This window comes from Amycolatopsis sp. NPDC021455, assembly GCF_040640995.1.
In the GTDB taxonomy this organism is placed as follows: Bacteria; Actinomycetota; Actinomycetes; order Mycobacteriales; family Pseudonocardiaceae; genus Amycolatopsis.
In genome coordinates this window covers 55,914-105,688 of sequence record NZ_JBFACT010000028.1, presented here as the reverse complement: position 1 = coordinate 105,688, position 49,775 = coordinate 55,914, and the positions used below count along the sequence as shown (strand labels likewise).

Here is a 49,775-nt window from a genome sequence, read left to right as displayed (position 1 = left end):
CACCGGTGCCCTCTCCTCAACAAACACCCCCACGGGGGGGGCGTGGGGGCCCCCCCCCCCCCCCAACGCCACATTGGGGCGCTGGCGGCCGGTCAACAAGGTGAGCCGGGCCTCCGGAGTTGCCGAAGGCCACCACCCACGACTCTAGTTCGCGGGTGATGGCCTTCGGAGCTGGTGGCTAGCGCCGCATGAACGGCGGGACGTCGACCTCGTCGTCGGACGGGTCGTCGTGCACCGGCATCGCGCGCCCGGGCAGGCTGCCCTGGGTCGCGTTGGAGCCGATCGGCGAGTAGCCGCGCGAGCCGCCGCCGGGCTGCGGGAGCCCGCCGGGCGGCTGGTTGCCGGTGGCCGAGGGCATCGGCGAGTGCGAGCGCGGCGGCGCCACCGGGTAGCCGGAGCTGCCCGCCGACGGGACCGGGGTGGCGCCCGACGGCGGCGTCGGCGGGTTCGAAACCTGCCCGGCCGAGGCCGACGCCGTGGTCGACGACGAACGCGAACCGGAGCCGAACGTCGACGGGTCCAGCTTCTTGTGCGTCGGCGCGCCGGCGTCGAACCCGGCCGCGATCACCGTGACGCGGACCTCGTCGCCGAGGGAGTCGTCGATGATCGTGCCGAAGATGATGTTGGCGTCCGGGTGCGCGGACTCCTGCACCAGCGACGCGGCCTCGTTGATCTCGAACAGGCCCAGGTCGGAGCCGCCCGCGATGGACAGCAGCGCGCCGTGGGCGCCGTCCATCGACGCCTCCAGCAGCGGCGAGTTGATCGCCTTCTCCGCGGCCTGGATGGCCCGGCCCTCGCCGCGTGCGGACCCGATGCCCATCAGCGCGGAGCCCGCGCCCGACATGACGCTCTTGACGTCGGCGAAGTCGAGGTTGATCAGGCCCGGCGTGGTGATCAGGTCGGTGATGCCCTGGACACCGGAGAGCAGGACCTCGTCGGCCGAGCGGAACGCGTCCATCAGCGACACGCCGATGTCGCCGAGCTGCAGCAGCCGGTCGTTCGGGATCACGATGAGCGTGTCGCACTCGTTGCGCAGCGCCTGGATGCCGTCTTCGGCCTGCTTGCCGCGCCGCTTGCCCTCGAAGGTGAACGGCCGGGTCACGACGCCGATGGTCAGCGCGCCCAGCTTGCGGGCGATCTGCGCGACGACCGGCGCGCCGCCGGTACCCGTGCCGCCGCCCTCGCCCGCGGTCACGAACACCATGTCGGCGCCCTTGATGACCTCTTCGATCTCTTCGCGGTGGTCTTCGGCGGCCTTCTGGCCGACCTCGGGGGCGGCGCCCGCGCCGAGGCCGCGGGTCAGCTCGCGGCCGATGTCGAGCTTGACGTCGGCGTCGGACATGAGCAGTGCTTGCGCGTCGGTGTTCACCGCGATGAACTCGACGCCCTTGAGGCCGACCTCGATCATGCGGTTCACGGCGTTCACGCCGCCACCGCCGATGCCGACCACCTTGATCACCGCAAGGTAGTTGTGCGGGGGCGTCATCGAAGTCCGCCTTCCTGATCGTTGTGCCCGTACAGCCCGCCGGCCGGTGATCGACTCTCAACCTCAACCCTAGATCGAGAGTTATGTCAACTGCCGACGTTAGGCAGGACGGTAGGCACCAGGCACGCTCTAATCCAGTAGGCACGCCGTGTGTCGCAAAGGTGTTTTGCCACAACACGTTCGAGCGCGCAAGAGCGGGGAGCCCGGCGCGCCGCCCCGAGCCTGTCTGCTATGGCGCAAGATCAGGCGGGCACGGGCATGCTCATGAGGACCTCCGAAGGCGTCCCGGTGACCGAGCCACCCGGCGGTTCGATGCTCACCGCGACCTTGTCGGCGCTCCCGACACCGTCCGCCACGACCAGGCCGCCGTCGTCGGCCGCCGCGATCACCCCGGCCGAGCGCGGGGCGTCCTTGCCGGTGATCAGCCAGGCTTCGTAGACCTTCCCGCCCGGCTGCGACGGCAGGCCCGCGTCCATCACCATCACGCGGTTCAGCGAGCGAGACAGGACGACCGTCACGCCGCCCCCGGTGGGCGCTTCGCCGTGCGCGGTCTTCGCGTCCGGGGCCGCGAGCAGCGCCGCCACCGGCGCGAACTGCTGTTTCGCCTGGTCGAGGCGGCTCTGCGCGGTCCGCAGCTCCTGCTGCTGGGTCAGCGCGATCCCGCCGAACACGCCGCCCGCGGCGAGCCCGACGACGGCGGCCGCGGCCGCGACGAAGACCGCCCAGCGCGGGGCCCGGGCCGAGCGGCGGTGCCGTTCGGGCGCACCGGGCCGGGTCCGCGGGGGCAGCTGGCGGCTGGCGTGCATGGCCGTCATGACGCGGTCCTTGAAGTACGGCGGCGGCTCCTCGGCCATCGCCGCGCCCAGCCGCGCCGCGGTCGCGCGCAGCTCGGCGACCTCCTGCGTGCACGACTCGCACTGCTCGAGGTGGCGGGCGAACTCCGCGCGCTCGACGTCGTTGACGGCGTCGAGGGCGAAGGCACCCGCCAGGGTGTGCATGTCCGGCGTGCTCAAGCGGTCACCCCCAGGCAGTCCCGCAGGCGGATCAGCCCGTCCCGGAGCCGCGTCTTGATGGTTCCTTGCGGCGTCGACAGCACTTCGGCCACCTCGCGATACGTATAGCCCTGGTAGTAGGCGAGCAGCACCGATTCGCGCTGCAGGTCGGTCAGGAAGGACAGGCACCGGCGGACCTGCGAGCGTTCGAGCCGGGCGGTGACGGACTCGGCGACCTCGTCGAACGGGCGGCCGCGGGCGGCCTCGAAGGTCGCCTTCTGCTCGCGTTCGGTGCTGGCGCGCGCCGAGCGGACGCGGTCGACCGCGCGGCGGTGGGCCAGCGTCATCGCCCAGTTCAGCGCCGAGCCCTTGTCGGGGGCGTACCGCGTCGCGGTGCGCCACAGCTCGACGAGCACCTCCTGGGCGACCTCTTCGGACTGGGCCGCGTCGCGCACGATCCGCCGGACCAGGCCGAAGATCGGCCCGGCGAGCTGGTCGTAGAGCAGCTCGAAGGCCCGCTCGTCGCCCTTCGCGACGCGCACCATGAGCTCCTCGGCCGTCGGGCCGGCCAGGGGTTCGGAGGGCACCGGCGCCATGTGGCGCGGGCGGGCCGGCTCATCCATGCAGCTGTCCTCCGGCGTTCTGCGGGGTGCGCGGGACGACCGCGGCCTTGCGCAGCCACAGCGTGACGCCGTGGCGGCGGATCAGCGCGGACACCCGCTGCGGGAGCAGCGGCCGGGCCAGCACGAGCCGGGCCAGCCACCGCGGGTTCACCGGGCGGCGAACTCCCCGCAGCGTAGCGACCAGCGGCGTGGCCGTCCCGCGGCGCAACGCGACGGTGAGGTCCAGCAACGCTTCCGGGCGCGGCAGGCGCATCCGGTATTCGCCGTCCATCTCCTGGAACGGCGAGACGTAGAACTCCTTGGCCGCGCGGGCGCGGCCGGCATCGTCGGGGTGCAGCAGGTAGGCGTGGCGGCCGCCGTAGGTGTTGTGCACTTCGGCCACGACGCACTCGAGCCGGCCGTCCGGGCCGTGGCACCAGTAGACGCTGATCGGGTTGAACACGTACCCGAGCACGCGCGCGGCGGCCAGCATGACGACCCGGCCGCCGCGCAGGTCGACGCCGCGCTCGGCGAGCCAGGCGTCCAGTTTCTCGCGGATGCCGCGCGGGTCGCCCGCCGCGAAGTGGTCGCGGCGGTCGAAGCCCGCGAACGGCCGCAGCCACCACGGCAGCCGCGGCAGGTCGTCCAGGTCCACCCGCCACAGGTAGACGCGGTGGGCGAAGGCGTGCGGCGGGTCGATCCGCCGCACGTGCGCGACCGTGGCGTCGTAGAGCGCGTTCGTCACCAGATCACCCCCAGGCTTTCGGCGGCTCTGGCGCCCGAAGCGCAGCCGTCCTCGTGGAAACCCCAGCCGTGGTAGGCCCCGGCGTACGCCACGACGCCGTCGTTGAGCTCGGGCAGCCGTCGTTGCGCCGCAAGGGATTCCGGCGTGTAGACGGGGTGTTCGTAGCGCATCTTCGCCACCAGGCGGTCCGGGCCCGGGGCGGTGCCCGGGTTGAGCGTGACGACGTACCCGGTGGGCTCTTCCAGGCGCATCAAGCGGTTCATGTCGTAGCTGACCTGCACCGCGCCGGTCGGCGCGCCGCAGGCCGGGGCGCGGTAGTTCCACCCGGCCCGCGCGTCGGCGAGCGAGGGCAGCACGCTCGTGTCGGTGTGCAGCCAGGCTTCGTTGGCCGAGTAGCGGAACGCGCCGAGGACCTCGCGTTCGGCGTCGGTCGGGTTGGCCAGCAGCGCCAGTGCCTGGTCGGCGTGCGTGGCGATGACGACCTTGTCGACCCGGTGCGGCGTGTCGGCGTCGTCGCGGATTTCGGCGCCCCGGGCTGTGCGCAGCACCGACCGCACCGGCGTCGACAGGTGCACCGCCGTCAGCTGCTTCGCCGCGCGCTCGACGTACTCGCGCGAGCCGCCCGCGACGGTCCGCCAGGCCGGGGAGTTCTTCACCGAGAGCATGCCGTGGTTGCGGAGGAACTCGAACAGGTACCGCGCCGGGTACTTCAGCGTGTCGGTGCGGTCGGCCGACCAGACCGTGGACACCAGCGGCAGCATGAAGTGGTCGACGAAGTAGCGGGTGTAGCCGCCGATGGCGAGGAACGCCCCGAGCGTGACTTCTCCGGCGGCCCTGGTGTCCTTGGTGGCCAGCAGCCGCTTCGCGTGGCGGTGGAACCGCTTGACCTCGGCCAGCATCCGCAGGTAGCGGCCGCGCACGAGGTTGCCGCGCTGGGCGAACAGCCCGGCCAGCCCTTTGGCGCCGGCGTACTGCAGGCCGCAGCCGTCGCAGCGGATGCTCATCGACATCTCCGTGTCGCGCGTGGCCACCCCCAGCTCGGCGAACAGCCTCAGCAGCGTCGGGTAGGTGCGCTCGTTGTGGACGATGAAGCCGGAGTCCACCCCGACGGTGCCGCCGTGCGCGCTCGGCACGTCGTGCGTGTGCGCGTGCCCGCCCAGGCGGTCGTCGGCCTCGAACAGCAGGACTTCGTACTTGCGTTGCAGCAGGTAGGCGGCGGTCAGTCCGGCCACCCCGCTGCCGATGACGCCGATGCGTTCTCCCGTGATCTCCACAGCGGTCCTTCGCAGCCGTGACCCGATCGGATTGGCCGGGTCCGGCACCAATCCGCACCGCAGGGTAGAGCGAATCCCGGACATGCCGAACACCACCGCGCACCGACTCGCTTCGTTCGCCGGGAAGCTCCTCGGCGGGCAGCTCCCCGTCGGCCTTCGGACCTGGGACGGAACCCGCGCCGGCCCGGTGGACGCGCCCACCGTGGTGCTGCGCAACCGCCGCGCCCTGCGCCGCCTGCTGTACGCGCCCGGCGAGCTGGGGCTCGCCCGCGCGTACGTCACCGGTGACCTCGACGTCGAAGGAGATCTGGCGGACGGCTTCCGCCGGATCTGGGCCCTCACCCGCACGGGGGAGATCAACCGGGTGAAGATCGGGCCGCGCACCTGGTGGGAAGCCGCCGCGCTCGCCGCCCGGCTGGGCGTCGCCGGCCTGCCGCCCAAGCCGCCCGCCGAGGAGGCCCGGCTGTCGGGGAAGCTGCACAGCCCGCGGCGCGACCGCTCCGCCATCGCCCACCACTACGACTCCGGGAACGCCCTGTTCCAGCTGCTGCTGGACGACTCGATGGCCTACTCCAGCGCGTACTTCACCTCCCCTTCGCAGAGCCTCGGCCAGGCGCAGCACGACAAGCTGGAGATGGTCTGCCGCAAGCTGGGGCTGCGGCCCGGCATGCGGCTGCTGGACATCGGCTGCGGCTGGGGCTCGCTGCTGGTGCACGCGGCCAAGCACCACGGCGTCGAGGCCGTCGGCATCACGCTGTCGGCCGAGCAGCTCCAGCACGTCCGCGCCCGGCTCGCCCAGCACGACCTGGAAGACCGCGTCGAGGTGCGCCGGCAGGACTACCGGGAGCTGACGGACGAGCCGTTCGACGCGGTCGCGTCCATAGAGATGGGCGAGCACGTCGGCGAGGTCAACTACCCGGAGTACGCGGCGACGCTCCACCGGATGGTGAAGCCGGGTGGCCGGGTGCTGCTCCAGCAGATGTCACGCGGCGCCGACGCGCCCGGCGGCGGCGCGTTCATCGAGCGGTACATCGCCCCGGACATGACCATGCGCCCGGTCGGCCGGACACTGGACCACCTGGAGGCGGCGGGCCTGGAGATCCGGGACGTGCACCCGATGCGCGAGCACTACGTCTGGACGGTCCGTGCCTGGGCCGACACCCTGGAGGAGAACTGGGCCGACGTCGTCGCGCTGATCGGCGAGACGGGCGCGCGGGTCTGGCGGCTGTACCTGGTGGGCGGGGCGCTGGCGTTCGAGGAGAACCGGATGGGCGTGGACCAGATCCTGGGCGTGCGGCCGCTGGCCGACGGCACGAGCGGCATGCCGGCGACGCGGGAGTGGTGCTGATGCCGCAGTTGCTCGTCACGGCGGCCGTCACGCTCGTGGCGGTGGTGGTGACCTTCGGGATCGCGCGGGCGCGCGGGCGGTACGACACGGTCGACACGTTCTGGGGGCTCGGCTTCGCGCTGGTCGCCGCGGTGGCGTTCCCGTTCGGCGACGGCCCGCTGTCCTTGCGGCTGGTGGCGCTGCTCCTGACGGTGGTCTGGGGCGTGCGGCTGGCGGTGCACCTGCACCTGCGCAACCACAAGCTGCCGGAGGACCCGCGGTACGCGCGGATGGCGCCGGGGCCGCTGCGGATGTTCGTCCGCGTGTACCTGTTCCAGGGCGTGGTGCTGTACTTCGTGTCGCTGCCGGTCCAGTTCGCGATGGACGGCACGGGGTTCGGCGTGCTCGGCTGGCTCGGCGTGGTGGTGTGGCTGGTCGGGTTCGCGTTCGAGACGATCGGCGACGAGCAGCTGCGCCGGTTCAAGGCGGACCCGGGCAACCGCGGCCGAGTACTCGACACGGGGCTGTGGCGCTACACGCGCCACCCGAACTACTTCGGCGACGCGTGCGTGTGGTGGGGCCTCTACCTCCTGGCGTGTTCGACCTGGCCGGGAGCGGCGACGATCCTCTCCCCCGTGGCGATGACCTTCACGCTGGCCCGCGGAACGGGGAAGCCCTTGCTGGAGAAGGGAATGGCGCGTACACGCCCGGCGTACGCGCACTACGTCGAGCGGACCAGCGGGTTCTTCCCGTTGCCGCCGCGGCGCGTCACTCCCCGGTGAGGCCGTCGGTCAGCTCGCGAAGCAGGTCGAGGTGACCGGCATGGCGTGCGGTCTCCTCGATCATGTGTGTGAGGACCCACCGGACGTTGAAGGTCTCGCCGTTGTGGGTGACCTGGTCGTCGAGCCCGTGTTTCGCGACGATCTCGCGGCTGCGTTCGCACTGCTTCGCGTAGTCGGCCAGCAGCTCGCGCATCGACGCGTCGGTGCGGAACTCGGCGTCCGGGTCTTCTTTGAGGCGTTCCTCCCAGGTGTCTTCTTCGCCGTCGACGACGACGGCGAACCAGTACCACTCGTTGAGCGCGAGGTGCCCGAGCAGCCCGGCGATCGTCGTCAGCTCGCTGGGCAGGTGGGCGAGCCGGGCCTGGTCGTCGGGCAGGTTCGCGCACTTCCACGCGACGGTGGCGCGCAGGCGGTCGAGCTGGGCGGTGAGGATGTCGCGTTCGCCGCCGGTGAGCGGGATCTTGGGGCGTTCGGGTCGTTCGGTCATGACCGGGACTCTGCCAGAGGGGTCCGACAGTTTCGGTTCCCGGCTCACCGCGCCCCGGCCTTGGCTCGATAAGTCGACTTCTTCGCCTGGTTCCCGCAGATCTCCATCGAGCACCACCGCCGGGTCCCGGGCCGTGACGTGTCCAGGAACAGCGCCCCGCACCGGGTCCCCGCGCATCGCCGGACCCGCGCGAACTCCGCCGACGTCACCAGGTCCAACGCGTCACGCGCCAGCAACGCCAGCGTCGCCGACGCCGGATCCGAAGCCTGCCAACGCAATTCGCCCGACGAAGTCAGCGAAGGCGCAGGAACCGGCAGGGCCGCGAAGCGGTTCAACCGCTGCCGGACGACAGGACGGACCGCGGGTTCCGTGAGCAGCGAGTGAACAGCCTCGCGCAGGGCACGAGCCTCCTCGACCGAAGCGGGCCGGACCGCGACCGAGAACGGGCCCAGCTGGTCGATCCACGCTCCCCACGCCGCCGCGTCCGGGAGTTCCTCCGTCTCCGATGGGGTGCCGCGGAAGCGCAGCGTCCTGATGAAGTCGAGGCACAGCCTGCCCGCCCCCGAGCGGAATCGGTCCGTCATGCTCGTCACAGTACGCCGGAACCGGTTTGACTGGTACCGTCGGGAACCGATCAAACCGGTTCCACCCACGGCTGGGGGCACGCACGCATGACCGAGACCGAGCAAAAAGCCCCGCCCGGGTGGCTCGTCCTGCTCCTGGCCGTCTCCTGTGGACTGACCGTCGCCAACCTCTACTACGCCCAGCCGCTGCTCGCGGAGCTGCGGCAGACCTACGGCGTCGGGGAGGCCGCCGCCGGCGGGGTCGTCACCGCCACCCAGCTCGGGTACGCCGCCGGGATGCTGCTGCTCGTTCCGCTCGGCGACCGGCTCGAGAACCGGAGTCTCGTCGCCACGCTGCTCGCGCTCGCCTGCGCCGGCCTGGTCGTCACCGGGGTCGCACCCGGGTTCGCCGTGCTGCTGATCGCCTCGCTGCTGGTCGGGGCCACGTCGGTGGTCGTGCAGATCCTCATCCCGTTCGCCGCCGACCTCTCGCCCGACGCCATCCGCGGCCGGATCGTCGGGCGGGTCGTGAGCGGGCTGCTCTTCGGCATCCTGCTGTCGCGCGTAGTCGCCAGCCTGCTCGCCGAGGTGACCGGCTGGCGCGTCGTGTTCCTGATCTCCGCCGCGGCGATGGCCGTGCTCGCCGTCGTGCTGCGCTTCATCCTGCCGCGCCGCGCGCCCAAGACGGACGTCCACTATGGACAGCTGATCCGTTCGACACTCGCCATGGCCCGGAAGCACCCGCCACTGCGGCACCGCGCCCTGTACCAGTCGGCGATGTTCGGTGCGTTCAGCGCGTTCTGGACGACCATCGCCTTCGTCCTCACCGCGCCGCCGTTCGACTACTCCCAGCTCGGCGTCGGCCTGTTCGCGCTGGCGGGCGCCGCCGGCGCCGCGGTGGCACCACTGGCCGGGCGGTGGTCGGACCACGGCCACGGCCGTCGGCTCACCGCGGGCGCCTTCGTGCTCTGCGCCGCGGCCTTCGCCCTCGCCGGGTTCGGCGCGCACAGCGTCGTGCTGCTGGCGCTCGCCGCGATCGCCGTCGACACCGCCGTGCAGACGACGCTGGTGGTCGGCCAGCACACGATCTACCAGCTCGACCCCGCAGCCCGCGCCCGGATCAACAGCGTCTACCTCGGCACCTTCTTCATCGGGGGCGCGATCGGCTCGCAGGCGGGCTCGATCGCCTACCACCTCGGCGGCTGGACGGCGGTCGTCGTGTTCGCCGGCGCACTTCCCCTGATCGGCCTGGCCGGAATGGCCCGCACGCGCGTCTAGTGTCGCGCCTCGCAAGCTGTTCGACGTTCGGGCCGAACGCCCCAATGTGGCGTTCGGTGCGTCCAGCGCACCCAATGTGGCGTTCGGTGCGTCAGACGCAACCAACGCCACATTGGGGCGCATCCTCGGGCCGCCTTCAACGAATCGCGGACGCGCGACACTAGGCGAACACGTCCCGCCGGGCCGCCACCCACTGCGCGTACGTCGTCCCCGGACGGCCCAGCAGCTCCTCGACGACACCGGTCGGCACCTGCGGGTGCCGGAGGGTTTCCTCGAAGCCGTCGAGCAGCCAGTCGACGGCCGCCTCCGGGATGCCGTATCCGATCCACTGCGCGCGTTGTTCGGCGCGGGTCAGCTCACGGAACCGGATTTCCTTGCCCAGTACCGATTCCAGCGTCGCCACCTGCCCCCGCAGGCTGATCGCCGATGGTCCACTGAGGACATACGTCTCGCCGACGTGACCCTCGGACAGCAGCACCCGGGCGGCGACGGCCGCGATGTCGCCGAGGTCGATCGGGGTCTGCGTCGCGTCGCCGTAGGCCATCGCGACCTCCCCCGCGCGGACCATGTCCGCCCAGTCGAGCGTGTTGTTCATGAAGACGCCCGGCCGCAGGAACGTCCAGGCGAACCCGGCGTCCCGGACCGCGGCCTCGACGGCGGCGTACTCGTTCCCGCTGGATCCCTCGTGGCCGTCACCGACGCTGCTGCCCGACAGCGCGACGACCCGCTCGATGCCGGCCTCCGACGCCAGCTCGCAGAACCGCCGCACGGTCCTCGCCATCGGCGCGAGGTACACCGCCGAGACGCCCTTCAGCGCCACCGGCAGCGTCGACGGCTTCGCGAGCGACCCGACGACGACCTCCGCCTCGGCCGGCAGCGAAGCCCGCGAAGGATCGACCGTCAGCGCCCGCACCGGCGCTCCCGCCGCGACCAGCTCGTCGACCACCAACCGGCCGACGCTGCCGGTCGCGCCCGTCACCAGGATCGTCATCGCACCCTCCTCGTTCTCGTATGCCATACGAGATCGTAGGGCATACGAGAACCCGGCTGCACGCGAAAAAGAACTTCAGGAGGTGATGGTCGGCAGTTCCGGCGCCGCGACGTCGTAGATCTTGCCCTCCTGGGTGAGCAGCGCCGCCAGGACCTTGGCCTTGCGGTCGGTCTGCTCCGCCGTGCCCCAGCGGACGATCTTGCCGCTGGCCAGGGTGAACTCCACGCTCGCCGGGGTCTTCGCCGTCGCCGTCGTGACCTGCTTGAGCAGCTGCTCCGGGATCACGCCGAGCACCGCCGTCACCGCCCGGGTCACCGGGTCGTCCGCCGACACCTTGGGCAGCTTCAGCTCCGGCAGGCCCGGCGGGCGGGCCGGCACCGTCTTGAACACCACGCCGGCGCCGTCGACCAGGTGCACTCCGTCGCCGCCCGGGCCGCTGTCGAAGAACGCGATCGCCGTGCGCTCGGTCACCGTGATCTCGACCGTGTTCGGCCACGAGCGCGACACCTCGACCGTCGCGATGCCCGGCATCGCCGCCACCCGGTCGCGGATCTCGTCGGTGCTCAGCCGCAGCATCGGTTTGCCGGACGGCACCGCCGCCACCGTGCGGATCTGGTCGGCGGACACCGAGCGGGAGCCGTTCACCGCGACGTCCTGCGCCCCCAGCATCGAGCTGAAGAACAGCAGGTAGACCATCGCCACCACGGTGAGCAGGCTCAGCAGCGCGACCCACCGGCGGCGGATCTCGACGTGGCGGTTGGGCCGGTTGCGCGGCGAAGGGCGCGCGGCGCGGGTCCGGCGGCGCTCCTCCTCGGAGCGCCGCCCCCGGCGTTGCCTGGCCAGGACGGCGCGATCCGGCACATCCTCGTCGGAGGACGGACGGCGGCGTTCCCTGGTCGAGCTCATGGCCTCAGCGCTTGTCCAGCTCGGCGAGGATCTCCGGGCCCAGCTGCGTCACGTCGCCGGCGCCCATGGTCACCACGAGGTCGCCCGGCTTCGCCAGCCCCGCCACCAGCGGCGCGGCGAAGTCGAAGGCCGGCTCGTAGTGCACCTTCGCGGTCACGCGGTCCGCGATCAGCGCGCCGGTGACGCCCGGTTCCGGCTCCTCGCGCGCGCCGTAGACGTCCAGCACGACGACCTCGTCGGCCAGCGACAACGCGGCGGCGAACTCCGCCGAGAACGTCTTGGTCCGCGAGTACAGGTGCGGCTGGAACACCACGAGGACCCGGCCGGTCCCGGCCGCCGTCCGCACCGCGCGCAGCTGCGCGGCCACCTCGGTCGGGTGGTGCGCGTAGTCGTCGTAGACGCGGACGTCGCCGGCCCGGCCCTTGAACTCGAACCGCCGCCGGACGCCGCCGAACGCCGCGAGCCCTTCGGCCAGCCCGGCCGGCGACGCGCCCAGCTCGATCCCGGCCAGCAGGGCCGCGACCGCGTTCAGCGCCATGTGCTCGCCCGGGACCGCGACCTTGACGTCGATCGGCTCGCCGCGCAGCGAGATCCGCACGATCCCGCCGTCGGGCAGCGGCTCGTAGGACGTGATCCCGGCGTCGTCGGCCCCGCTCACCGAGCGGCCGTAGCGCTGCACCCGGACACCGCGCTTCGCGGCTTCGTCGCCCAGCGCGTCGGCGCCCTCGTCGTCGGCGCAGACGATCAGCAGGCCGCCCGGCTCGATCCGGTCGACGAAGTCCCGGAACACCTTCGTGTAGGCCTCGGCGGTGCCGTGGTGGTCCAGGTGGTCCGGCTCGACGTTCGTCACCACCGCGACCGACGGCACGTACGTCAGGAACGAGCCGTCGCTCTCGTCGGCCTCGGCGACGAAGACGCCACCCTCGCCGTGGTGGGCGTTGGCGCCGGACTCGTTGAGGTCGCCGCCGATGGCGAACGACGGGTCGAGCCGGCAGTGCTGCAGCGCCACCGTGAGCATCGACGTCGTCGACGTCTTGCCGTGCGTGCCCGCGATGCAGGCGACGCGGTGGCCCTCCATCAGCCCGGCCAGGGCCTGGGCCCGGTGCAGCACCGGGATGCCGGCGGCGCGGGCCGCGGCCAGCTCCGGGTTGGTCTCCTTGATCGCCGTCGAGACGACCACCGCGGACGGCGGCTCGGCGAGCGCCGAAAGGTTCGCCGCGCTCTGGCCGACGAACAGCTCGGCGCCCTGGGCGCGCAGCGACAGCAGCGCCCGCGACTCCTTGGCGTCCGAGCCCGACACGAAAGCGCCCCGGGCCAGCAGGATCCGCGCGATGCCGGACATGCCGGCGCCGCCGATCCCGATCAGGTGGGCCCGGCGCAGGTCTTCGGGCAGCTCAGGCACCGGCGGCCTCCAGGACGATCTTGGCGAGCACTTCGTCGGCTTGACGGTGTCCCATGCCGACCGCCGCCGCGCTCATCTTCGCGACGCGGTCGGCGTCGGTGACCAGCGGGATGACCAGTTCGGCGACCTTCGCCGGGGTGAGGTCGGCGTCTTCGACCATCAGCGCGGCGCCGGCGTCGACGGCGGGCCGGGCGTTGGTGGCCTGCTCGCCGTTGCCGTAGGGCAGCGGGACGAACACCGCGGGCAGCCCGACCGCGGTCACCTCGGCGACGGTCATCGCGCCCGAGCGGCACACCGTGGCGTCGGCCGCCGCGTAGGCCAGGTCCATCCGTTCCAGGTACGGCACCGGCACGTACGCCGGCTTGCCCGGGAACTCCTGCACGACCAGGGTGTTCTTCGGGCCGTGCGCGTGCAGCACGCCGACGCCGGCGTCCGCGAAGTCCTTCGCCGCGCCCGACAGGGCGTTGTTGATCGACACCGCGCCCTGCGAACCGCCGAACACCAGCAGCGTCGGCGCGTCCGGGTCCAGCCCGAAGTGGGCGCGGGCCTCCGCCCGCAGCGCGGCACGGTCCAGCGTCGTGATCGACGGCCGCAGCGGGATCCCGACGACCTCCGCCTTCGGCAGCGGCGTGCCGGGGACGGCGACGCCGACGCGGCGGGCGAACCGCGCGCCGACCTTGTTCGCCAGGCCCGGCGACTGGTTGGCCTCGTGGACGACGATCGGGACGCGCCCACGCGCGGCCAGGTAGGCCGGGAGGGCGACGTAGCCGCCGAAGCCGACGACGACGTCCGCGCCGACCCGGTCCAGCACCTCACGCGTCTTCCGCACCGAGTCGCGGACCTTCAGCGGCAGCCGGAGCAGCTCCGGCGTCGGCTTGCGCGGCATCGGCACCGGCGGGATCAGCTCCAGCGGGTAGCCGCGGGCCGGGACGAGCTTGTTCTCCAGGCCCCGCTCGGTACCGAGCGCCACGACCGTCGCGTCCGGGCGCAGCCGCTTGACGGCGTCGGCCAGCGCGAGGGCGGGTTCGATGTGTCCTGCGCTGCCGCCTCCGGCGACCACGACCACGGGTGCCTTGCCCGCGGCCGCCCGGCCGGTTCCCTTGACGGGGTTACTCACCGATGACCTCTCCGGTTCGCGGTACTCCGGGTACCACGGCTCGCTGTTGTCCGCGCGGCCCCGCGAGACGTGGCCGCGCTCGTCCGTGCCGCGCTGCGGCGCACCGGTTCGCGGACCGACCTCCGTCGTTCCTGCGCCGGGGCGGGCCGCGCCGCACGGGGCGCCGGCCTGGCCGCCTTCGCCCCACTCCGTCCCGCCGCCTTGCGAGTGGCGGGCGGGCGGTACGGGTCGGGCGCGGGCAGCCGCAGCAGTCGCCCGAATTTACCCGGCCCCTGCGTGCGCAGTGCGGCCACCGCCTCCGGTTCGTGCCGGGCGGCGTTCGCGAGCACCCCCATGATGAGCATGGTGATCACCAGCGACGTGCCGCCGTAGGAGATCAGCGGCAGGGTGACGCCGGTGACCGGCAGCAGGCCGACCACGTACCCGATGTTGATGCCGGCCTGCGCGACCAGGAACACCGTCAGCGTGCCGGAGACGATCCGGATCCACGGGTCGATGTTGCGGGTGGCGATCCGCAGGCCGACGACGGCGACCCCGCCGAAGAGGGCGAGCACGACGACGCAGCCGATCAGCCCGAGCTCCTCGCCGATCAGGGCGAAGATGAAGTCGTTCTGCACGTTCGGCAGGTAGCCCCAGTTGGAGGTGCCCTGGCCGAGGCCCTTGCCCAGGAACCCGCCGTCGGCGAGCGCCAGCTTGGCCTGGTTGGCCTGGAAGCCCTCGGCGGTGACGTCGGCGTCCGGCGAAAGGAACGACATGACCCGGGCGAGCCGGTAGGGCGCGATGACGGCGAGCACGAGCACCCCGGCCAGGCCGCCGGCGAGGATCACGCCGAACAGCCGTTTCGGAGCGCCGGCGAACCACAGCAGGGCCAGCAGGACGACGGCGAGGGTGACCGTGCCGCCGAGGTCGGGCTGCAGCATGACCAGGGCGAACATCAGCAGCGCGATCGGCACCACCGGCACCAGCAGGTGCCGCCACTGGTGGATCACGTTGTACTTGATGACCAGGATGTGGGCGCCCCAGAAGGCCAGCGCGACCTTCGCGGCCTCGACCGGCTGGAAGGTGAACTCGCCGATCTTGAACCAGCCCTGCGAGCCGTTGACCGTCGAGCCGAGCGGAGTGAGCACGAGCACCAGCAGGCCGAGGCAGATCACCGTCACGGTGGCCGACATCCGCCGGATCCGCTCCAGCTTCACCCGCAGCCCCAGCCAGAACACGACCGAGCCGAGGGCGACGAACACCAGGTGCTTGACGAACAGCGAGTACACGCCGCTGCCGGTCTTCGGGTTGTAGGACGCGACCGACGACGCCGACAGCACCATGACGATGCCGATGACGGTGAGCACGCCGGTGAGGGCGAGCACGAGGTGGAACGACGCCAAGGGGCGCGAAAGCCAGGCGGTCAGCGCGGTCCGGACGGCGACGAACGCGCTCTCCTTGCGCTCGCGGCGTGGCCGCTTCGGCGGTGCGTCGGGCTTCGGTTCAGCTGTCGTCACTCGGCTCCCCCGCTGCGTCGTCGCGGAGGACACGCACGGCCGCGGCGAACGCGTCGCCGCGCTCGCCGTAGCTCGAGAACATGTCCAACGACGCCGCGGCGGGTGCCAGCAGCACCACGTCACCTGGCCGGGCCATCGCGCTGGCCGCACTCACCGCCGCAGTCATGGGTTCATCGTCACCCGGACGGAGGCTGTTCACCGGGACATCCGGCGCGTGTCGCGCGACCGCGGCGGCGATCACGGGTGAATCGACACCGAGTAGCACGACTCCGCGCAGCCGGCCTGCGATGCTGCTCACCAGCTCGTCGACGGAGGCGCCCTTGAGCTGGCCCCCGGCGATCCACACGATCGACTCGTGCGCGCGCAGCGACCCCGCGGCCGCGTGCGGGTTGGTCGCCTTCGAGTCGTTGACGTACCGGACACCGGCCACCTCGGCGACCTCGACGGCCCGGTGCGGCGCGGGCTGGTACTCGCGCAGGCCCTTCAGCACGGCGTCCGGCGACACGCCGTGGGCACGGGCCAGCGCGGCCGCGGCGAGGGCGTTCGCGACGTTGTGCGGGCCCGCCGGGCGGACGTCGGCCAGCGTGGCCAGTTCTTCGGCGCTGGTCGCCGGGTCGGCGACGAAAGCGCGGTCGACCAGCAGGTCCTCGACGATCCCCAGTTCACCGGCGCGCGGGGTGTCGAGCTGGAAGCCGACGCGGCGGGCGCTCTCCGGCGCGTGTTCGTCGGCGATGCGGGTCGACCACTCGTCGTCGGCGTTGTGCACGGCGACCTTGGCGCGGGCGTACACCCGGCCCTTGGCTGCGGCGTACTCGTCCATCGAGCCGTGCCAGTCGATGTGGTCCTCGGCCAGGTTGAGCACCACGGCCGCGTCCGGCGCCAGGGTGGACGACCAGTGCAGCTGGAAGCTCGACAGCTCCACGGCCAGCACGTCGTAGCCCGCGCGGACCGCGTCGAGCGCCGCGTAGCCGATGTTCCCGCAGGCCACGGCGTTGCCGCCGGCCGCCTTGAGGATCGACTCGAGCATGCCGGCGGTGGTCGTCTTGCCGTTGGTGCCGGTCACGACGAGCCACGACGGCGGGTGCTCCCGCAGCTGCCCGACCCGCCACGCCAGCTCGACGTCGCCGATGACCTCGATGCCCGCTTCGGCGGCGGCCACGAGCAGCGGCGACGTCGGGCGCCAGCCCGGGCTGGTGACGACGAGGACGACGTCCGAAGGTGGCTCGGTCAGCCCCGGCACCAGGTCGGCGCCGAGGCCTTCCAGCTCGGCCAAGCGCTCGGCGTTGCCGTCGGTGACCGTGACGCGTGCGCCGAGGTCCACCAGCACCGGGACCACGGACTTGCCCGTGACCCCCGCCCCGGCGACGAGAACGTGACGACCGGCAACATCCATGTCAGCCGCCGAAGCCCAGCTGCTCGCTGTAGAACAGGCCGAGCCCGAACATGCAGCAGATCGCCGAGAGCAGCCAGAACCGGATGATCACCGTGGTTTCGGCCCAGCCGGCCAGCTCGAAGTGGTGGTGGAACGGTGCCATCCGGAACAGCCTTCGCCGGGTCGTCCGGAACACCGCGATCTGCGCGACCACCGAGATCATCTCGACCATGAACAGGCCGCCGATGACGATGGCGAGCAGCTCGGTGCGGGTCGTCATGGACAGGCCGGCGACCAGGCCGCCGAGGGCCAGCGAGCCGGTGTCGCCCATGAAGATCTTCGCCGGGGCCGCGTTCCACCAGAGGAACCCGACGCAGGCGCCGGTCGCCGCGGCGGCGACCACGGCCAGGTCCAGCGGGTCGCGGACGTCGTAGCAGGCCTGCGCCGGGCCGTTCGCGCAGTTGAGCCGCTCCTGCCAGAACGAGATGACGACGTAGGTCGCCAGCACCATCGCCGCCGAGCCGCCGGCCAGGCCGTCGAGGCCGTCGGTGAAGTTCACCGCGTTCGACCAGCCGGAGATCACGATGTAGCAGAAGATCACGAAGATCACCGACGGGAAGGTGATCAGCGCGAGGTCACGGACGTAGGAGAGGCTCTCCGACGCCGGCGTGAGGCCCTGCTCGTTCGGGAAGTTCAGCACCAGGACCGCGAACGCGATGGTGACCACGAGCTGCCCGACCAGCTTCGCGGTCTTGTTCAGCCCCAAGTTGCGCTGCTTGCGGATCTTGATGAAGTCGTCGAGGAACCCGACGATCCCCAGCCCCACCGCGAGCATCAGCACCAGCAGCCCGGAGGCCGTCGGCGCGCCGCTGCGGGAGTTGAACATCCAGTTGATCAGGTGCGCGGCGAAGTAGCCCACGACCATCGCGATGATGATCGCGACGCCGCCCATGGTCGGCGTGCCGCGCTTGGACTTGTGTCCCTGGGGGCCTTCCTCGCGGATCTCCTGGCCGAAACCCTGCCGGGAGAAGACCCGGATCAGATAGGGCGTGAGCAGGATGGAGATCAGCAGGCCCGCCGCGGCCGCGATCAGGATGCTGATCACGCGTCACCACCGTTCGAGCGTTCGGAGTTTTCGAGCAGGGCCTCGACGACGCGCCAGAGACCGGCGGACTTGGAGGCCTTGACCAGCACCACGTCCCCGGGACGCAGCTGGTCGCGCAGCAGGGCGACGGCGGCCTCGACGTCGGGCACCAGGGCCGCTTCCTCGCCCCAGGAGCCCTCCTGGCACGCGCCCTGGTGCATGGCCGCCGCCTCGGGGCCGATCACGACGAGCTTGGCGATGTTGAGCCGCACGACGAGCCTGCCGATCTCGTCGTGCGCGGTGACCGAGTCCGCGCCGAGTTCGGCCATCACGCCGAGCACGGCCCAGGACCGGCGGCCGGTCTCCCGCGTCATCGCCGCGAGGGCCTTGAGGCCGGCCCGCACCGACTCGGGGTTGGCGTTGTAGGAGTCGTTGAGGAAGGTCACGCCGTCGGGGCTGGTGACGACCTCCATGCGGCGCGCGGACCGCTGTTCGAGCTGCGAAAGGCGGGCGGCGATCTCCGCCGGCGTGGCGCCCAGCTCCAGCGCGACCGCCGCGGCGGACAGCGCGTTGCCGACGTGGTGCTCGCCGTGCAGCGGCAGCTTCACCGAGGCCTCGCCGGCCGGCGTGATCAGCCGGAAGGACGCGCGGGCCTCGTCGTCGAGGGTGATGTCGGCCGCGCGGACCTGCGCGGACGCGCTCTCGCCGACGTACACCACCCGGGCCTTCGTGCGGCTCGCCATGGCCGCGACCAGCGGGTCGTCCAGGTTGAGCACGGCGAGACCGTCCTCGGGCAGGGCCTCGACCAGCTCGCCCTTGGCCTTCGCGATGCCTTCGCGCGAGCCGAACTCGCCGACGTGCGCGGTGCCGACGTTGAGCACGACGCCGATCTTCGGCGGCGCGATGTCCGCGAGCTCGGCGATGTGCCCGAGGCCGCGCGCGGACATCTCCAGCACCAGGTGCTTGGTGTTCGCGTCGGCGCGCAGGGCCGTCCACGGGTGGCCGAGCTCGTTGTTGAACGACCCGGGCGGCGCGACCGTCGGGCCGAGCGGCTCGATCAGCTGGGCGATGACGTCCTTGGTGGAGGTCTTGCCGGAGGAGCCGGTGACGCCGACGACGGTGAGCTGACCCTCGGCCAGCCGCCGCACGACGTACCGGGCGAGCTTCCCGAGCGCGGCCAGGACCGCGGCACCGGAGCCGTCCTTGTCGGCGTGCAGCGCGAACGCCCGCTCGTGGGTCTCGTCCGCGGCCGGCCGCGGCACGACGATCGCGGGCGCGTCGACCTCGCGGGCGGCCAGCACGGCGACGGCGCCGGCCTCGACGGCCTGCGCGGCGAGGTCGTGGCCGTCGACGTTCGCCCCGGGCAGGGCGACGAACAGGCCGCCGGGCGCGAGCTGCCGGGTGTCGAACTCCACGCTGCCGGTCACTTGCGCGCCCCCGTCGGCGCGGTGCAGCCGGCCGCCGACGACGTCGGCGATCTCGGCCAGGCTGAGCACGATCACACACTCACCTCGAGTTTGTTGCGGATGGCCGCGGCCAGTTCGTCGCGGTCGGAGAACGGGTGCACGACGCCGCCGGCCTCCTGGCCGGACTCGTGCCCCTTGCCGGCGAGGAAGACGATGTCCCCCGGCTCGGCGAGTGAGACGGCGTGCGCGATGGCCTCGCGGCGGTCGGCGATCTCGATGATCTCGGCCGGCCCGGCCGCGCGGGCCCCGGCGAGCATGGCGGCGCGGATCGCCGCCGGGTCCTCGGAGCGGGGGTTGTCGTCGGTGACGATCAGGACCTCGCTGCGCCGGGCCGCGGCCTCGCCCATCATCGGGCGCTTGGCGGTGTCGCGGTCGCCGCCGCAGCCGAGCACGGTGATGATCCGGCCGTCCGCGCGGGCCCGCAGCGCGTCCAGGCCCTGGGCGACCGCGGCCGGCTTGTGGGCGTAGTCGACGACGGCGGTGAACTCCTGCCCGACGTAGACGCGTTCCATCCGGCCCGGCACCTGCACCTGCGCGAGCCCGGTGACGATGTGCTCCAGCTCGACGCCCGCGGTGCTCAGGATCGCGGCGGCGAGCACGGCGTTGGCGACGTTGAACTCGCCGGGCAGCGGGATCCGGGCCCGGGCGCTGACGCCGTCCGGCCCGTGCAGGGTGAACGTCTGCTCCCCCTGCGGCGTCGCCTCGAGGTCGGTGGCCTTCCACGCCGCGTCGGTGCCGGGGTCCGTGGTCACGGTGATCGTCTGCGGCGTGAGCAGGGCCTGCCCCCACGCGCTGTCGACCACGACGACCTCGGTGGTCGAGCGGCCGTCGAACAGCAGCGACTTCGCGGCGAAGTACTCCTGCATGTCCTTGTGGAAGTCCAGGTGGTCCTGGGAGAGGTTGGTGAACGCGCCGACGGCGAACCGGGTGCCGTTGACGCGGCCCAGCGCGAGCGCGTGGCTGGAGACCTCCATCGGCACGTGCGTGACGCCGCGCTCCAGCATCACCGCGAGCAGCGCCTGCAGGTCGGGCGCCTCGGGCGTGGTGAAGCCGCTGACCAGGCGCTCGCCCGCGATGCGGGTCTCGACGGTGCCGATCAGGCCGGTGGTCAGGCCCGCGGCCCGGAGCCCGGCGTCGACCAGGTAGGACGTCGTGGTCTTGCCGGAGGTGCCGGTGACGCCGAGGACGGCCAGGCGCAGGGAGGGCTCGCCGTAGATCCAGGCGGCGATCTCGCCGAGGGCGGCGCGGGGGTCGGCGTGGACCAGGATCGGGACACCGGCGTCGCGCAGGGCGGGCCGCTCGGCGCCTTCGGCGTCGGTGAGCACCGCGACGGCCCCGGCGGCGACGGCCTGGTCGCTGAAGTCGGCGCCGTGGGCGCGGGCGCCCGGGAGGGCGGCGAAGAGGTCACCGGGCAGCACGTGCTGCGCGCGCAGCGTGGTGCCGGTGACGGTGAGCTCGGCCGCGTCGGGCGAGCCGGCGATCAGGCGGGCGTCCGCCCGGGCGAGGAGGGTCGCCAGCGGGACCGGGACGATGCGCGCCGGGCGGGGCGGCGCGGGGACCGCTTTCACCGGGCTTTCCGGCACCTGGGAACTGGACGAGGACACGGACACGGCCAAGAGGCTACCGGCGGGCGGTTCGGGCCCCCGCACGCGGTACGGCGATTGCGTGCGAACCCGGCACATGTGCTAAGCGGCTCACCGCTCCCCTTTGCGCCGCAAGGGTTCCGCCGTCACGGCAGGCCGATGTGGACGATCCCCGGGGAAAAGCCGTGAAGGCCTCCTTCCCGGCTCTTATGGCCGGTAAGGAGGCCTTCACGGCTTTAATGGCCGGTAAGGAGGCCTTCACGGACAGTGGTGCCTAGGACGGCGTGATGATGAGCGGGACCACCGGCGACGGGCCGTCGGACAACGGAATCTGGTACCGCTGCGTCAGGTACGAGGCGATGCTGTGGAACAGCGGCGCCGCGGAATGCCCCACCGGCAGCGTCGTGTCGGGCGCGTCCAGCCGGATCCCCACCACGAACCGGGGGTGGTCGGCGGGCAGGATGCCGGCGAAGGTGATGTTGTAGAGGTGGTCGCTGTAGGCGCGTGTCCGCGGGTCGACCTGCTGGCCGGTGCCCGTCTTCCCGGAGATCTGGTAGCCCTCGACCGCGGCCGTCGTCGCGGTGCCCTTCTGCAGGCCCTTGCCGTTCTGGGCGACCGCGCGCATCATGTCGCGCACCGTCTTGGCCGCCTCCGGGCTGACCACCTGCACCGTCTTCGGCGCGGGCTCGGGCACCGTGGTGCCGTCGGGGTTGATCTTCGCCTTGACGATCCGGGGCTCGACGCGCAGGCCGTCGTTCGCGATCGCCTGGTACATCCCGGTCATCTGCAGGATGGTCATCGACAGGCCCTGCCCGATGGGCAGGTTGCCGAAGGTGGTGGCCGACCACTGGCTGCGCGCGGGCACGGAACCCGCGCTCTCACCGGGCAGGCCGACGCCGGTGCGCTGGCCGAGGCCGAACTTCTTCAGCAGGTCGGCGTAGTGCTCCTCGCCGACCTTCTGCGCCAGCAGCAGGGTGCCGATGTTGGACGACTTGGCGAAGACGCCGGTCGTGGTGAACGTCTGCGTGCCGTGGGTCCAGGCGTCGTGCACGACCTTGTCGGCGACTTGCATCGAGCCGGGTACCTCGAGCGTCGAATCGGGCGTCGCGACGCCGTAGGCGATCGCGCCCGTGGCGGTCACGATCTTGTTCACCGACCCGGGCTCGAACGGCGTCGTCACCGCCCGGTCGTTCATCGCCTCGGGGTCGTTGAAGGTCGACGGGTCGTTCGGGTCGAACGTCTTGTCGTTGGCCAGCGCGTAGACCTCGCCGGTCTTCGAGTCCATGACGACGGCCTGGCCGCCCTTGGCGTGCGACTGCTGCACGTAGTCGGTCAGCTGGCGCTGCAGCTCGTACTGCAGGTCCGAGTCGATGGTCAGCTCGAGGTCGGACCCCGGGACGGCGGCCTGCAGGTCGCGCTCGGTGCCCGGGATGACGACGTTGTCGCTGCCGTTCTTGGTGTTGACCAGCATCCGGCCCGGCGTGCCCGCGAGGTCGTTGTCGCGGGACTGCTCCAGCCCGACCAGGCCGTGCAGGTTGTGCTTCGAGATGTCCTTGTCCTCGGTGCGCCAATTGGCGACGCCGACGATGTTCGCCGCGAGGTTGTCACCCGGGTACTCGCGCAGCGCCCGCTTCTCGCGTTCGATCCACGGGAACTGCTTCCAGATGTCGTTGGCGACCGACGGTTCGACGTTGTGCTCGAGGTAGGTGAAGGGCGCCTGCTTGTGGAACAGGTCCAGCAGCTGCTGCTCGGTCAGCTGGTTCGGCACCTTGGCCGCGATGTACTTCGCGGCCGCCGCGGTCTCGCTGTCGAACGTCTTCTTGGTGCCGGGGTTCTTCGCGACCCAGTCGTCCATGGTCTTGTGGAACGCCTTGAGGTTCACCGACAGCGAGCGCACCTCGACGCTGAAGGCCAGCTTCGCGCCGTTGCGGTCCACAATGGACCCGCGCTGGGCGGGGATGTCGATGGTCTGGGTGCGCTGCCGTTCGGCCGCGGCGGAGAGCGCCGCGGCGTCGAACCACTGCACCTGCACCAGTTTCACGCCCGCGACGAGCAGCACGGCGACCAGCAGCAGGCGCACGGCGGAGAACCGGCTGCGGTGCCCGCCGTTGCCCCGCCGGGCGGCGGCGCTGCGCGTCCCGGCCGCGTAGGTCCGCCGGGCGCTGCCGGCGCGCGAGCGGGTCTGCCCCCGCGTCGAAGCCATCACTGGCCGCCTCCGGCGGGCGGCTCCTCGGCGGGCACGGCGGGCTGGTCGCCCTCGATCGGCGCGCCCTGCTGCGACTGGGTGCCGGCGGCGGGCGCGGCGGGCGGCGCGACCACCACGGGGGGTGTGTCCGCCTTGGCCTTCTTGGGCTCGCCGACGAGGGTGGTCTTGCCGTCGGGACCGACGACGATCCGCGCCGGGTCGCCGCCGGGCACCATGCCCAGCTGCTGGGCCGCGGGGGCCAGCGAAGCGGGTGACTCGGCCTTCGCGACGTCGCGCTGCAGCTGTTCCTTGGTCTCGGCCAGGTGGGCGTTGCCCGTGCGCAGCTGCTCGAGCCGGTAGGAGTCGGCGATCGCCTGCGTGGTCAGCCACAGCGTGGTGGCCACGCCGGCGGCCAGCAGCGCCATCATCATCAGCACGAACGACGCCCGCGACTTCGGCAGCCGCAGCTTGAGCCCGGTCTTGGGCTCGCCCGGCTCGGCGGTCTTCTTCGGCTCCGGCCGCGGCTCGCGCTCCTTGAGCAGGTCGGCCCGCTGGGCGCGGCGCGCGTAGGCGCGTTCGGCCGCGGAAGTACGGCCACGGGAGCCGCGCCGGGGCGCGGCCTTGCCCGGCTGGACCGGCTGGGCGTCGGGCTCGGTGGTGGCCGGGGTGCGGGCGGCGTCGCTGCGGCCCCGCGTCGCCGGCGCGGCCCGGCGACGGGACTTCGCGGGAGCGGTCATCGCGGCTCTCCGATCCTCTCTGCGGCCCGCAGCCGCACCGAAGCGGCACGCGGGTTACGTTCGATCTCCTCTTCGCCGGCCTTCTCGGCGCCCCGCGTCAGGAGCTTGAGCTCCGGCCCGTGGCCGGGCAGCTCCACCGGAAGCCCTTCCGGGGTGCGGGACTTCGCGAGCTCGGCCAGCGCCTGCTTGACCAGGCGGTCCTCCAGGGACTGGTACGACTCGACGACGATCCGGCCGCCGACTTCCAGGGCACCCAGCGCCGCCGGCATGGCACGGCGGAGCACCTCCAGCTCGCCGTTGACCTCGATCCGCAGCGCCTGGAACGTGCGCTTGGCCGGGTGCCCGCCGGTCCGCCGGGTGGCGGCCGGGACGGCGTCGTAGAGCAGCTCGACCAGGCGCCCGCTGTTCGTGAACGGCTCCTTCTCCCGCGCGGCGACGACCGCTTTGACGATCCGCTGGGCGAAGCGTTCCTCGCCGTAGTCGCGCAGGATCCTGACGAGTTCTCCGGGCGCGTACGTGTTCAGCACGTCGGCGGCGGTGAACCCGGTCGTCGGGTCCATCCGCATGTCCAGCGGCGAGTCCTTGGCGTAGGCGAAGCCGCGCTCGGCCCGGTCCAGCTGCATCGACGAGACGCCGAGGTCGAACAGGATCCCGTCGGCCTTGGCGATCTTCAGCCCTTCGAGCGCCTCCGGGAGCCCGTCGTAGACGGTGTGCACGAAGTGGACGCGGTCGCCGTGGCGGGCCAGGCGTTCTCGGGACTTTTCGAGCGCGGCGGGGTCGCGGTCCAGCGCGACGAGCCGCAGCCGCGGGAAGGCTTCGAGGAGGGCGTCGGAATGCCCGCCGAGGCCGACGGTGGCGTCCACGAGGACGCCGTCACGGTCGGCGAACACGGGAGTGAACAGCTCGACGATCCGCTCGAGCAGTACCGGGACGTGCTCGGTCATCGTTCCCTCCCCCCTTTCTCGCCTGGACGGCCCGGGGGAAATATGGCGGATGCCGTCAGGTCCCTGTCCGCCCGCTGCCGACCTGGTACCGGGGAAGGTGTACCAGGGCTGTTGAGCGGACAGAGGCCTCACGGCATCCGGGGTGGGCGTCGCCTCGTCGTGCGGGCGGCGAACCTCTCGTCCCCCGACGACGCAGGTGCACCGCGACCGCACGCCTAGAAGACGCCCGGCAGTACTTCCTCTCGAGCCTTCGCGTAGCTGTCTTCGTGTTCCTCCAGGTACGCCTGCCACGCTTGGGCGTCCCAGATCTCCAGCCTGGTGATCGCCCCGATCACCACGCACTCCTTGCTGAGCCCCGCGTAGCGGCGGAGCTCGGGCGCGATGGTGATGCGCCCCTGGCCGTCAGGACGTTGCTCGTCCGTGCCGGCGAACAGGTAGCGCTGGTAGGCCCGAACCGCCTCGTTGGTGAACGGGGCCTCGGCGACCTTGCGCGCCATCTGCTCGAACTCGGCGCGGGGGAAGACGAAGAGGCAGTGATCCTGCCCCTTGGTGACCATCAGCCCACCCGCCAAGGCGTCACGGAACTTCGCGGGCAGCGCGAGCCGCCCCTTGTCGTCCAGCTTCGGGGTGTGGGTGCCGAGGAACACGGCCTCCACCTCCCTACCGCCCTCGGTGGCGAACCACCTCGGACGGCCACGGGGCTTCCCTTCCGCCCCACTGGGCACCACCGTACCCCACTTTTCACCACAGTCAACGCGACAAACGCGCGGACCACTCCGTCGGGTGTTCCGTTTGCGCAGGTCAGCAGGGTGGGGCCGGGTGGGGGCCCGAGTGGGGGACGGTGGCCAAGATCCCCCACCCCGGGGCCCGGAGCAACCTCAGCTGTTCCCCAAGCGTCCGCATAACGGCCGCGAAAGAACCCACCCCACCCCCTGTGGGGCCCGGTGGGGCACCGCGGTGGGGCCCAGTGGGGACGGCCCGAATGTCCTGAACGACTCTTTCAGGACGTCTGATGTCCTGAAAGAGTCGTTCAGGACATTCCCCAGCCGCCGAGTTGTCCACAGCCGCCTCGAGTCGCGCGGAGTAGTCCACAGATCACGGAAAGCTCTGGTTCGCGTGCCTCAGGCGAGTCAGGATCGATCAGTGACGAGAAGATCTTGGACACGCGACGCGGAGGCACTTTTCGCGGCCAGCCGACGGGGCGTGATCACTGTGGCGCGCTTGGAGTCCTTGGGCGTACCCCCGCGAACCAGCTACCGGCGCTGCCTCCCCGGCGGGCCGTGGCAACGGCTACTGCCCGGCGTCGTGCTCCTCCGCACCGGCGAACCCACGCGGCGGCAGCTGACCGAAGGCGCTCTCCTGCACTGTGGCGACCGGGCGGTGGTCACCGGCCTGGAATCGCTCCGCAGGCAAGGACTGAAGCGCGGTGTCCGCCAGGGCGAACCGATCCATCTCCTCCTGCCACTGCATCTGAAGACCACCAGCAGCGGCTACGTCCTCGTCGAGCGGACCAAGCGGATGCCCGACCCGGTGCGGCAGGACGGGCTTCCGCTGGCTCCGGCCGTCCGCTCGGTGCTGGACGAGTGCCGGCGCCTGCGCGAACGTCCGCCGATCCGGGCTCTGCTCGCCGAAGCGGTGCAGCAGCTCGGGGTCGATCCGGCCGAGCTGGCCGCGGAACTGGAGACCGGCAGCAGGCGAGGAACCGCGCTGCCCCGTGCGGTGCTCCAGGAAATCGTCTCCGGCGCCCGGTCGGCCGCGGAAGCCGAAGCCATGGCCGTTTGGCGCCGTACCGGGCTGCCCGAACCAGTCTGGAACTTCGAGCTCCACGACGACCGCGGCGGTTACCTCGCGACCCCCGATGCTTGGTGGGACGACGTGGCCCTGGCCTGGGAAATCGACTCCTACGAGTTCCACTTCGGACAACCCGGCTACGCCGCGACCCTGGCCAGGAACAACCGGTACGCCGCAGCCGGCGTCGCGGTGGTGCAGACAGTGCCCAGCCGTCTGCTGAGCGAGCCCCGCGCCGTCGCGGGCGACCTCGTCTCCGCCTACCGCTCCGCGGCAGCCCGTCCGCGCCCTCCGGTGATCCTGGCCGGACGTCGTGAACGACTCGTTCAAGACGTCTGACGACAGGAACGAGTCGTTCAAGACAAGCGGGCGCGCTCAGGATTCCGGGGTGAGGAGGGCGGCGACGCGGGCCGCCAGGCGGGTGCTGTCCACCGGGCTCACCGTGACCCAGTCCGTCCCGCCGCGGCCCCGGGTCTTCGTCGCGCAGTACGCGCCGACGTCGGTGTCGAACCACGTCAGGCCACCGAGCCGCTCGACGCGGCCCGTGCCGGACCGGCGGCTCACGCTGAACTGGCCCGCCGCGTACACCGGCCGGGCCTGGATCGCCCGCATCTCCTCCAGCTGCGCGGACGCCGATCGCGAACCGGCCGAGACTGCCGACGAGGGCAGGTTGATCCCGTAGCCGGGGCCGGCCGTCAGCTCCGGGAGTACGTCGACCAGCGCCGTGCACAGCTCGCCGTCGCCGATGGTGTCCAGGCCGATCGTCTGCTCCGGCTGGGTCGCCAGCACACCACGGCGGCCGCGGACCGCCGTCACCGCGCGGAACGGCGTCGACGCCGTCATGTCCGCCAGCGCCTCGCACGCGACGAAGACCTCTGCCGAGGCGAGGAGCTCCAGCCGCGAAGCCAGCGCAGGTTCCAAGGAACCGTCGTAGAGCCCGCGCTCGGCGAGGTTCGCGTACACCGCTTTCCGCACCTCGGCGCGTTCCTCGTCGGTCGCGCCGACGCTGCGGACGGTCAGCGGCTCCGGCGGGCGGTCGTGGCCGAGGTCGGTCCAGAGGACGTCGAACGCCGACGCGGAGACGCGGATCAAGCCCGCCCCAGCGCCGGCGGGGCCGGGAACGCCTCGGCGGGCACGTGGCCGCGCAACGCCGCGTCCCGCGCCCGCATGACGTCGATCGCCTTCTGCCGCGCGGCTTCCGCTTCGGCGCGGCGGGCCGCCATCTCGTCGGCCAGCCCGGCCAGGACGAGCACGTTCCCCGAAGAGGCGGCGTCCCGGATCATCGCCGCCGGGTCGTAGGCCACCGGTGGCGGCATGTCGGCCCGGGCCCGCGCGGCCGCCTCCGCCTGCGCGCCGACCGCGCGGCCCACCGACGCCGAGACGGCGGCCGAGTGCCCGAGCCACCGCGTGGCCCGGTCCAGTGCCACCCGCGCCGCGTCACCCGCCTCGCCCCGCCAGGTCTCCTCCGAGGAGGCGACGAGGGCGGCGAGGCCGGCGGTCGACTCCTGCAGCCGTTTCGCCAGCCCCTCCCAGCGCGCGCCCGCCTCGCCCGCGGCGGCCGGGTCGTTGCCCTGCTCGACCTCGGCGGCCATCGCCTCGTGGCTGTAGGACTCGTACCGCGCGGTGGGAACAGGGGGTTCGGGCACGGCGCACCTCCGTCAGGGCAGTTTCGGTTCGACCAGTCCGGCCACCGTGCCCGCGCGGCGGCAGGCGAGCGGGGTGTCCGAGAAGCCGGTGTTGCTGACGTCGATCTGGACGCTGGCCGTGTCGCCGACGCCGAGCAGCACGGCGCAGGTGCCGTCGGCGGCCTTCTTGTCCGCCACCTGCAACGCCGGGTGCGCGCCGACCTTCGTCCTCGTGGCGGTCTTCTTCGCGACCTCGAGGTCGGCCAGGCCGTCGGTCTCGCTGAGGGTGACCGTGACGCCGAAGGTGCCGGGCACGGTCCAGTCGCAGGCGCGGGCCCCGGCGATGTCCTTGGGCTTGCCGAGCACGCTCACCCCGGCGGCCGACCGGTCCTGCGGGGTGAGCAGCGTGCAGGGGTCGATCGCGGCCAGGCCGGTCCACGCGACGGGCGGAGGCGCCGGTGACGTCGAAGCGTGCGTCGAGGCGTGCCCGACGGCGCCCGCCTCCGGCTGGTGCCCGCAGCCCGCGAGCGCGAGCAGCACCGCCGGCGCCCACAGGGACTTCTTCCGCACGCGCTCAGCCCCCCGAGCAGTCCACGCCGTCCGCCGCCTGCTCGTCGGCGTGCTGGTACTTCGCCAGCGCGGCGCCGATCCGGCGCTTGAGCGTCTCGAGCTCCTTGCCGAACGCGGTCAGCTGCTGGACGGCCGAGCCCTGCCCGCCGATGCCGTACTCGGCCATGAACGCGCCGATCTCCCCGGCGTACCCGCCGCCGAGCGGCACGGTCCGGCCGAGCACCTTGGCCTCACGGACCATCTCGCCGACGACGTCCTGCAGCTCGCCGAGCTTCGTGTACGCGTCCGTGGCCAGCTCGGGCGCGACCGCGAAGCCGCGGACGTCGAACGACTGCGTTCGCACCTCGCTCATAATGCGGTTACGCCTCTCCGTAGCCGAGCGACCTCGAACCGCAGCATACGACAGAGCAGGGGGTCAGCGGGAGCACCCAGAATCGGGTGACAAGACACCCGATCGGGGTATCGTCGCTGCTTGCGCAGGGTCACTGACCGCAGTGCCGAAGAGCATCGCGGGGTTCCGCCCCCCGGTTAGCCCGGGTTTGACACACTGGGTGGAACGCTGGTCGCTGCGCGCGGACAGCAGCGAGGGGGCCGTTCGGCCCGGCGGTGCGCACAGTGCGCGCGGCCATGCGCCACCAGGAGGTCGAGTGACGTCGAGAATCCAGTCTGCGGCGCCCGGATCGGGCGAGCAGGCATCCGAGCGACCGCCCTACCCGGCGGAGTCCTCGGTCAACGGCCGGTCCCCCGGCCGCTCCGGCAGAGTGCCGCTGGACGAACTGCACGAGACCGCCCGGCGGATCGCCGCCAACGTGGAGCGGGTGCTCGTCGGCAAACCCGACGTCATCCGGATCGCCCTGGTCACCCTGCTCGCCGAAGGCCACCTCCTCGTCGAGGACGTGCCCGGCGTCGGCAAGACGTCGCTGGCCAAGGCCCTCGCGAGGTCGATCGACTGCACGGTCAGCCGCATCCAGTTCACCCCGGACCTGCTGCCGAGCGACGTCACCGGCGTCTCCATCTACAACCGCCAGTCCGGCGAGTTCGACTTCCGCCCCGGCCCGGTGTTCGCCAACATCGTCGTGGGCGACGAGATCAACCGCGCCTCGCCGAAGACGCAGTCGGCGCTGCTGGAGTGCATGGAAGAGCACCAGGTCACCGTCGACACCTCGACCTACCGCCTCGAACAGCCGTTCATGGTGATCGCCACCCAGAACCCGATCGAGATGGAAGGCACCTACGCGCTGCCCGAAGCCCAGCGGGACCGGTTCACCGCGCGCGTCTCCATCGGCTACCCCGACCAGCAGGCCGAGCTGGCCATGGTCGACGAGCACTCCGGCCACAACCCGCTCGAAGAGCTGCAGCCGGTGTCCGACGGCCAGACCGTGCACCGGCTGATCGAGACCGTCCGCGGCGTGCACATCGCCCCGGAGGTCCGCCGGTACGCCGTCGACGTCGTCGCGGCCACCCGCCAGGTCCCGGAGATCCGCCTCGGCGCGTCCCCGCGGGCCACGCTGCACCTCGTCCGCGCCGCGCGGGCGCAGGCGGCGCTGTCGGGCCGCGACTACGTCGTGCCCGACGACCTGCACACGGTCGCGGTCCCGGTCCTGGCGCACCGCCTGGTGCTGACCACCGAGGCCCACGCCGCGCGCCGGTCGGCGACCGACGTCGTGCGCGCGGTGCTGCACCGGGTCCCGGTGCCGCAGGGCTCCCGGCAGTAGCCGGGCGGAGAGAAGAAGAGGACGGCATGCTGCGTGCCCTGTCCGGCCTGACCACCCGCGGCCGCTGCCTCCTGGCCGCGGGGATCGCCGCCGCGGTGTGCTCGCTGGTGCTCAACGAACGCGACCTGCTGCGGGTCGCGGTGTTCGTGGTGGCCCTGCCGCTGCTGGTCGCCGCGTTCATCTCGGCGACCCGGCTGCGCATCGGCGCCACCCGCGCGCTGCGCCCCCAGCGGGTCGCCGTCGGCGGCAACGGCGAGGTCCAGCTCGAACTGTGGCGCAGCGGCCGGCTCCCGGCCGGCGAGATCCTCCTGGAAGACGGCGTGCCGTACGCGCTGGGGTCGCGGCCGCGGTTCGTCGTCGAACGGCTCCCGCACGACCGCCGTGTCGCCCTGCGCTATCCCCTGCAGCCCGTGCTGCGCGGGATCCAGCAGGTCGGGCCGCTGCGGGCGACCATCACCGACCCGTTCGGGCTCTGCGAGTTCGAGCGCGAGCTGATCGGGCATTCCCGGCTCGTCGTCGTCCCGCGCGTGGTCCCGCTGTGGGGCCTGCCGAGCGGCGCCGGCATCGGCGTCGGCGACGACGGCACGGTCCGGCTGCACGCCGGGCAGGGCGAGGCCGACGTGATCGTCCGCCAGTACCGCCAGGGCGACGACCTGCGGAAGGTGCACTGGCGCTCGACCGCCCGCCGCGACGAGATCATGGTGCGCGTCGAGGAACGGCCCTGGCGTGGCGGCACCACGGTGCTGCTCGACCACCGCGCCGCCGCGCACCACGGCTCCGGCCCGGCCGCCAGCCTGGAGTGGGCGGTGTCCTTCGCCGGGTCGGCCGCGCTGCACCTGCGCCGGTCCGGGCACCGCGTCCGGCTGGTCAGCGAGCACGGCGTCACCCTCGCCGACACCCCGGGCGACGGCGGTGACCACTACGACCACGTCGTGCTCGACGCGCTGGCCGCCCTGCAGCCCGCGCACCAGCGCGACATCACGCTGGCCGGCGACCCGGCCGACGGCCAGGAGCTGATCGCCGTCCTCGGCACGGTCAGCACCGAGGCCGTCCACGAGCTGACCCAGTACCGCCCGCGCGGCATCCGCAGCCTCGCCGTCCTGCTCGACACGCCCACGTGGTCGGCCGGGGTGACCGCGCCGCAGCAGCGGGCCGCCGCCACCGAAGACTCCGCCGCGCTGCTGCGCGCGGCGGGCTGGGGCGTGGTCGTCGCCGGCCCCGGCTCCCCCATGCCGCAGGTGTGGGCCGAGCTGTGCCGCAGCGGCGCGAGCCGGGGCACGCTGATCGGCGGTCTGCGATGAGCACCGCGGCGCCGCCGCGCAAGTTCGACCGGCCCGCGCCCCGGCCGCAGCGCCCGCTTTCGGCCTGGCGCAGCAGCGTCCTGGCCCCGGTCGCCGCCGGGGTCGCGACGCTCTGCGCGGCGACGTCGGTGACGAGCGTCGTGTCCGGGCTGGCCTGGTTCGGCTACCTGTTCGTCGCGGTCCTGCTGATCGCCGCGACCGGGCTGGCGTTGCGCTCGCTGCAGGTGCCGACCGTCCTGGTCGGCCTGGGCCAGCTGATCGTCCTGCTCTTCCTCATCACCGGGGCCTTCACCACGCACGGGATCCTGCAGGTCATCCCCGGCCCGGAGGCGTTCGGCGAGATCGGGACCACGCTTTCGGCCGCCGCCGAGCAGATCCGGGTGGGGCTGCCGCCGGTCGAGGGCAGCCAGCCGATCCTGTGCCTGGTGACGATCCTCGTCGGCCTGGTCGCCGTCCTGGTCGACACGCTGACGGTGTCCGCCGCGGCGCCCGCCGCGACCGGGCTCGTGCTGCTCTGCGTCTACGCCGTGCCGGCCGCGCTGAGCGAGGAAATGCTGCCGTGGTGGACGTTCCTGCTCGGCGGCGCGGCCTTCGCCGCGTTGCTCGCCGTCGACGGCAACCACCGGCACCGCCGCTGGCGCACCCGGGAAGCGCCGGGCCGCAGCGGCAAGCCGGGCGTGCTGTCCGCGCCGGTCGCGGTGGTCTGCGCGGCGATCGTGCTCGGCCTGTTCGGCGGGGCGATCACGTGGGTCGGCACGGTCGGGCGGATCCCGTTCGGCGAGGGCGGCAACGGCCCCGGCGGCGGGTCCGGCGGGTTCGGCATCCAGCCGTTCACCGAGCTGCGGGGCATGCTCGACCAGGGGACCAACCGCGAGCTGTTCAAGGTCCGCGGCCTCGGCACCGACCGGCGGCTGCTGCGCGCGATGACGCTGGACACCTACTACCCCAACAAAGGCTGGGGCCTGCACGACGAAGGCCGTTCGCAGCAGGGCGTCCAGGTCGGGCCGCAGCTGCCGCTCGCACCCGGCGACGACGGCACCGGCTCCGCGCGCAAGATCGACGTCGAGCCGACGAGCTGGCGGGACAACTGGCTGCCGGTGTACGGCGCGCCGCGGGTCATCGACGGCGCGGGCAGCGGCTACCTCTACGACCAGGTCAGCGGCACGGTGTTCACCACCCGCAGCGAGGCGCCGCCGTCCTACACCGAATACGCGTCGCTGAAGGAACCCACGGCCCAGGAGCTGCGCGTGACCCCGCGCGTCGACGACCTGCCGCCGCGCTACACCGAGATCGAGCGGGTCGACGACCGCGTCAAGGCGAAGACCGAGCAGCTGATCGCCGGCGCGTCGAACGACTTCGACCGGGCCACGGCGATCTGGCGGTACTTCACGGCGCAGAACGGGTTCGTCTACGACACGAAGACCGCGCCGGCGAACGACTCCGACGCGCTCGCCGACTTCATCCTCAACGGCAAACGCGGCTTCTGCGAGCAGTTCGCGTCGGCGATGGGCGTGATGCTGCGGGTGGCGGGCATCCCGTCGCGGGTGGCCATCGGCTTCACCCCGGGCGTCCAGGTCAACGACTACCTGTCGATCACCACCCAGGACGCGCACGCGTGGGTCGAGGCGTACTTCGGCGGCAAGGGCTGGGTGACGTTCGACCCGACGCCGCTGTCGGACGGCCGCGGCATCACCCCGTCGTACCTGCAGGCCGGCGCCCAGGACGGCAACCAGCCGGACGACACGCAGGTGGCGCCGAGCACGGTCCAGTCGAGCGCCCCGCCGACCGGCGTGCCGCGGGACCCGGGCCAGAACACGCAGACGCAGCAGGACGCGAAGCAGGCGACCGGCAGCGACGACTGGCTCACGAACCTGGCGATCGCCCTGGCCCTGCTCGGCCTCGCCGCGCTGGTCGCGGAGATGATCGTGCGCCGGCTGATCACCGACTTCCGCCGGCGAGGCGCCACGCCGACGAACCCCGGCGACCCGGCCGCCGAGCGGAGCGAGGGTTCGCTGCTCGTCCGGGAAGAGGCGCCCGCGGTGGCGCCGTCCCGGCTCCAGGCGTCGGTGGGCTGGCTGCCGCTGCTGGCGGCGGGGCTCTGGATCGCCGCGCTCGGCTTCCTGGCGGCGACCGTGGCGTGGTGGCTGGGTGTCCTGGTGGCGCTGGTGCTGGTGCTGTTCGCGGGCCCGGCCATGCTCCGGGAGGCCGTCCGGCGACGGCGGCTGCAGCGGATCCTCCGTCAGCAGTCCGGCGCGGCCGACGCCGCGTGGGACGAGCTGCGCGCCGAGTGCGCCGACCGCGGCCTGCCCATCCCGACCAGCGACACGGTCCGGGTGGCGGGCCAGAAACTGGCCGCGAAGCACCACCTCGACGACGAAGGCCGCGAAGGCCTGCGAACGGTCATCGGCGTGCTGGAGCGGTCCTGGTACGGCGAGGACGACGCCCCCCAGCCCGAGCTGCCCCCGGCGTTCGAGAGCCTGCGCCGCAGCCTGCGCCGCAACGCACCGATGTCCTGGAAGGGCCGCCTGTTCCCCCGCTCGGTCTTCCGCAACCGCGACTGACGCGTGATTGAAGGGTCAGCACGCGTGATGGGAGGGTCGACACTCCGGCAAACGCGTGTCGACCCTCTAATCACGCGTGTCGACTCCTGAATCACGCGTGCCGACCCCGTGATCACGAGGCTCACCCGCGTGGGGGTCACCCGCTGTCACCGCGGGGCGGGGCGAGCCGACGGGGCCGGAAGAGCACACAAGAAGATCCGCGTCCGGCCGGGTGGCGGGACGCGGATCTCGTGGTCTTGCGGCGCTACTGTTCCTCGAAACGCTGGCGGAAGCGCTCCTCCATGCGCTGGGTGAAGGAGCTCCGGCGGCCCGGCTGCTTGCCCCGGGAACCGGATCCACCACCCTTGCCGTCCCCGTCGGCGCCGTGCCGAATCGATGTGACGGCCATCATGACCCCGAAGAACATCACGAGGAACCCGAGCACGCTGATCAGCGGGATGTCGGCCACCCGGAACTGCGGCACCACCACGCCCAGCACCAGCAGGGCCACGCCCACTACGAACAGGGCGATGCCCTGAATACGCCGTCGGCGAGCGGGGCGACGCAACCGGGTGCCACGCACCGTGGATGCGAACTTGGGGTCCTCGGCATAGAGCTCGCGCTCGATCTGATCGAGCAGCCGCTGCTCATGCTCGGAGAGTGGCATCTTTCCTCCTCCGGCACAGCTGTCGCGGGCGCCGGGCCGCGCAACGTCCTGGACCCAACAGCCAACCCCAGGCGGGGTGGCACTGTCCAGGATACGAGGCCCGCGCCCGCACGACTACCCGATCCCGCATCCAGAAGGGATCGAATTGGGCTAAATCCCTCCGGATCGGGGTTGCGGACGGTCACCACGGCTCCCGCGGCGCCAGCAGCGAGGCCGGCCGCACCGCCGCGGAGCCGAACTTCGACCGCGCGACGTCGGCCGCGACCTCGGCGTCCCGCCACCGCGGCGCCGGGGAGTCGAACACCAGCTGCTCCCCCGCCTCCCCGGTGTCGAGCCCCTCGACGCGGACGCCGATCAGCCGAACGGCGCCGGCCGGCGCGTGCTCGGTGAGCAACGCCACGGCGACCGCGTGGATCTCGCGCGCGACGTCGGTGGCCGAAACCAGCGTCCGGGCCCGCGTGATGGTCCGGAAGTCCGCGAACCGGACCTTGATCGAGACGGTCCGGCCGCGCACGCCCCGCGCGCGCAGCGTCGCGCCGACCCGCTCGGCCAGCCGCAGCAGCTCCAGCCCCAGCTCGCCCCGGTCGTGCCGGTCGACGTCGAAGGTGTGCTCGGCGCCGATCGACTTCTCCGGCGAGTCGACCACCACCGACCGCTCGTCGATCCCGTGCGCGAGCCGGTACAGGTGCTCGCCGACGGCCGTCCCCAGCGACTTCTTCAGCCGCTCGGGCGGGAACGCGGCGACGTCGGCGATCGTGTCCAGGCCCAGGCGCCGCAGGTGCTCCTCGGTCCGCGCGCCGACACCCCAGAGCGCCGACACCGGCAGCGGGTGCAGGAACGCCAGGGTTTCGGCCGCGGGCACGACGACCATGCCGTCCGGCTTCGCCATGCCCGACGCGAGCTTGGCCACGAACTTGACCTTCGCGACGCCGACCGAGCAGGTGATCCCGTGCTCGGCCGCGACGCGCGAGCGGATCTCCGCGCCCAGCGAAGCCGGCGTGGCGCCCAGGCGCCGCAACGCGCCGCTGACGTCCAGGAAGGCCTCGTCGAGGCTCAGGGGTTCGACCAGCGGCGTCAGCTCGCGGAAGATGCCCATCACCCCGCGGGACACCGACCCGTAGAGGCCCGGGGTCGGCGGGATGTTGATCAGGTGCGGGCACAGCCGCTTCGCCGTCGAGAACGGCATCGCCGAGCGCACGCCGAACTTCCGCGCCGGGTAGTTCGCGGCGGCCACGACCGCCCGCGGCCCGCCGCCGGACACGACGACCGGCTTGTCGGCCAGCTCGGGCCGGGTGCGCAGCTCGACGGACACGAAGAACGCGTCCATGTCGACGTGCAGCATCCCGCACCCGGTGTCGTCCGGCAGCGGTTCCCCCGGCCGGACCCGGAACCGGCCCATCCCGCCCGGCAGCTCAGCATTTCGCCCCACGCCGGGGACGCTACCGCCCACCACCGACAATTCCGGATCACCGGTGCCGGACGACGCCCGGACGTCCTGAACGACTCGTTCCTGTCGTCAGACGTCCTGAACGAGTCGTTCATGGCGTCGCGGCACCGCTCAGGCCGGGCGCGCCACCGCGTGCAGCCGGCCGGCGATGTCCCGCAGCACCGGCGTCCCCGCGGCGACCCGCTCGAACGCCGCCAGCTCGTCGTCCCGGACGTCGCCGGTGACCAGGTCGGCGATCACGCGGTCGCCCTGCAGCGACGTCACTTCGAGGCCGGCGGCCTCCAGATCGGCACGGAGCCCGGAGGCGGAGAAGCGCCGCAGCACCGTGTCGCCCGGGACGACCCCGTCGGCGCTTTCGAGCAGCCGCCGCGCCTCGTCGACCCGGCCCGCCAGGGCGCGGTGGAACACCGCCGCGTGCCGGTTCGCGACCAGCACCGACACCGCGCCACCCGGCGCGACCGCCGTGGCCAGCGCCGCGAGCACCGCGGCCGGGTCGTCGACGATCTCGAGCAGCCCGTGCGCCAGCACGAGGTCGGCCGAGCCGGCCTCGACGTGCCGGCCGAGCGCGTCGGAGTCGTCCGCGATCACCGTGATCAGCCCGGAGACGCCCACCTCTTCGGCTCGCCGCTGCAGCGTGGCCAGGGCGTTCGGACTCGGCTCCACGACCGTCACCCGGCAGCCGGCCGCCGCGAACGGCACCGCCCAGCCCCCGCTGCCGCCGCCCACGTCGACGACGTGGGGGTGCTCGGCGCCCCGGGCGCGGGCGGCCTCGATCTCGGCCTCGAGCACCCGGCGGACGGCACCCGAACCCCGGGCGGCCACGGTCTCCGTCTTCATGTCGCACAGGGTAGTGCCCGCCCCCGCCCGCCTCCCGGCCTCCTCCCTTCGAGTGAACGGCCCTTGCCCGGCGGCGCCTTTCGCCCGCACCCGTAGGCTGGTGAACGTGCACACGGTCGCCGTACTCAGCCTCAAGGGAGGCGTCGGCAAGACGACGGTCGCTCTCGGTATCGCCTCCGCCGCCTTGCGTAGGGGCACGCGGACGCTCGTGGTCGACCTCGACCCGCAGGGCAACGCCACCACCTCGCTCGACCCGCCCTACACCGACGCGACCCTCGCGGACGTGCTCGAGACCCCGACCCGGGCGATGCTGGAACGCGCGATCGCGCCGAGCGTCTGGAGCGAGGACGTCGACGTCCTCGTCGGCGCCGAAGAGCTGGAGCTGCTCAACGACCCGGACGCCGACAGCGAGCGGCTGGCGAACTTCTCCCGCGCGCTGGACGAGCTGCACCGCACGCCGTTGCGCGAAACGCCGTACGAGCTGGTGATCCTGGACTGCCCGCCGTCGCTGGGCCGGCTGACGAAGTCGGCGCTGGTCGCCGCGGACAGCGCGCTCATCGTCACCGAGCCGACGATGTACGCCGTCGCCGGGGCGTCGCGGGCCCTGGAGGCGATCGAGAAGACCCGCAAGGAGCTGAACCCGGACCTGCGCCCGATCGGCGTCCTGGTGAACAAGCTGCGGGTGCGCTCCTACGAGCACCAGTTCCGGATCGCCGAGCTGCGCGAGAACTTCGGCTCGCTGGTCATGCCGACGGCGATCACCGACCGGCTGGCGGTGCAGCAGGCGCAGGGCGCGTGCAGCCCGATCCACGAGTGGCACTCCCCCGGCGCGCAGGAGATCGCGCTGACGTTCAACATGGTGCTGGCGAAGATCCTGCGCTCCAACCGGGCCGGCCGCCACCGCATCGCCGGCGAGGACGCCGAGGGCCCGGACTGGCCCGAAGGCCCGGCGCCGGAGACTCCCGAGGCGCCCGCCGAAGTGCCCGAAACCACGAGCTGAGCCGTGCCCGAAGGCGACACCGTCTACCTCGTCGGCAAGCGCTTCGACCGGGCACTGGCCGGGAAGACGTTGCTGCGTGGCGAGTTCCGCGTGCCGCAACTGGCCACTGTGGACCTCGCGGGGCGCGAGGTGCTCGGCGTCGGGACGGTCGGCAAGCACCTGTTCACCCGCTTCTCCGGCGAGCTGACCCTCCATTCGCACCTGATGATGGACGGCATGTGGGACGTCTACCCGGCGGGCGCGAAGTGGCGGCGGCCCGCCCACCACGCCCGGGTGATCCTGGCCGCGGCCGACGTCCAGGTGATCGGGTTCCGCGTCCACGACCTCAAACTCGTGGCCACACCGAAGGAACACGACCTCGTCGCCCACCTCGGACCGGACCTCCTCGATCCACAGTGGACGGACGAGCACGCGGCGCGCGCGGCGGCGGCCCTCGCCGCGGACCCGGCCCGCGAACTCGGGCTCGCCCTGCTCGACCAGCGCGTGATGGCGGGCGTGGGGAACCTCTACAAGTGCGAGATCGCCTTCCTGCTCGGCGTGACGCCGTGGACACCGGTGTCCGAAGTGGACGCCACGCGCGCGGTCGCGCTCGCCCGGAAGCTGCTGGTGGCCAATGCCGCGTCCGGGCGCTTCGAGCAGAGCACCACCGGCCACCTCGAGCGCAACCGGAAGAACTGGGTGTACGAGCGGACCCGGCAGGGCTGCTTCCGCTGCGGCGGCAAGGTCCTCGTCGGCACCCAGGGCCACGACGTCCAGCGCCGGCCGACGTGGTTCTGCCCGAAGGACCAGGCCGGGCCGTACCCGCCGGAGTAGGCCGGCGCGCGTGACGACGTTCAAGCTCCCGCTCTACGGGGCCGACACCGAACGCGGCGACCTCGCTCCCTGAGCCGCAGGCGCGTTTGAGGAGAACGAGCCCGTCACCGTTCCCCGAACCCCCAGGGAGCTTCGTCATGCCCGGAATCCTGACCGGGCAGGCGCTGCGCGCGTTCGCGCACGCCCGCACAACTGCCGCTACGCCGAAGTCACCGTGACGCCCTTCAACCACCTGCTCGACGGCATGTCCGGCGACGACCTGCTGACCGGGCTCGAAACCGGCCGGGCGCGCGCCGCCGAACTGGGCGTGGAACTGGCCTGGTGCTTCGACATCCCGGGCGAGAAGGGTGTCCGGGCCGGGCAGGAGACGCTCGTGTTCGCGCTGCGCGAACGCCCTGACGGCCTGGTGTCGTTGGGGCTCGGCGGGCCGGAGCCGGGCGCCGGGCGGGCGCGGTTCGAGCCGTTCTTCACGCGGGCGCGGGAAGCCGGGCTGCACAGCGTCCCGCACGCCGGGGAGACCACCGGACCGGCGACCATCTGGTCCGCGCTGCACGACCTCGGCGCCGAGCGGATCGGCCACGGCACCAGCTGCGTGGCCGACCCCGTGCTGCTCGAAACACCTTGCGGCACACCGGATCCCGCTCGAAGCGTGCCCGACGTCGAACGTGCGGACCGGCCAGGTCGCGGACATCGCGGCGCACCCGGTGCGGCGGATGCTGGACCACGGCGTCGTGGTGACGCTCAACACCGACGACCCGCCGATGTTCGGCACCACGCTCACCGGCGAGTACGTCGCCGTCGCCGAGACACTCGGGCTCACCGCGGCCGAGCTGGCCCGGCTCGCCCAGAACGCCGTCGACGCCTCCTTCCTCCACGAGCAGCGGAAAGCCGGTCTGCGGAGTGAGATCGGTGAAATGACGTTGCACGGCACCGCGGACTTCACCTAGCGTGGCAGTACACGAGAAAGGAGGTGGTCCTAAGTTGTATTCCAACAGGACTCGTGAGGTGGCTGTCCGCTAGCGGATGGCACGTGGAGGACTTTGAGCAGCGATACAACCGAGCCACCTTCGGCTCATCGCCTGCTCCACGTGGTGCCTGATAGCGAATACCAGGCAGTCACCGTGCCCCCGGGGTTCCCGAGCACCAGTCCGGCTCGGGCTCAGGCGTTTGACGGCGCTTGAGAGCACCCCCGGGGGTCCCTTTATCTCGCTCATCTGTGCAGGTCATGCCACCCGGCGTAGCAAGACGACCGTCCGGCGATCAGCGTTTCGGTGTTCTGTCCCCCGGACGGCTGAAGGTCGCTAGCCTGGACGCATGCTCAGGCCCGACTACCCGATCACCACGGCCCGGCTGCTCCTGCGCCCGTTCAGGCCCGACGACCTCGACGCGCTGAACTCCTTCCAGTCCCGCGCGGACGTCGCGCGCTACCTCTACTGGGGCCCGCGCAGCCGCGCCGAATCGGCCGCGGCACTGGCGAAACGGGTGCACAGCTCGACGTTGACGAAGGAAGGGCAGTTCCTGGCCGTGGCGGTCGAGCTGGCCGCGACGGGACAGCTCATCGGCGACCTGAACCTGGAGTGGCTCAGCAGCGAGCACCGGCAGGGCGAGATCGGGTTCGTCTTCCACCCGGACCACCACGGCAAGGGCCTGGCCGCCGAGGCGGCCACCGAACTGCTGCGGCTCGGTTTCGAGGATCTGGGGCTGCACCGCATCATCGGCCGGTGCGACGGCCGCAACACCGCCTCCGCCGCGCTGATGGAACGCCTCGGCATGCGCCGGGAGGCGCACCTCAAGGAGAACGAGATCGTCAAGGGCGAGTGGACCGACGAGCTCATCTACGCGATGCTCGAGGACGAGTGGAAGGACCGCGACTAGTGGTCACTTTCACGTGAAAGTGACGCTCGGGTAGCGCCTGCCGGGTGGTTTGGCAGCATAGGGGCGTGTTCTTCGACAAGATCGTCCGCCCGGCGCTGTACCGGCTCTCCTACCACGACCCCGAGCTGGTGCACGAGCGCACGATCGGTGTCCTGTCGCGGCTCGGCAGGATCGCCCCGGCGGTCGGCGGCGCGCTCCGCGTCGACGACCCGGTGACCGTGCTGGGCCTGCGGTTCCCCAACCGCGTCGGTCTGGCCGCCGGGATGGACAAGAACGGCCGCGCGCTGCCCGCGTGGGCCGCGCTGGGCTTCGGTTTCGTCGAGGTCGGCACGGTGACGCGGCGGGCGCAGCCAGGCAACCCGAAGCCCCGGCTGTTCAGCCTGCCCGCCAGCGACGCGGTGATCAACCGCATGGGCTTCAACAACGACGGCGCCGAAGCCCTCGCGGCGAAACTCGCCCGTGACGGGAAACCGGGCGTCCCGCTGGGGATCAGCATCGGCAAGTCGAAGGTGACCCCGCTCGAAGACGCCGTCGAGGACTACCGGTTCTCGCTGCGCGCGCTGTACCCGTACGCCGACTACTTCGCGATCAACGTCAGCTCGCCGAACACACCCGGGCTGCGGCAGCTGCAGGACCGCACCGCGCTGGCCGAGCTGCTCGGGGAGCTGCGTTCGACGTCGGCCGAGCTGGGCGGCGGTTCGCCGACACCCCTGCTGGTGAAGGTCGCGCCCGACCTGACCGACGACGCACTGGCCGAGCTGCTGGAGGTCGCGCTCGAGCACGGCGTCGCCGGGATCATCGCCACGAACACGACCCTGTCCCGCGACGGCATCGCGGCCGCGGAAAGCGGCCTGGCCGGACAGGCGGGAGGACTGTCCGGCCGGCCGCTGACCACCCGCGCGGCCGAGGTCGTGCGGTTCGTGCACGACCGGACCGGCGGGAGCCTGCCGATCATCGGCGTCGGCGGCATCATGGGCCCGGACGACGCGATCCGGCTCGTCGACGCCGGCGCGTCACTCGTGCAGCTCTACACGGGCTTCGCGCTGCACGGGCCGGGCCTGGTGCGGCGCGTCAGCCGGGGTCTCGCGGCCCGGCGGTAGACGCGAACCGCACGTAACCGCGCCAGGATTCGTAACGGTCCAGACCGGGCCCCTCCGCGGTGAAGCAGCGGATCGCCAACGGCGCGGTGCCGTCGTCCAGCTCGACGCGGTCCAGCACGAAGGGCTCCTCGAGCGTGGCGGCGAACCGCTCGAAGGCGGCCGGGGAAAGCCGCCAGCGCTCGCCGTCGAGACTGGCACCGCCCGGCAGCACGCCCGGCTGCGGCGGCTCGGTGCCCAGCAGCACCATCCGGTAGCCCTCGATGGTCCGGACCGGCCCGGTGAACCGGGCGCCGAGGCCGGTGAGGACGGCGTTGAGCGGCTGGCCGCGCAGGTGGGCGCCGAACACGACGACGTCCTCGCCCGGCTCGGGGTACGGGGTCATCGGCTCGTCCGTGCAGACGGTCGCGAGGTCGAGGCCGATCTGGTCCTCGAACGCCCGCGTCAGGAACGTGACGCCGAACGGGCGGCGGTCGCCCGGCAGGACCGGGACGGTGACCGCGGCGACGTCGAGCAGGTTCGCGAAGGCGGTGCAGGAGGCCAGCCGGTGCCCGACGCCGGACGGGTCGGCCAGGGCTTCGGTGATCCCGGGGTGGTCCGGCACGGTGGGCACGACGAGCGCGTCGTACCCTTCGGGTCCGTGCGCGGAGCAGGTGACCGGTTCGAGCACGGCGCCCGCGGCCCGCAAGCGGGCGAGGACGCTCCTGAACGCGATGCTCGCCGCTTCGCCCAGGGGCAGGTCCACCGGGAACGCGATCCGCGGATGCTCTCCCGTGCCGAGGCGGACGTCGGCGGGCCAGGTACGCGTGGCCGGGTCGACGCCGTCGGGGCCGGTCGCCAGGGCGAGGGCGCGGCGGGCGGCGACCAGGCCGGCGGCGTACACGGAGACGCCGTCGGAGGCGTGGACGCCCGTCATGGGCAGCAGGCCGCGCGTCGGTTTCACGGCGGCGACGGCGTTCAGCGCCGCCGGGACCGCGCCCCCGGTGCCCAGTGCCAGGTCGACGATGCCGAGCGCGACGGCGACCGCCGCACCGCCGCCGCCGACCTTCGTGCGGTCCCAGGCCGAGGCGATCGTGCCGGTGCCGGTCTTGCCGAGCACGACGGCACCCGCGGAGGTGAGCCGGGTGACGACCGTGGCGCTGGTTTCCGGCACGCGGCGGCCGGACGGCTGCTTCGCGACGTCGATCAGGTCCCCCGTGGCGAGGACCGTGCCGGCCAGCGGCAGGTCCTCCCCGGCCTTGACGCGTTCGTCGACGGCCTTCGCGTCGACGAGGACGTCTTCGACGGCGCGGAGGGTGGTCCAGAGTTCGGGGCGGTTGGCCTCGGTGATGCGTTCGAAGGCCGCGATGACGCGTTGCGAGGCGGTGGGCGGGGTCGGCGGCACGGGGTCCGGATCCGGCGGGAGCGTGTTCACGGGGCGTCCTTTCCTCGGCGGGTCGAGAAAGTCCACTGTGTACGGTCGGCGCCGGCGAACCTCAGTGCACGGCGGGCCTCCCGGCGAGTGACACCTCTGCATGCATGACAGAAACGTTAGGTCGCGGACGTTTCCGTAGCCATCAGTTTCCGATTACGCGCGGGTTTCGGCCCCAAGAGGTGAACAGGGGGCGACGCCGGGGTGAAACGCACGATCACGCGCGCCGGGTGACGAAGACCCGGAGGGGCCGGATGGCGGCACCCGAACGGCGGAGTTTGAGATCCGGATGGCGCAGCGAACCCCGAATCCGCGTGATCGAGCCCGGAAGCGACGCGTCCGAAGCCGAAACACGCGTGATGGAAGGGTCGACGCGCGTGATTGGAGGGTCGACACGCGTGATGGGGAGGTCGACACGGCGCGGCTGGGCTTCGCCGCGTGTCGTCCCTTCAATCACGCGTGTCGACTCCTCGATCACGCGTGTCGACTTTCCGGTCACGCGGGGAGGTGGGTCAGGAGAGTTCGCGGAGGGCCATGGCCAGGCCGGCCAGGCGGTCGGTGGCGTCGGTGAGGGCCTGCTTGGACGTCACCAGGCCGTCGCTCGAGGCCGCGACCGTGTGGCCCGCCGCGGCGACCAGGCCGCGGTAGCCCTCGAGGCCGTCGTCGAGCTGCTCGCGGAGCTTGGCGACCGCCGCGTCCAGGGCCGCCTGCTCGCGGGCCGGCGCGGAGTTGCGGCCGCGTTCGATCGCCTGGATGCGGGCCGCCAGGCCGCGGAGCGCGGCCGCGGCTTCGGCCGCGGTCTGCCGGGCGTCCTCGACGGACACCTCGGAAACCGGTGTCGTGCCGACCGAGGACGGCACCGAAAGCTGGCGCAGCAGCTCGGTCAGGGAGGCTTCGCACTCGGTGAGCCGTTCCATCGGCTCGCGGGCCGCCGAACCGGCGAGCGGCAGCGGCGGCGGACCGGCCGGCGCCGACGGGATGGGAGTGCGCTTCAGTTCACGCAGCTTGAGCCCGGACCGGACGCCGAACGTGCCGAACACGACGGCCCCGGCGAACGCCATGATGGCCTGCGGCATCATCGCGGCGCCCGTGGCGCTCATCCAGCCCATGCCGGCCGCCACGGTGAGGACGCCGCAGAGGATCGTCAGCAGGATCCACAACGTCATCGCGCGCGACGTCCGGCGCTTGCGGCGTTCCAGTTTCGCGGCCGGGTGGTTCCAGCGGTCCCACTTCGCGCGGGCTTCGGCGAACGCCGGGACCTGGCTCGCCATCGACGACAGCGTCGCCGACATGTCGGGCCGCCGCACCGGCGGCCGCTGCAGCGGGTTGGGACGCGGGGGCGCGGGCTTCCCGCCGGCCGGATCGGCCGGCGGGAAGTACTTCTGCACCTTCTGGAGCTTCTCCTGGGCGCGCACGGCGTAGTCGGGCAGCTTCTCGATGTGCTTCTCCAGCTTGGCGCTCAGCTCGCTGAAGTCACGGCGCCTGCCCTGCTGGCCCATGCTCGCCCCCTTCGAAGGATCGCCCGGGTCAGGCCGGGTTCTTGCCCTGCTCGGCCTGGACCCGCGCCTGGATCTCGCGCTGGATGTCGGCCTGGCTGGTCGACGCCGGCGCCGTCTTGCCGCCATCGGTCACCTGCGCGACCGAGTCGCCGCGCATGGACGCGCGGATCTGCTCGAGCCGCGAGTGGCCGGCCAGCTGCGTGGTGGAGGCCTGGACCTCCATCATGCGCCCCTGGACCGAGTTCTGGGCGAGCTCGGCCTGGCCCAGCGCCGTGGTGTAGCGCTTCTCGATCTTGTCGCGGACCTCTTCCAGCGACGGCGTGTTGCCCGGCGCGGCCAGCTGGCTCATCTGGTTCAGCGAAGCGGAGACCTGCTCCTGCATCTTCGCCTGCTCCAGCTGCGAGAGCAGCTTGGTGCGCTCGGCGAGCTTCTGCTGCAGCATCTGCGAGTTGCGCTCGACGGCCTGCTTCGCCTGCGCCGCGGCCTGCAGCGACTGGTCGTGCAGCGTCTTGAGGTCCTCGATGCTCTGCTCGGCCGTGACGAGCTGCGTCGCGAAGCTCTCCGCGGCGTTCTCGAACTCGACGGCCTTCTGCTCGTCACCCTTGTTGCGGGCCTCGTCCGCGAGGACGAGCGCCTGCCGGGTGGACGCCTGCAGCTTCTCGACTTCGCCGAGCTGCCGGTTGAGCTTCATCTCCAGCTGCCGCTGGTTGCCGATCACGGAGGCGGCCTGCTGCGTCAGCGCCTGGTGGTTGCGCTGCGCCTCCTCGATGGCCTGCTGGATCTGTACCTTCGGGTCGGCGTGCTCGTCGATCTTCGACGAGAACGCCGCCATCATGTACTTCCAGAACTTCACGAACGGGTTGGCCATCTCCTCCGCCTGCCTTCTTGCGTCCCACGGGCCTAGGTCTCGGGGTGTGGGGCGTCGCTCCCCTGCTGCATGTGCAACGCACCGACCCCGGCGTCGGGTTCCATCGTGTCAGGTCGGCCACGTCCGTTCCAGGCGACCCGGCCGAATTCAGGGATCCCCCCGATCACTACCCGTAGACAACGCGGACGGCCCCGGGCGGGTTGCCCGGGGCCGTCGGCCGAAATCGGGGCTGGCGGGCAGTGTGGGACGCCGACGGCCCCGGGCTCGGTGCCCGGGGCCGTCGTGTCGTGTGCGCTGGACCTACGCAGCTATGGTCGAGGCCAGCTTGGGCTGGCCGATCGTCGTGCGCAGGGTGGTGTTCATCCGTGGCGCCGGGGAAACCCGCAGGTCGGCGAGGTCGTTCCCGATCAGCTCCGACATCAGGCGACCGCCTTCGATGCCGGCCGCCGAGGCCTCGGCGCCCCTCTTCTCCCGGGGCGCGCCTTCCACGATCCGCTCGTCGACCGGTGCGACCTCGACGTTGTCGAGGGCCGAAACGTCCGCCGCCACGTTGTGCAGCAGTTCGCCGAGCGGAAGGTCCAGGGCCTGGCAGATCGACGCGAGCAGCTCGCTCGACGCCTCTTTCTGGCCCCGCTCCACCTCCGAGAGGTAGCCGAGGCTGACCCTGGCGGCGCGGGAGATGTCGCGCAGCGTACGACGCTGGTTGGTGCGGGCATGACGGAGCCGATCACCGATCGCCTCACGCAACAGCACGGTCATCACGCGCCTCCCTTCCGAACAAGTACCCCCTACGTTACCCAGAGCGGCGCCCTGGGCGCAGGAGTTGGTGTGCACGTACGCCAAGGGCGAACGCGTGTTTCACGCCAGATGTTCCCCGAGCAGGGCAAACGCCGCCAGGACCGATTCGGTCCTGATCAAGTCGCGGTCGCCGGCCAAGGCCAGGGTACGGACTGTGACAAACGAGGCTTCGCCTCGGGCCGGGGGCTCCGCCACCCGAGCCCCCGAAAGACGCAGGGTACGTGTTCCCGGCCCGGCGAGCCCGACGTGCACGGTGCCGGGAGCGACGCCGTCCTGGGCCGACGGCCCGGCCACGCCGGTGAGCCCGAGACCCCAGGTGGCGCCGCAGCGGTCCCGGGCCCCCTCGGCCAGTTGCGCGGCGACCTCGGGGTGGACGGCACCGTGCTCGGCCAGCAGGCCGGGGTCGACGCCGGCCAGGGTGGTCTTCAGCTCGGTGGCGTAGACGACGAAGCCGCCGCGCAGGGCCGCGCTCGCCCCGGGGACGCGTGCCAGGGTCGCGCAGACCAATCCCGCGGTCAGCGACTCGGCAGCGGCCACGGTCTCGCCCCGCGCGGTCAACGCGCCGATGAGGGCGGCGGCCTGCTCGTCCCCCGAAGGTCGCGAATGACTCATTCCGGACGCCGGAGGTCCCGAATGAGTCATTCGCGATGCTCCGGCGGGGGTTTCGGCCACCCTCAGCTCCCGGTGACCCGGCGCCCGGCCGCGCGCAGCCGCACCGCCCGCACCAGGTAATCCACCCCGGTCACCACCGTCAGCACCAGCGCCAGCCCCATCAGCGACCACCGCACCGGGTCCGCGCCCGCCGGCAGCGGCAGCAGGTACGCCACGATCGCCGCGATCTGGGCCATCGTCTTCGCCTTGCCGCCGCGGCTGGCCGGGATCACGCCGTGGCGGATCACCCAGAAGCGCAGCAGCGTGACGCCGATTTCGCGGACCGCGATGACGATCGTGACCCACCACCCCAGCTCGCCCAGCACGCTCAGCCCGACCAGCGCCGCGCCGGTGAGCGCCTTGTCCGCGATCGGGTCGGCGATCTTGCCGAAGTCGGTGATCAGGCCGTACTTGCGGGCCACCCAGCCGTCGAGCTGGTCGGTGGCCGAGGCGATGGCGAACAGCCCGGTCGCGATCGCGCGCCAGGTCGTGTCGTGGCCGTCGCCGACGAACAGCGCGACGACGAACAGCGGCACCAGGACCAGCCGCGACAGCGTCAGCAGGTTCGCGACGTTGAGCGTCGGAACCGGGGTCGGCTCGGGGACCTGCGCGGGCCCCCCGTGCGTCAGGCCCTCGTCGGCGGCGTCGCTGGGGAGCGCACTCACCGGTCGGCGTCCGGTACCGCGCGGACGATCAGGTCCACGCCCGCCGAGTCCACGACCTCGCAGCGCAGGAAGTCACCCACCTGCGTCTTTTCCGGCGCGTCGAGGATGACGCACTCGCCGTCGACCTCCGGCGCCTGGTGCGCCGCACGCCCGGTCAGCTCGCCGTCGTCGTCCAGCTCCACCAGGACGTCGACGAACGTGCCGATCCGGTCCTCGGCGCGCTGCGCGGTCAGCTCCTCGACCAGCGCCGAGATCCTGGTGACGCGCGAAGCGACCTCCTCGGCGGAGAGCTTGCCGTCGAACGTCTCGGCCTCGGTGCCGTCCTCGTCGGAGTAGCCGAACACACCCACGGCGTCGAGGCGCGCGCCGGTCAGGAACCGCTCCAGTTCGCTCAGGTCGTGCTCGGTCTCGCCCGGGAAGCCGACGATCACGTTCGTCCGGATGCCCGCCTCGGGCGCGTACTCGCGGATCTGCTCGCACAGCGCCAGGAACGAGTCCGTCGAACCGAACCGGCGCATCCGGCGCAGCACCTGCTCGCTGGAGTGCTGGAACGACAGGTCGAAGTACTCGGCGACGCCCGGCGTGGTCGCGATGGCCTTGACCAGCTGCGGGCGCGTCTCGGCCGGCTGCAGGTAGGAGACGCGGACGCGCTCGATGCCGTCGATCTCCGCCAGCCGCGGCAGCAGCCGCTCCAGCGCGGTGGCGCCGTCGCGGCCGAAGTCCTTGCCGTAGGACGTCGAGTTCTCGCTGACCAGGAACAGCTCCTTGACGCCGTTTTCGGCCAGCCACAGCGCCTCGGCGACGACCTCGTCGGGCTGCCGCGAGACGAACGAGCCGCGGAACGACGGGATCGCGCAGAACGAGCAGCGCCGGTCGCAGCCGGAGGCGATCTTCAGCGCGGCGACCGGCGAGTCGTCGAGGCGCGTGCGCAGCACCCGCGGGCCCCAGCCGTGCTGCGCGTGCCCCGGGACCTCGACGGTCTCCGCGGCGGCGGGCCGCTCGACCGGGCTGATCGGCAGCAGCTTGCGGCGGTCGCCCGGCGTGTGCGAGGCGATCTTGCGGCCGGCGACGACGTCGTCGAGCCGGGCGGAGAGGTCGGCGTAGTGGTCGAAGCCCAGCACCGCGTCGGCCTCGGGGAGGCTGTCGGCGAGCTCGTGCCCGTAGCGCTCGGCCATGCAGCCGACGGCGACGACCTTCTTGCCCGTGTCGGACGCCGCGAGCAGCGTGTCGACCGAGTCCTTCTTGGCCGACTCGACGAAGCCGCAGGTGTTGACCACCACGACGTCGGAGTCCTCGGGGTCGGCCGCCAGCTCCCAGCCGCCGGCCGCGAGCCGGCCCGCCAGCTCCTCCGAGTCGACCTCGTTGCGGGCGCAGCCCAGGGTCAGCAGGGAGACGCGTCGGGTGGCGGCTGGGTCCGTGGCAGGGGAAGGCACGACGTTCAGGGTAGCCGCCGGGCCCGGGCGGCCCGACGACGGCGTAGCCCGGTGGTGTCACCGCGCGTGGCAAGCGATGTGGCAGGGTTGACGATCGTGCCGTCCGCCTCGCCCCGCCCGACCGTCCGCCGCGCGCGGATCGCCGACGTCCGCAAGATCAAGACCCTGGTCGACTCGGACGCCGGCCGCGTCCTGCTGGAGAAGGACCTGGTCACGCTGTACGAGGACGTCCAGGAGTTCTGGGTCGCCGAAGTGGGTGACGACGTCGTCGGCGCGGCCGCGCTGCACGTGCTGTGGGAGGACATCGCCGAGCTGCGCACCGTCGTGGTCGACAAGGCCGTCCGCGGCCAGGGGGT

The 49,775-nt window shown here is 72.4% G+C and carries 47 protein-coding genes and 1 pseudogene (1 of these 48 only partly in view); 13 read left to right on the top strand and 35 right to left on the bottom strand.

Going from position 1 to position 49,775, the window contains the following annotated elements; translation table 11 throughout:
- Positions 1–178: 178 nt before the first annotated feature.
- The 5 genes from ftsZ to AB0G28_RS27735 all read right to left on the bottom strand — a co-directional run bounded on the left by ftsZ (position 179) and on the right by AB0G28_RS27735 (position 5,099).
- Positions 179–1,486 (bottom strand): cell division protein FtsZ, encoded by a 1,308-nt coding sequence (gene ftsZ, locus AB0G28_RS27755; protein ID WP_361095006.1) that lies wholly within the window; start codon positions 1,484–1,486, stop codon positions 179–181.
- Between the two features lie 242 nt (positions 1,487–1,728).
- On the bottom strand, positions 1,729–2,484 hold the full coding sequence (locus tag AB0G28_RS27750; protein ID WP_361095032.1) for an anti-sigma factor: 756 nt from the start codon (positions 2,482–2,484) through the stop codon (positions 1,729–1,731).
- 11 nt (positions 2,485–2,495) lie between these two features.
- Positions 2,496–3,101: an ECF RNA polymerase sigma factor SigK gene (sigK, locus tag AB0G28_RS27745; RefSeq protein ID WP_361095003.1), complete on the bottom strand. Its 606-nt coding sequence runs from the start codon at positions 3,099–3,101 to the stop codon at positions 2,496–2,498.
- Complete coding sequence (locus AB0G28_RS27740; RefSeq protein ID WP_361095030.1) at positions 3,094–3,828, bottom strand: DUF1365 domain-containing protein; 735 nt, start codon at positions 3,826–3,828, stop codon at positions 3,094–3,096. Before AB0G28_RS27740 ends, sigK begins: the two co-directional genes overlap by 8 nt.
- Entirely contained in the window at positions 3,822–5,099 is a 1,278-nt protein-coding gene (locus AB0G28_RS27735; protein ID WP_361095000.1) for an FAD-dependent oxidoreductase, read from the bottom strand. Before AB0G28_RS27735 ends, AB0G28_RS27740 begins: the two co-directional genes overlap by 7 nt.
- Positions 5,100–5,181: 82 nt before the next feature.
- Between AB0G28_RS27735 and AB0G28_RS27730 the strand changes: the two genes are divergently transcribed.
- Together AB0G28_RS27730 and AB0G28_RS27725 are read left to right on the top strand one after the other, a co-directional pair.
- The gene (locus tag AB0G28_RS27730) at positions 5,182–6,447 is read left to right on the top strand and encodes a cyclopropane-fatty-acyl-phospholipid synthase family protein (RefSeq protein WP_361094997.1); all 1,266 of its coding nucleotides are present in this window, start codon (positions 5,182–5,184) and stop codon (positions 6,445–6,447) included.
- Positions 6,447–7,208, top strand: a complete 762-nt coding sequence (locus tag AB0G28_RS27725; RefSeq protein ID WP_361094994.1) for a DUF1295 domain-containing protein — start codon at positions 6,447–6,449, stop codon at positions 7,206–7,208. The genes AB0G28_RS27730 and AB0G28_RS27725 overlap by 1 nt, the downstream gene beginning before the upstream one ends.
- On the opposite strand, the gene AB0G28_RS27720 is transcribed toward AB0G28_RS27725, so the two are convergent.
- Positions 7,195–7,695: a DinB family protein gene (locus AB0G28_RS27720; RefSeq protein ID WP_361094991.1), complete on the bottom strand. Its 501-nt coding sequence runs from the start codon at positions 7,693–7,695 to the stop codon at positions 7,195–7,197. The two genes, AB0G28_RS27725 and AB0G28_RS27720, sit on opposite strands and share 14 nt — an antisense overlap.
- Before the next feature lie 44 nt (positions 7,696–7,739).
- Entirely contained in the window at positions 7,740–8,279 is a 540-nt protein-coding gene (locus AB0G28_RS27715; protein WP_361094988.1) for an ABATE domain-containing protein, read from the bottom strand.
- Between the two features lie 87 nt (positions 8,280–8,366).
- Here AB0G28_RS27715 and AB0G28_RS27710 point away from each other — a divergent pair, with 87 nt between their 5' ends.
- On the top strand, positions 8,367–9,536 hold the full coding sequence (locus AB0G28_RS27710; RefSeq protein ID WP_361094985.1) for an MFS transporter: 1,170 nt from the start codon (positions 8,367–8,369) through the stop codon (positions 9,534–9,536).
- A gap of 160 nt (positions 9,537–9,696) precedes the next feature.
- Here AB0G28_RS27710 and AB0G28_RS27705 read toward each other — a convergent pair whose 3' ends face one another.
- The 13 genes from AB0G28_RS27705 to mraZ all read right to left on the bottom strand — a co-directional run bounded on the left by AB0G28_RS27705 (position 9,697) and on the right by mraZ (position 25,466).
- Positions 9,697–10,527, bottom strand: coding sequence for an NAD(P)H-binding protein (locus AB0G28_RS27705; RefSeq protein ID WP_361094982.1), 831 nt, complete (start codon positions 10,525–10,527; stop codon positions 9,697–9,699).
- Between the two features lie 75 nt (positions 10,528–10,602).
- Positions 10,603–11,433, bottom strand: a complete 831-nt coding sequence (locus AB0G28_RS27700) for an FtsQ-type POTRA domain-containing protein (protein WP_361094979.1) — start codon at positions 11,431–11,433, stop codon at positions 10,603–10,605.
- Positions 11,434–11,437: 4 nt separating this feature from the next.
- Complete coding sequence (gene murC / locus AB0G28_RS27695) at positions 11,438–12,835, bottom strand: UDP-N-acetylmuramate--L-alanine ligase (RefSeq protein ID WP_361094976.1); 1,398 nt, start codon at positions 12,833–12,835, stop codon at positions 11,438–11,440.
- Entirely contained in the window at positions 12,828–13,952 is a 1,125-nt protein-coding gene (murG, locus tag AB0G28_RS27690; RefSeq protein ID WP_361094973.1) for an undecaprenyldiphospho-muramoylpentapeptide beta-N-acetylglucosaminyltransferase, read from the bottom strand. The genes murC and murG overlap by 8 nt, the downstream gene beginning before the upstream one ends.
- Positions 13,949–15,448 (bottom strand): putative lipid II flippase FtsW, encoded by a 1,500-nt coding sequence (gene ftsW / locus AB0G28_RS27685; RefSeq protein WP_361094970.1) that lies wholly within the window; start codon positions 15,446–15,448, stop codon positions 13,949–13,951. Before ftsW ends, murG begins: the two co-directional genes overlap by 4 nt.
- Entirely contained in the window at positions 15,435–16,841 is a 1,407-nt protein-coding gene (murD, locus tag AB0G28_RS27680) for a UDP-N-acetylmuramoyl-L-alanine--D-glutamate ligase (RefSeq protein WP_361094967.1), read from the bottom strand. The genes ftsW and murD overlap by 14 nt, the downstream gene beginning before the upstream one ends.
- Position 16,842: 1 nt before the next feature.
- The gene (gene mraY, locus AB0G28_RS27675; RefSeq protein WP_361094964.1) at positions 16,843–17,925 is read right to left on the bottom strand and encodes a phospho-N-acetylmuramoyl-pentapeptide-transferase; all 1,083 of its coding nucleotides are present in this window, start codon (positions 17,923–17,925) and stop codon (positions 16,843–16,845) included.
- The gene (murF, locus tag AB0G28_RS27670; RefSeq protein WP_361094961.1) at positions 17,922–19,406 is read right to left on the bottom strand and encodes a UDP-N-acetylmuramoyl-tripeptide--D-alanyl-D-alanine ligase; all 1,485 of its coding nucleotides are present in this window, start codon (positions 19,404–19,406) and stop codon (positions 17,922–17,924) included. The genes mraY and murF overlap by 4 nt, the downstream gene beginning before the upstream one ends.
- Positions 19,403–20,938, bottom strand: a complete 1,536-nt coding sequence (locus tag AB0G28_RS27665) for a UDP-N-acetylmuramoyl-L-alanyl-D-glutamate--2,6-diaminopimelate ligase (protein ID WP_361095027.1) — start codon at positions 20,936–20,938, stop codon at positions 19,403–19,405. The genes murF and AB0G28_RS27665 overlap by 4 nt, the downstream gene beginning before the upstream one ends.
- Before the next feature lie 289 nt (positions 20,939–21,227).
- Complete coding sequence (locus AB0G28_RS27660; protein WP_361094957.1) at positions 21,228–23,156, bottom strand: penicillin-binding protein 2; 1,929 nt, start codon at positions 23,154–23,156, stop codon at positions 21,228–21,230.
- The gene (locus AB0G28_RS27655) at positions 23,156–23,875 is read right to left on the bottom strand and encodes a hypothetical protein (protein ID WP_361094954.1); all 720 of its coding nucleotides are present in this window, start codon (positions 23,873–23,875) and stop codon (positions 23,156–23,158) included. Before AB0G28_RS27655 ends, AB0G28_RS27660 begins: the two co-directional genes overlap by 1 nt.
- The gene (gene rsmH / locus AB0G28_RS27650; RefSeq protein WP_361094951.1) at positions 23,872–24,819 is read right to left on the bottom strand and encodes a 16S rRNA (cytosine(1402)-N(4))-methyltransferase RsmH; all 948 of its coding nucleotides are present in this window, start codon (positions 24,817–24,819) and stop codon (positions 23,872–23,874) included. Before rsmH ends, AB0G28_RS27655 begins: the two co-directional genes overlap by 4 nt.
- A gap of 215 nt (positions 24,820–25,034) precedes the next feature.
- On the bottom strand, positions 25,035–25,466 hold the full coding sequence (gene mraZ, locus AB0G28_RS27645) for a division/cell wall cluster transcriptional repressor MraZ (RefSeq protein WP_004561064.1): 432 nt from the start codon (positions 25,464–25,466) through the stop codon (positions 25,035–25,037).
- A 496-nt stretch (positions 25,467–25,962) separates the two neighbouring features.
- On the opposite strand from mraZ, the gene AB0G28_RS27640 reads away from it, so the two are divergent.
- Positions 25,963–26,946: a hypothetical protein gene (locus tag AB0G28_RS27640; protein ID WP_361094947.1), complete on the top strand. Its 984-nt coding sequence runs from the start codon at positions 25,963–25,965 to the stop codon at positions 26,944–26,946.
- Between the two features lie 36 nt (positions 26,947–26,982).
- Here the strand turns inward: AB0G28_RS27640 and AB0G28_RS27635 are convergent, their stop codons facing one another.
- Genes AB0G28_RS27635 through AB0G28_RS27620 form a run of 4 tightly spaced genes read right to left on the bottom strand, consistent with a single transcriptional unit; the run spans position 26,983 to position 29,154 of the window.
- Positions 26,983–27,699 (bottom strand): ESX secretion-associated protein EspG, encoded by a 717-nt coding sequence (locus AB0G28_RS27635; RefSeq protein ID WP_361094944.1) that lies wholly within the window; start codon positions 27,697–27,699, stop codon positions 26,983–26,985.
- Entirely contained in the window at positions 27,696–28,253 is a 558-nt protein-coding gene (locus AB0G28_RS27630) for a PPE domain-containing protein (RefSeq protein WP_361094941.1), read from the bottom strand. Before AB0G28_RS27630 ends, AB0G28_RS27635 begins: the two co-directional genes overlap by 4 nt.
- A gap of 12 nt (positions 28,254–28,265) precedes the next feature.
- Entirely contained in the window at positions 28,266–28,802 is a 537-nt protein-coding gene (locus tag AB0G28_RS27625; RefSeq protein WP_361094938.1) for a DUF3558 domain-containing protein, read from the bottom strand.
- Positions 28,803–28,806: 4 nt separating this feature from the next.
- Entirely contained in the window at positions 28,807–29,154 is a 348-nt protein-coding gene (locus AB0G28_RS27620; RefSeq protein WP_361094935.1) for a hypothetical protein, read from the bottom strand.
- A gap of 295 nt (positions 29,155–29,449) precedes the next feature.
- Between AB0G28_RS27620 and AB0G28_RS27615 the strand changes: the two genes are divergently transcribed.
- From AB0G28_RS27615 to AB0G28_RS27605, 3 genes are read left to right on the top strand one after another with little or no spacing between them, the layout of a single operon-like run.
- Positions 29,450–30,517 (top strand): MoxR family ATPase, encoded by a 1,068-nt coding sequence (locus AB0G28_RS27615; RefSeq protein WP_361094932.1) that lies wholly within the window; start codon positions 29,450–29,452, stop codon positions 30,515–30,517.
- A 26-nt stretch (positions 30,518–30,543) separates the two neighbouring features.
- Positions 30,544–31,818 carry a DUF58 domain-containing protein gene (locus AB0G28_RS27610; RefSeq protein ID WP_361094929.1) on the top strand — a complete coding sequence of 425 codons (1,275 nt, stop codon included), beginning with the start codon at positions 30,544–30,546 and terminating at the stop codon, positions 31,816–31,818.
- On the top strand, positions 31,815–34,379 hold the full coding sequence (locus AB0G28_RS27605; RefSeq protein ID WP_361094926.1) for a DUF3488 and transglutaminase-like domain-containing protein: 2,565 nt from the start codon (positions 31,815–31,817) through the stop codon (positions 34,377–34,379). Before AB0G28_RS27610 ends, AB0G28_RS27605 begins: the two co-directional genes overlap by 4 nt.
- A 244-nt stretch (positions 34,380–34,623) precedes the next feature.
- On the opposite strand, the gene AB0G28_RS27600 is transcribed toward AB0G28_RS27605, so the two are convergent.
- From AB0G28_RS27600 to AB0G28_RS27590, 3 genes are all read right to left on the bottom strand, one after another.
- The gene (locus tag AB0G28_RS27600; RefSeq protein ID WP_361094923.1) at positions 34,624–35,025 is read right to left on the bottom strand and encodes a DUF3040 domain-containing protein; all 402 of its coding nucleotides are present in this window, start codon (positions 35,023–35,025) and stop codon (positions 34,624–34,626) included.
- A gap of 181 nt (positions 35,026–35,206) precedes the next feature.
- On the bottom strand, positions 35,207–36,424 hold the full coding sequence (gene dinB, locus AB0G28_RS27595) for a DNA polymerase IV (RefSeq protein WP_361095024.1): 1,218 nt from the start codon (positions 36,422–36,424) through the stop codon (positions 35,207–35,209).
- A gap of 159 nt (positions 36,425–36,583) precedes the next feature.
- Positions 36,584–37,309, bottom strand: coding sequence for a methyltransferase domain-containing protein (locus AB0G28_RS27590; RefSeq protein WP_361094920.1), 726 nt, complete (start codon positions 37,307–37,309; stop codon positions 36,584–36,586).
- A gap of 106 nt (positions 37,310–37,415) precedes the next feature.
- On the opposite strand from AB0G28_RS27590, the gene AB0G28_RS27585 reads away from it, so the two are divergent.
- The 5 genes and pseudogenes from AB0G28_RS27585 (at position 37,416) to AB0G28_RS27565 (ending at position 42,097) form a co-directional block, all read left to right on the top strand.
- Positions 37,416–38,309 carry a ParA family protein gene (locus tag AB0G28_RS27585; RefSeq protein ID WP_361094917.1) on the top strand — a complete coding sequence of 298 codons (894 nt, stop codon included), beginning with the start codon at positions 37,416–37,418 and terminating at the stop codon, positions 38,307–38,309.
- A gap of 3 nt (positions 38,310–38,312) precedes the next feature.
- A complete protein-coding gene (locus AB0G28_RS27580; RefSeq protein WP_361094914.1) occupies positions 38,313–39,122 on the top strand; it encodes a DNA-formamidopyrimidine glycosylase family protein in 810 nt (269 codons plus the stop codon).
- 187 nt (positions 39,123–39,309) lie between these two features.
- Positions 39,310–40,069, top strand: a pseudogene (locus AB0G28_RS27575) (adenosine deaminase family protein); the annotation flags it as partial.
- Positions 40,070–40,436: 367 nt separating this feature from the next.
- A complete protein-coding gene (locus AB0G28_RS27570) occupies positions 40,437–40,997 on the top strand; it encodes a GNAT family protein (RefSeq protein WP_361094911.1) in 561 nt (186 codons plus the stop codon).
- A gap of 65 nt (positions 40,998–41,062) precedes the next feature.
- Positions 41,063–42,097 carry a quinone-dependent dihydroorotate dehydrogenase gene (locus tag AB0G28_RS27565; RefSeq protein WP_361094908.1) on the top strand — a complete coding sequence of 345 codons (1,035 nt, stop codon included), beginning with the start codon at positions 41,063–41,065 and terminating at the stop codon, positions 42,095–42,097.
- On the opposite strand, the gene AB0G28_RS27560 is transcribed toward AB0G28_RS27565, so the two are convergent.
- The 8 genes from AB0G28_RS27560 to rimO all read right to left on the bottom strand — a co-directional run bounded on the left by AB0G28_RS27560 (position 42,069) and on the right by rimO (position 49,419).
- The gene (locus AB0G28_RS27560) at positions 42,069–43,508 is read right to left on the bottom strand and encodes an amidase family protein (protein WP_361094905.1); all 1,440 of its coding nucleotides are present in this window, start codon (positions 43,506–43,508) and stop codon (positions 42,069–42,071) included. The two genes, AB0G28_RS27565 and AB0G28_RS27560, sit on opposite strands and share 29 nt — an antisense overlap.
- A gap of 214 nt (positions 43,509–43,722) precedes the next feature.
- The gene (locus AB0G28_RS27555) at positions 43,723–43,983 is read right to left on the bottom strand and encodes a hypothetical protein (protein WP_361094902.1); all 261 of its coding nucleotides are present in this window, start codon (positions 43,981–43,983) and stop codon (positions 43,723–43,725) included.
- Between the two features lie 34 nt (positions 43,984–44,017).
- Positions 44,018–45,004 (bottom strand): hypothetical protein, encoded by a 987-nt coding sequence (locus tag AB0G28_RS27550; RefSeq protein WP_361094899.1) that lies wholly within the window; start codon positions 45,002–45,004, stop codon positions 44,018–44,020.
- A gap of 28 nt (positions 45,005–45,032) precedes the next feature.
- Positions 45,033–45,872, bottom strand: coding sequence for a PspA/IM30 family protein (locus tag AB0G28_RS27545; protein WP_361094896.1), 840 nt, complete (start codon positions 45,870–45,872; stop codon positions 45,033–45,035).
- Positions 45,873–46,172: 300 nt separating this feature from the next.
- Complete coding sequence (locus tag AB0G28_RS27540) at positions 46,173–46,631, bottom strand: helix-turn-helix transcriptional regulator (protein ID WP_043785204.1); 459 nt, start codon at positions 46,629–46,631, stop codon at positions 46,173–46,175.
- Positions 46,632–46,730: 99 nt separating this feature from the next.
- Complete coding sequence (locus tag AB0G28_RS27535; RefSeq protein ID WP_361094892.1) at positions 46,731–47,282, bottom strand: nicotinamide-nucleotide amidohydrolase family protein; 552 nt, start codon at positions 47,280–47,282, stop codon at positions 46,731–46,733.
- A gap of 62 nt (positions 47,283–47,344) precedes the next feature.
- On the bottom strand, positions 47,345–47,986 hold the full coding sequence (gene pgsA / locus AB0G28_RS27530; protein ID WP_361094889.1) for a CDP-diacylglycerol--glycerol-3-phosphate 3-phosphatidyltransferase: 642 nt from the start codon (positions 47,984–47,986) through the stop codon (positions 47,345–47,347).
- A complete protein-coding gene (gene rimO / locus AB0G28_RS27525; RefSeq protein WP_361094886.1) occupies positions 47,983–49,419 on the bottom strand; it encodes a 30S ribosomal protein S12 methylthiotransferase RimO in 1,437 nt (478 codons plus the stop codon). The genes pgsA and rimO overlap by 4 nt, the downstream gene beginning before the upstream one ends.
- A 96-nt stretch (positions 49,420–49,515) precedes the next feature.
- On the opposite strand from rimO, the gene AB0G28_RS27520 reads away from it, so the two are divergent.
- Positions 49,516–49,775, top strand: partial view of an amino-acid N-acetyltransferase gene (locus AB0G28_RS27520; protein WP_361095021.1) — the 5' portion only. The gene runs 250 nt beyond the window's last position; 260 of the gene's 510 nt are visible here — the first part of the coding sequence; the start codon lies at positions 49,516–49,518; its stop codon lies off the right edge, out of view.

What these genes read in the sequence shown, in the direction of transcription:
- AB0G28_RS27720 (WP_361094991.1), bottom strand. Translation starts at nt 7,695, where the DNA reads ATGACCGAACGACCCGAACGCCCCAAGATCCCGCTCACCGGCGGCGAA.
- AB0G28_RS27710 (WP_361094985.1), top strand. Translation starts at nt 8,367, where the DNA reads ATGACCGAGACCGAGCAAAAAGCCCCGCCCGGGTGGCTCGTCCTGCTC.
- AB0G28_RS27705 (WP_361094982.1), bottom strand. Translation starts at nt 10,527, where the DNA reads ATGACGATCCTGGTGACGGGCGCGACCGGCAGCGTCGGCCGGTTGGTG.
- AB0G28_RS27570 (WP_361094911.1), top strand. Translation starts at nt 40,437, where the DNA reads ATGCTCAGGCCCGACTACCCGATCACCACGGCCCGGCTGCTCCTGCGC.
- AB0G28_RS27540 (WP_043785204.1), bottom strand. Translation starts at nt 46,631, where the DNA reads ATGACCGTGCTGTTGCGTGAGGCGATCGGTGATCGGCTCCGTCATGCC.
- ftsZ (WP_361095006.1), bottom strand. Translation starts at nt 1,486, where the DNA reads ATGACGCCCCCGCACAACTACCTTGCGGTGATCAAGGTGGTCGGCATC.
- AB0G28_RS27600 (WP_361094923.1), bottom strand. Translation starts at nt 35,025, where the DNA reads ATGCCACTCTCCGAGCATGAGCAGCGGCTGCTCGATCAGATCGAGCGC.
- AB0G28_RS27610 (WP_361094929.1), top strand. Translation starts at nt 30,544, where the DNA reads ATGCTGCGTGCCCTGTCCGGCCTGACCACCCGCGGCCGCTGCCTCCTG.
- AB0G28_RS27605 (WP_361094926.1), top strand. Translation starts at nt 31,815, where the DNA reads ATGAGCACCGCGGCGCCGCCGCGCAAGTTCGACCGGCCCGCGCCCCGG.
- dinB (WP_361095024.1), bottom strand. Translation starts at nt 36,424, where the DNA reads ATGGGCCGGTTCCGGGTCCGGCCGGGGGAACCGCTGCCGGACGACACC.
- AB0G28_RS27590 (WP_361094920.1), bottom strand. Translation starts at nt 37,309, where the DNA reads ATGAAGACGGAGACCGTGGCCGCCCGGGGTTCGGGTGCCGTCCGCCGG.
- AB0G28_RS27550 (WP_361094899.1), bottom strand. Translation starts at nt 45,004, where the DNA reads ATGGGCCAGCAGGGCAGGCGCCGTGACTTCAGCGAGCTGAGCGCCAAG.
- AB0G28_RS27545 (WP_361094896.1), bottom strand. Translation starts at nt 45,872, where the DNA reads ATGGCCAACCCGTTCGTGAAGTTCTGGAAGTACATGATGGCGGCGTTC.
- sigK (WP_361095003.1), bottom strand. Translation starts at nt 3,101, where the DNA reads ATGGATGAGCCGGCCCGCCCGCGCCACATGGCGCCGGTGCCCTCCGAA.
- murD (WP_361094967.1), bottom strand. Translation starts at nt 16,841, where the DNA reads ATGGATGTTGCCGGTCGTCACGTTCTCGTCGCCGGGGCGGGGGTCACG.
- AB0G28_RS27700 (WP_361094979.1), bottom strand. Translation starts at nt 11,433, where the DNA reads ATGAGCTCGACCAGGGAACGCCGCCGTCCGTCCTCCGACGAGGATGTG.
- AB0G28_RS27655 (WP_361094954.1), bottom strand. Translation starts at nt 23,875, where the DNA reads ATGACCGCTCCCGCGAAGTCCCGTCGCCGGGCCGCGCCGGCGACGCGG.
- AB0G28_RS27750 (WP_361095032.1), bottom strand. Translation starts at nt 2,484, where the DNA reads ATGCACACCCTGGCGGGTGCCTTCGCCCTCGACGCCGTCAACGACGTC.
- AB0G28_RS27730 (WP_361094997.1), top strand. Translation starts at nt 5,182, where the DNA reads ATGCCGAACACCACCGCGCACCGACTCGCTTCGTTCGCCGGGAAGCTC.
- AB0G28_RS27715 (WP_361094988.1), bottom strand. Translation starts at nt 8,279, where the DNA reads ATGACGGACCGATTCCGCTCGGGGGCGGGCAGGCTGTGCCTCGACTTC.
- AB0G28_RS27725 (WP_361094994.1), top strand. Translation starts at nt 6,447, where the DNA reads ATGCCGCAGTTGCTCGTCACGGCGGCCGTCACGCTCGTGGCGGTGGTG.
- AB0G28_RS27620 (WP_361094935.1), bottom strand. Translation starts at nt 29,154, where the DNA reads ATGAGCGAGGTGCGAACGCAGTCGTTCGACGTCCGCGGCTTCGCGGTC.
- AB0G28_RS27535 (WP_361094892.1), bottom strand. Translation starts at nt 47,282, where the DNA reads ATGAGTCATTCGCGACCTTCGGGGGACGAGCAGGCCGCCGCCCTCATC.
- rsmH (WP_361094951.1), bottom strand. Translation starts at nt 24,819, where the DNA reads ATGACCGAGCACGTCCCGGTACTGCTCGAGCGGATCGTCGAGCTGTTC.
- AB0G28_RS27660 (WP_361094957.1), bottom strand. Translation starts at nt 23,156, where the DNA reads ATGGCTTCGACGCGGGGGCAGACCCGCTCGCGCGCCGGCAGCGCCCGG.